General features: G+C 62.7%; 61 protein-coding genes and 1 pseudogene (2 of these 62 running past the window's edge). 34 read left to right on the top strand and 28 right to left on the bottom strand.

All coding sequences use genetic code 11. From position 1 onward, the window contains the following. A protein-coding gene (locus NKJ35_RS19265; protein WP_352477400.1) for a carbohydrate ABC transporter permease crosses the window boundary here: on the top strand, positions 1–479 show its 3' portion. Its footprint begins 415 nt before the window's first position; 479 of the gene's 894 nt are visible here — the last part of the coding sequence; its start codon lies off the left edge, out of view; it ends in the stop codon at positions 477–479. Positions 480–568: 89 nt separating this feature from the next. Here the strand turns inward: NKJ35_RS19265 and NKJ35_RS19260 are convergent, their stop codons facing one another. Further along, a complete protein-coding gene (locus tag NKJ35_RS19260; protein ID WP_352649199.1) occupies positions 569–1,555 on the bottom strand; it encodes an alpha/beta fold hydrolase in 987 nt (328 codons plus the stop codon). Between the two features lie 148 nt (positions 1,556–1,703). On the opposite strand from NKJ35_RS19260, the gene NKJ35_RS19255 reads away from it, so the two are divergent. From NKJ35_RS19255 to NKJ35_RS19235, 5 genes are all read left to right on the top strand, one after another. Further along, the gene (locus NKJ35_RS19255; protein ID WP_352649198.1) at positions 1,704–2,453 is read left to right on the top strand and encodes a competence/damage-inducible protein A; all 750 of its coding nucleotides are present in this window, start codon (positions 1,704–1,706) and stop codon (positions 2,451–2,453) included. Between the two features lie 74 nt (positions 2,454–2,527). Continuing rightward, positions 2,528–3,361, top strand: a complete 834-nt coding sequence (locus NKJ35_RS19250; protein WP_352477397.1) for a universal stress protein — start codon at positions 2,528–2,530, stop codon at positions 3,359–3,361. A gap of 111 nt (positions 3,362–3,472) precedes the next feature. Beyond that, entirely contained in the window at positions 3,473–3,973 is a 501-nt protein-coding gene (gene gpt, locus NKJ35_RS19245; protein WP_352649197.1) for a xanthine phosphoribosyltransferase, read from the top strand. A gap of 221 nt (positions 3,974–4,194) precedes the next feature. Then, complete coding sequence (locus NKJ35_RS19240; protein WP_352649196.1) at positions 4,195–4,683, top strand: NUDIX hydrolase; 489 nt, start codon at positions 4,195–4,197, stop codon at positions 4,681–4,683. A gap of 645 nt (positions 4,684–5,328) precedes the next feature. Continuing rightward, complete coding sequence (locus tag NKJ35_RS19235; protein WP_352649195.1) at positions 5,329–9,087, top strand: vitamin B12-dependent ribonucleotide reductase; 3,759 nt, start codon at positions 5,329–5,331, stop codon at positions 9,085–9,087. Between the two features lie 127 nt (positions 9,088–9,214). Here the strand turns inward: NKJ35_RS19235 and NKJ35_RS19230 are convergent, their stop codons facing one another. Further along, positions 9,215–10,225, bottom strand: a complete 1,011-nt coding sequence (locus tag NKJ35_RS19230; protein WP_254817680.1) for an MBL fold metallo-hydrolase — start codon at positions 10,223–10,225, stop codon at positions 9,215–9,217. A 355-nt stretch (positions 10,226–10,580) separates the two neighbouring features. Between NKJ35_RS19230 and NKJ35_RS19225 the strand changes: the two genes are divergently transcribed. Next, a complete protein-coding gene (locus tag NKJ35_RS19225; protein ID WP_352477395.1) occupies positions 10,581–10,781 on the top strand; it encodes a type II toxin-antitoxin system HicB family antitoxin in 201 nt (66 codons plus the stop codon). A 170-nt stretch (positions 10,782–10,951) separates the two neighbouring features. Here the strand turns inward: NKJ35_RS19225 and NKJ35_RS19220 are convergent, their stop codons facing one another. Continuing rightward, entirely contained in the window at positions 10,952–11,971 is a 1,020-nt protein-coding gene (locus NKJ35_RS19220) for a GH25 family lysozyme (RefSeq protein ID WP_352649194.1), read from the bottom strand. A 258-nt stretch (positions 11,972–12,229) separates the two neighbouring features. Here NKJ35_RS19220 and NKJ35_RS19215 point away from each other — a divergent pair, with 258 nt between their 5' ends. Next, positions 12,230–13,144, top strand: coding sequence for a hypothetical protein (locus NKJ35_RS19215; protein WP_352649193.1), 915 nt, complete (start codon positions 12,230–12,232; stop codon positions 13,142–13,144). A gap of 13 nt (positions 13,145–13,157) precedes the next feature. On the opposite strand, the gene NKJ35_RS19210 is transcribed toward NKJ35_RS19215, so the two are convergent. From NKJ35_RS19210 to NKJ35_RS19190, 5 genes and pseudogenes are all read right to left on the bottom strand, one after another. After that, positions 13,158–13,370 carry a hypothetical protein gene (locus tag NKJ35_RS19210; protein WP_023717422.1) on the bottom strand — a complete coding sequence of 71 codons (213 nt, stop codon included), beginning with the start codon at positions 13,368–13,370 and terminating at the stop codon, positions 13,158–13,160. Between the two features lie 118 nt (positions 13,371–13,488). After that, entirely contained in the window at positions 13,489–13,887 is a 399-nt protein-coding gene (locus NKJ35_RS19205) for a GFA family protein (RefSeq protein ID WP_352477392.1), read from the bottom strand. Positions 13,888–14,081: 194 nt separating this feature from the next. Beyond that, positions 14,082–15,038: an alpha/beta fold hydrolase gene (locus NKJ35_RS19200; RefSeq protein WP_352649192.1), complete on the bottom strand. Its 957-nt coding sequence runs from the start codon at positions 15,036–15,038 to the stop codon at positions 14,082–14,084. 41 nt (positions 15,039–15,079) lie between these two features. Then, a pseudogene (locus tag NKJ35_RS19195) lies at positions 15,080–15,564 on the bottom strand (SRPBCC family protein). 119 nt (positions 15,565–15,683) lie between these two features. After that, entirely contained in the window at positions 15,684–15,932 is a 249-nt protein-coding gene (locus NKJ35_RS19190) for a ParB N-terminal domain-containing protein (RefSeq protein WP_254817674.1), read from the bottom strand. A gap of 155 nt (positions 15,933–16,087) precedes the next feature. Between NKJ35_RS19190 and NKJ35_RS19185 the strand changes: the two genes are divergently transcribed. The 5 genes from NKJ35_RS19185 to NKJ35_RS19165 are packed head-to-tail and all read left to right on the top strand — an operon-like array spanning position 16,088 to position 21,587. Further along, positions 16,088–17,728 (top strand): N,N-dimethylformamidase beta subunit family domain-containing protein, encoded by a 1,641-nt coding sequence (locus tag NKJ35_RS19185; RefSeq protein WP_352649191.1) that lies wholly within the window; start codon positions 16,088–16,090, stop codon positions 17,726–17,728. A 1-nt stretch (position 17,729) separates the two neighbouring features. Beyond that, positions 17,730–19,097, top strand: a complete 1,368-nt coding sequence (locus NKJ35_RS19180) for an aminotransferase family protein (protein ID WP_352649190.1) — start codon at positions 17,730–17,732, stop codon at positions 19,095–19,097. 10 nt (positions 19,098–19,107) lie between these two features. After that, the gene (gene kce / locus NKJ35_RS19175) at positions 19,108–20,037 is read left to right on the top strand and encodes a 3,5-dioxohexanoate:acetyl-CoA acetone transferase (RefSeq protein WP_352649189.1); all 930 of its coding nucleotides are present in this window, start codon (positions 19,108–19,110) and stop codon (positions 20,035–20,037) included. 9 nt (positions 20,038–20,046) lie between these two features. Then, positions 20,047–20,559 carry a GNAT family N-acetyltransferase gene (locus NKJ35_RS19170; protein ID WP_352649188.1) on the top strand — a complete coding sequence of 171 codons (513 nt, stop codon included), beginning with the start codon at positions 20,047–20,049 and terminating at the stop codon, positions 20,557–20,559. After that, positions 20,556–21,587, top strand: coding sequence for a histone deacetylase family protein (locus tag NKJ35_RS19165; protein ID WP_352649187.1), 1,032 nt, complete (start codon positions 20,556–20,558; stop codon positions 21,585–21,587). The genes NKJ35_RS19170 and NKJ35_RS19165 overlap by 4 nt, the downstream gene beginning before the upstream one ends. 18 nt (positions 21,588–21,605) lie before the next feature. On the opposite strand, the gene NKJ35_RS19160 is transcribed toward NKJ35_RS19165, so the two are convergent. Both NKJ35_RS19160 and NKJ35_RS19155 read right to left on the bottom strand, forming a co-directional pair. After that, positions 21,606–22,871 (bottom strand): cysteine desulfurase-like protein, encoded by a 1,266-nt coding sequence (locus tag NKJ35_RS19160; protein ID WP_352649186.1) that lies wholly within the window; start codon positions 22,869–22,871, stop codon positions 21,606–21,608. Between the two features lie 48 nt (positions 22,872–22,919). Next, positions 22,920–23,987, bottom strand: coding sequence for an aldo/keto reductase (locus NKJ35_RS19155; RefSeq protein ID WP_352649184.1), 1,068 nt, complete (start codon positions 23,985–23,987; stop codon positions 22,920–22,922). 384 nt (positions 23,988–24,371) lie between these two features. On the opposite strand from NKJ35_RS19155, the gene NKJ35_RS19150 reads away from it, so the two are divergent. Next, complete coding sequence (locus tag NKJ35_RS19150; protein WP_023674744.1) at positions 24,372–24,536, top strand: hypothetical protein; 165 nt, start codon at positions 24,372–24,374, stop codon at positions 24,534–24,536. A 51-nt stretch (positions 24,537–24,587) separates the two neighbouring features. On the opposite strand, the gene NKJ35_RS19145 is transcribed toward NKJ35_RS19150, so the two are convergent. Continuing rightward, positions 24,588–25,094: a DUF1993 domain-containing protein gene (locus NKJ35_RS19145; RefSeq protein WP_254817666.1), complete on the bottom strand. Its 507-nt coding sequence runs from the start codon at positions 25,092–25,094 to the stop codon at positions 24,588–24,590. 123 nt (positions 25,095–25,217) lie between these two features. Between NKJ35_RS19145 and NKJ35_RS19140 the strand changes: the two genes are divergently transcribed. Then, positions 25,218–26,255, top strand: coding sequence for a DUF1176 domain-containing protein (locus NKJ35_RS19140; RefSeq protein ID WP_352649182.1), 1,038 nt, complete (start codon positions 25,218–25,220; stop codon positions 26,253–26,255). On the opposite strand, the gene NKJ35_RS19135 is transcribed toward NKJ35_RS19140, so the two are convergent. The 5 genes from NKJ35_RS19135 to NKJ35_RS19115 form a co-directional block, all read right to left on the bottom strand. Continuing rightward, positions 26,252–27,109, bottom strand: a complete 858-nt coding sequence (locus NKJ35_RS19135; RefSeq protein ID WP_352649180.1) for an alpha/beta hydrolase family protein — start codon at positions 27,107–27,109, stop codon at positions 26,252–26,254. The genes NKJ35_RS19140 and NKJ35_RS19135 overlap by 4 nt on opposite strands. A gap of 92 nt (positions 27,110–27,201) precedes the next feature. Continuing rightward, entirely contained in the window at positions 27,202–28,812 is a 1,611-nt protein-coding gene (locus NKJ35_RS19130; protein ID WP_352649178.1) for an NTP transferase domain-containing protein, read from the bottom strand. After that, positions 28,809–29,513, bottom strand: a complete 705-nt coding sequence (locus tag NKJ35_RS19125; RefSeq protein ID WP_352506413.1) for an XdhC family protein — start codon at positions 29,511–29,513, stop codon at positions 28,809–28,811. The genes NKJ35_RS19130 and NKJ35_RS19125 overlap by 4 nt, the downstream gene beginning before the upstream one ends. Positions 29,514–29,519: 6 nt before the next feature. Next, positions 29,520–29,858 carry an XdhC family protein gene (locus tag NKJ35_RS19120; protein ID WP_352506414.1) on the bottom strand — a complete coding sequence of 113 codons (339 nt, stop codon included), beginning with the start codon at positions 29,856–29,858 and terminating at the stop codon, positions 29,520–29,522. Positions 29,859–30,082: 224 nt separating this feature from the next. Beyond that, on the bottom strand, positions 30,083–30,577 hold the full coding sequence (locus tag NKJ35_RS19115; RefSeq protein WP_352506415.1) for a flavin reductase: 495 nt from the start codon (positions 30,575–30,577) through the stop codon (positions 30,083–30,085). 180 nt (positions 30,578–30,757) lie between these two features. Here NKJ35_RS19115 and NKJ35_RS19110 point away from each other — a divergent pair, with 180 nt between their 5' ends. Continuing rightward, positions 30,758–31,831 carry a branched-chain amino acid ABC transporter substrate-binding protein gene (locus tag NKJ35_RS19110; RefSeq protein WP_352649175.1) on the top strand — a complete coding sequence of 358 codons (1,074 nt, stop codon included), beginning with the start codon at positions 30,758–30,760 and terminating at the stop codon, positions 31,829–31,831. A gap of 14 nt (positions 31,832–31,845) precedes the next feature. Beyond that, positions 31,846–32,865: a P1 family peptidase gene (locus NKJ35_RS19105; protein ID WP_352649239.1), complete on the top strand. Its 1,020-nt coding sequence runs from the start codon at positions 31,846–31,848 to the stop codon at positions 32,863–32,865. A gap of 47 nt (positions 32,866–32,912) precedes the next feature. On the opposite strand, the gene NKJ35_RS19100 is transcribed toward NKJ35_RS19105, so the two are convergent. Next, positions 32,913–33,167 (bottom strand): DUF2171 domain-containing protein, encoded by a 255-nt coding sequence (locus NKJ35_RS19100; protein WP_254817658.1) that lies wholly within the window; start codon positions 33,165–33,167, stop codon positions 32,913–32,915. A gap of 243 nt (positions 33,168–33,410) precedes the next feature. On the opposite strand from NKJ35_RS19100, the gene NKJ35_RS19095 reads away from it, so the two are divergent. The 4 genes from NKJ35_RS19095 to NKJ35_RS19080 are packed head-to-tail and all read left to right on the top strand — an operon-like array spanning position 33,411 to position 36,587. Next, positions 33,411–34,136, top strand: a complete 726-nt coding sequence (locus NKJ35_RS19095) for a DUF2259 domain-containing protein (protein WP_352649173.1) — start codon at positions 33,411–33,413, stop codon at positions 34,134–34,136. A gap of 11 nt (positions 34,137–34,147) precedes the next feature. Continuing rightward, the gene (locus NKJ35_RS19090) at positions 34,148–34,648 is read left to right on the top strand and encodes a hypothetical protein (protein WP_352477372.1); all 501 of its coding nucleotides are present in this window, start codon (positions 34,148–34,150) and stop codon (positions 34,646–34,648) included. A 59-nt stretch (positions 34,649–34,707) separates the two neighbouring features. Beyond that, complete coding sequence (gene purB / locus NKJ35_RS19085; protein ID WP_352477371.1) at positions 34,708–36,015, top strand: adenylosuccinate lyase; 1,308 nt, start codon at positions 34,708–34,710, stop codon at positions 36,013–36,015. Continuing rightward, positions 36,015–36,587, top strand: coding sequence for an RBBP9/YdeN family alpha/beta hydrolase (locus NKJ35_RS19080; protein WP_352649170.1), 573 nt, complete (start codon positions 36,015–36,017; stop codon positions 36,585–36,587). The genes purB and NKJ35_RS19080 overlap by 1 nt, the downstream gene beginning before the upstream one ends. 5 nt (positions 36,588–36,592) lie before the next feature. Here NKJ35_RS19080 and NKJ35_RS19075 read toward each other — a convergent pair whose 3' ends face one another. Continuing rightward, positions 36,593–37,405 carry a VOC family protein gene (locus tag NKJ35_RS19075; RefSeq protein ID WP_254817653.1) on the bottom strand — a complete coding sequence of 271 codons (813 nt, stop codon included), beginning with the start codon at positions 37,403–37,405 and terminating at the stop codon, positions 36,593–36,595. 271 nt (positions 37,406–37,676) lie between these two features. Between NKJ35_RS19075 and NKJ35_RS19070 the strand changes: the two genes are divergently transcribed. Beyond that, positions 37,677–38,225, top strand: a complete 549-nt coding sequence (locus tag NKJ35_RS19070; RefSeq protein WP_352649238.1) for an RBBP9/YdeN family alpha/beta hydrolase — start codon at positions 37,677–37,679, stop codon at positions 38,223–38,225. Here NKJ35_RS19070 and NKJ35_RS19065 read toward each other — a convergent pair. Continuing rightward, entirely contained in the window at positions 38,222–38,995 is a 774-nt protein-coding gene (locus NKJ35_RS19065; RefSeq protein ID WP_352649168.1) for an HpcH/HpaI aldolase family protein, read from the bottom strand. The two genes, NKJ35_RS19070 and NKJ35_RS19065, sit on opposite strands and share 4 nt — an antisense overlap. 118 nt (positions 38,996–39,113) lie before the next feature. After that, the gene (locus NKJ35_RS19060; RefSeq protein ID WP_352506423.1) at positions 39,114–39,434 is read right to left on the bottom strand and encodes a DUF1476 domain-containing protein; all 321 of its coding nucleotides are present in this window, start codon (positions 39,432–39,434) and stop codon (positions 39,114–39,116) included. A 270-nt stretch (positions 39,435–39,704) separates the two neighbouring features. Between NKJ35_RS19060 and purC the strand changes: the two genes are divergently transcribed. The 6 genes from purC to NKJ35_RS19030 are packed head-to-tail and all read left to right on the top strand — an operon-like array spanning position 39,705 to position 43,208. Further along, complete coding sequence (purC, locus tag NKJ35_RS19055; RefSeq protein WP_023674725.1) at positions 39,705–40,499, top strand: phosphoribosylaminoimidazolesuccinocarboxamide synthase; 795 nt, start codon at positions 39,705–39,707, stop codon at positions 40,497–40,499. A gap of 40 nt (positions 40,500–40,539) precedes the next feature. Further along, complete coding sequence (gene purS, locus NKJ35_RS19050; RefSeq protein ID WP_254817733.1) at positions 40,540–40,782, top strand: phosphoribosylformylglycinamidine synthase subunit PurS; 243 nt, start codon at positions 40,540–40,542, stop codon at positions 40,780–40,782. A 1-nt stretch (position 40,783) separates the two neighbouring features. Continuing rightward, positions 40,784–41,452: a phosphoribosylformylglycinamidine synthase subunit PurQ gene (gene purQ / locus NKJ35_RS19045; RefSeq protein WP_352649166.1), complete on the top strand. Its 669-nt coding sequence runs from the start codon at positions 40,784–40,786 to the stop codon at positions 41,450–41,452. 31 nt (positions 41,453–41,483) lie between these two features. Continuing rightward, positions 41,484–42,149 carry a glutathione S-transferase family protein gene (locus NKJ35_RS19040; RefSeq protein WP_352649164.1) on the top strand — a complete coding sequence of 222 codons (666 nt, stop codon included), beginning with the start codon at positions 41,484–41,486 and terminating at the stop codon, positions 42,147–42,149. Positions 42,150–42,151: 2 nt separating this feature from the next. Further along, positions 42,152–42,562, top strand: coding sequence for a hypothetical protein (locus NKJ35_RS19035; protein ID WP_352649162.1), 411 nt, complete (start codon positions 42,152–42,154; stop codon positions 42,560–42,562). Positions 42,563–42,566: 4 nt separating this feature from the next. Then, positions 42,567–43,208, top strand: coding sequence for a Pr6Pr family membrane protein (locus tag NKJ35_RS19030; RefSeq protein WP_352649160.1), 642 nt, complete (start codon positions 42,567–42,569; stop codon positions 43,206–43,208). Positions 43,209–43,222: 14 nt separating this feature from the next. Here NKJ35_RS19030 and NKJ35_RS19025 read toward each other — a convergent pair whose 3' ends face one another. After that, entirely contained in the window at positions 43,223–43,468 is a 246-nt protein-coding gene (locus tag NKJ35_RS19025) for a DUF1127 domain-containing protein (RefSeq protein WP_254817647.1), read from the bottom strand. A gap of 92 nt (positions 43,469–43,560) precedes the next feature. On the opposite strand from NKJ35_RS19025, the gene NKJ35_RS19020 reads away from it, so the two are divergent. The 3 genes from NKJ35_RS19020 (at position 43,561) to NKJ35_RS19010 (ending at position 47,679) form a co-directional block, all read left to right on the top strand. After that, a complete protein-coding gene (locus tag NKJ35_RS19020; protein WP_254817646.1) occupies positions 43,561–44,973 on the top strand; it encodes an aminotransferase-like domain-containing protein in 1,413 nt (470 codons plus the stop codon). A 148-nt stretch (positions 44,974–45,121) separates the two neighbouring features. Continuing rightward, a complete protein-coding gene (gene purL, locus NKJ35_RS19015) occupies positions 45,122–47,359 on the top strand; it encodes a phosphoribosylformylglycinamidine synthase subunit PurL (RefSeq protein ID WP_352649158.1) in 2,238 nt (745 codons plus the stop codon). Between the two features lie 86 nt (positions 47,360–47,445). Next, complete coding sequence (locus NKJ35_RS19010; RefSeq protein WP_352649157.1) at positions 47,446–47,679, top strand: BolA/IbaG family iron-sulfur metabolism protein; 234 nt, start codon at positions 47,446–47,448, stop codon at positions 47,677–47,679. Between the two features lie 12 nt (positions 47,680–47,691). Here NKJ35_RS19010 and NKJ35_RS19005 read toward each other — a convergent pair whose 3' ends face one another. Next, a complete protein-coding gene (locus NKJ35_RS19005) occupies positions 47,692–48,498 on the bottom strand; it encodes a phosphodiester glycosidase family protein (RefSeq protein WP_352649155.1) in 807 nt (268 codons plus the stop codon). A gap of 162 nt (positions 48,499–48,660) precedes the next feature. Here NKJ35_RS19005 and grxD point away from each other — a divergent pair, with 162 nt between their 5' ends. Next, positions 48,661–48,996, top strand: a complete 336-nt coding sequence (gene grxD / locus NKJ35_RS19000) for a Grx4 family monothiol glutaredoxin (RefSeq protein WP_023674712.1) — start codon at positions 48,661–48,663, stop codon at positions 48,994–48,996. A gap of 207 nt (positions 48,997–49,203) precedes the next feature. Further along, complete coding sequence (locus NKJ35_RS18995) at positions 49,204–50,403, top strand: multidrug effflux MFS transporter (protein ID WP_254817732.1); 1,200 nt, start codon at positions 49,204–49,206, stop codon at positions 50,401–50,403. Between the two features lie 18 nt (positions 50,404–50,421). On the opposite strand, the gene NKJ35_RS30935 is transcribed toward NKJ35_RS18995, so the two are convergent. The 4 genes from NKJ35_RS30935 to rpsD all read right to left on the bottom strand — a co-directional run bounded on the left by NKJ35_RS30935 (position 50,422) and on the right by rpsD (position 53,353). Beyond that, complete coding sequence (locus tag NKJ35_RS30935; RefSeq protein WP_502904652.1) at positions 50,422–50,829, bottom strand: UCP034077 family protein; 408 nt, start codon at positions 50,827–50,829, stop codon at positions 50,422–50,424. A gap of 49 nt (positions 50,830–50,878) precedes the next feature. Next, the gene (locus NKJ35_RS18985) at positions 50,879–51,706 is read right to left on the bottom strand and encodes an inositol monophosphatase family protein (protein ID WP_352649151.1); all 828 of its coding nucleotides are present in this window, start codon (positions 51,704–51,706) and stop codon (positions 50,879–50,881) included. Continuing rightward, complete coding sequence (gene ttcA, locus NKJ35_RS18980; protein WP_352649149.1) at positions 51,696–52,583, bottom strand: tRNA 2-thiocytidine(32) synthetase TtcA; 888 nt, start codon at positions 52,581–52,583, stop codon at positions 51,696–51,698. The genes NKJ35_RS18985 and ttcA overlap by 11 nt, the downstream gene beginning before the upstream one ends. 152 nt (positions 52,584–52,735) lie before the next feature. After that, on the bottom strand, positions 52,736–53,353 hold the full coding sequence (gene rpsD / locus NKJ35_RS18975; protein WP_254817640.1) for a 30S ribosomal protein S4: 618 nt from the start codon (positions 53,351–53,353) through the stop codon (positions 52,736–52,738). Between the two features lie 380 nt (positions 53,354–53,733). On the opposite strand from rpsD, the gene NKJ35_RS18970 reads away from it, so the two are divergent. Continuing rightward, positions 53,734–53,946 carry a hypothetical protein gene (locus NKJ35_RS18970; RefSeq protein WP_352477355.1) on the top strand — a complete coding sequence of 71 codons (213 nt, stop codon included), beginning with the start codon at positions 53,734–53,736 and terminating at the stop codon, positions 53,944–53,946. A gap of 90 nt (positions 53,947–54,036) precedes the next feature. Here NKJ35_RS18970 and NKJ35_RS18965 read toward each other — a convergent pair whose 3' ends face one another. Further along, positions 54,037–54,225: a DUF3008 family protein gene (locus tag NKJ35_RS18965; RefSeq protein WP_023674705.1), complete on the bottom strand. Its 189-nt coding sequence runs from the start codon at positions 54,223–54,225 to the stop codon at positions 54,037–54,039. Between the two features lie 76 nt (positions 54,226–54,301). Further along, on the bottom strand, positions 54,302–54,414 hold the 3' end of the coding sequence (gene murI / locus NKJ35_RS18960) for a glutamate racemase (RefSeq protein WP_352649237.1). Its footprint extends 700 nt past the window's final position; 113 of the gene's 813 nt are visible here — the last part of the coding sequence; the start codon falls outside the window, past its right edge; it ends in the stop codon at positions 54,302–54,304.

Below are 54,414 nucleotides of genomic sequence, written 5' to 3'. Positions count from 1 at the left end.
CTTCGATCCTGTTCATTCCGCTGTCGGTGATGGTGTTCAACCTTGGGCTTTACGACACGCCCTTCGCTCTCATCCTCACCTATCCGACCTTCCTGATCCCGTTCTGCACATGGCTGTTGATGGGTTATTTCCGCTCGATCCCGTTCGAGCTGGAGGAATGCGCGCTGATCGACGGAGCGAGCCGCTGGCAGATCCTCACCAAGATCGTGCTGCCGCTGTCGGTGCCGGGCCTGATTTCCGCCGGCATCTTCGCATTCACGCTGTCATGGAACGAGTTCATCTACGCCTTGACCTTCATTCAGTCGTCCGAAAACAAGACTGTGCCGGTCGGCGTGCTCACCGAGCTGGTGCGCTCGGACGTCTATGAATGGGGGGCGCTGATGGCGGGAGCGCTGATCGGCTCGCTGCCGGTGGTGGTGCTCTATTCGTTCTTTGTCGAGCACTATGTTTCCTCGATGACCGGAGCCGTGAAGGAATAGCCGATATCCTGATTAGGTTCGGAGGTATTCCCGGCGGCCGGGATGCGCGGGGCGGCACCCTGCCGGCCGATACCGCGTCCGGGAGGGTGTCAGCTGCCGGTGTCGGACTTCGGCGCAAATGCGCGGTCGGCAATGCGTTCGATGAAAGCGATGACCCGTTCCGGCTCGACGAATTGCGGCATGTGGCCAAGCCCCTCGACCGGCTCGAAATCGAGCCCGCTGATCTTTTCCATCACCGGCCAGCCGTGGATATCGATGCCCAGCACGCGGTCGGAAGCACCAAACAGAATGCCGGCCGGCATGGTGATCTCACCATAGCGTTTCTCGATGCGGCCAAGGTCATGCGCGATGGCCACGACATCGGTCGCTGTTGCGTAGAAATGGCTTGGCCTCAGTCCGCACCAGCCGCCGCCCTCGACCATATAGTCGGCCGGCGCCGTCTGTGGCGCGAAGATGAAGGCCAACGTGCGTTCTGCATATTTGAGAGCCGCCGGGATCGCCATCGTATGAGCCATGATCCGGCGCCGCAGCGGCGAGTTGATGTATAGCGGGCCGAACTTCTCGCGCGCGTCCGGCTCCATATGGGTCAGCGGCGCCAACAAGGCGATGCCGGAAATCGCCTCAGGATGCTCGACAGCCAGCGTCAGTGCGATGGCGCCGCCCAGCGAATGGCCGACGATCAGCGGCTTTTCCAGTCCCAGCGCCTCGATAAAGCGCCGCACGATCTCGGCCTGCTCGGGCAGCCGCCCGCTGGCGCCCCTGGCCCGCACCGAATAACCGGAACCCGGACGGTCGAGCGCAATCAGCCGATAGTTCGGGCCGAAAATTCCGAACAGCGTGTGGCGGAAATGATGAAGCTGCGCGCCGAGGCCGTGCAGGAAGACGATCGGCCGCCCCTCGCCCGTCTCGACATAATGAATGCGGTCGCCGTCGATCTCGATGAATTTCCCGCTGGCCGGCACCAGCCTTTCGGCTTTCGCCGCGATCCGCCGTGTCGCCAGCAGAGGATAGGCTGCCACGACGAGCGCCAGCAGAACCAGCGCGCCGGGCAGCCATAGAAGAATCGGTACCGGCATGTCTTGCTCAAGGCTCCAACCGGCACGCAGCATCACCCGCCGAAGGGTCCACTACAAGGGAGGTGGCACAGGTGGATCCGTCGTTTGGCGGCATTGCCGCCGGCCGTCCACCGCGCTATCTCAGGCGACCCGTTTGCCGGAGCCTGCCATGACCGAAATCGTCACCGCCGCCATGCTCGTCATCGGCGACGAGATTCTGTCCGGCCGCACCAAGGACAAGAACATCGGCCACCTCGCCGATGTCATGACGGCGATCGGCATCGATCTGAAGGAAGTGCGCATCGTTCCGGACGAGGAAGACGAGATCGTCGCTGCGGTGAATGCGCTGCGCACCCGCTACACCTATGTCTTCACCACCGGCGGCATCGGCCCGACGCATGACGACATCACCGCCGATTCGGTTGCCAAGGCCTTTGGTGTGCCATGCGAATACGACGCCAGGGCCTACGCCCTGCTGGAGGCAAGCTATGCCGCCCGCGGCATCGAATACACGGAAGCGCGCAAGCGCATGGCGCGGATGCCGCGCGGGGCAGACCACATCGACAACCCAGTGTCGGTTGCGCCGGGCTTTCGCATCGGCAACGTCCATGTCATGGCCGGCGTGCCGGCGATTTTCCAGGCGATGCTCGACAATGTCGCGCCGACGTTGCGGGCCGGCACCAAAATGCTATCGGCCACCGTGGAATGTCCGTTCGGCGAAGGCCTGATCGGGGGGCCGCTGGGCGACATCCAGAAGGCGCATCCGGACACGATCATCGGCTCCTATCCGAAATATGGCGACGGCAAATTCTGGACGGAACTGGTGGTGCGCGCCCGCAGCCAGCAGGCGCTGGACTCCGCACGCGCCGACGTAGAGGCTATGGTGGCGGGTTTGATCAAGGCAAACAAGGCGGGCTGATCGGCGTGACGGAACCAAGCATCGCGCAGTGACGTTTGTCACGATGGGATCGCCGTAAGGAGTGAGGGACTGCCATGCGATTCAAGACCATCGTCGCCATACTGCAGAACGAACAGGACGCCGAGCGCGTGCTCGACTGCGCGATCCCGCTGGCCAGCCGGTTCCAGAGCCATCTGATCGGCATCCATGCCGAGGCGCTGCCCGTGCCCTACACCTCGGCCACCGGCTTTCCGGACACCGAGTTCCTGCAGGTTTCGGCCGACATGAACCGGGAGCGCGCCGAGAAGTTGCAGGCCGCCTTTCACAATCGCGTCGAGAATTCCGGCCTGTCGTTCGAATGGCGCAGCCTCGAGAGTTTTTCCGGCGACAGCGCGCTGACCGGCATCTCGACCGTTCGCACCGCGGACCTGATCATCGCCGCCCAGCGCGAATCGGGCAGCGACCCGAGCGCCGACGTCGACACGCTGGTCTACGACGCCGGCCGGCCGGTGCTGGTGGTGCCGCATTCGGGTCCGCTGGTGACCAGCTTCAAGCATGTGCTGCTCGCCTGGAACGGCAGCAAGGAAGCCGCGCGCGCGGCCTTCGACGCCCTGCCCTTCATCATCGAGGCCGAGAAGACGGACATCGTCGTCATCGACCCGCCGGATACGCTCGACGAGGCGCCGGAAACGGCCGGCGCGGAAATCGCCGCCTCGCTGTCCAGACACGGCGCGACCGTCAGCGTCTCGGTGCTGAGGTCCGGCGGCGCCTCGGTCGACGACATCATCCAGACCAGGGTCGCCGAAACGGGTGCGGACCTGCTCGTGCTCGGCGCCTACAGCCATTCCTGGCTGCGCCAGCTGCTGTTCGGCGGGGTGACGCGGACGGTGCTGCGCACCGCACCGGTGGCGGCTTTCCTGTCGCGGTAGCTTCACAGGGATAGCTTTCCACTCCCCTTGCCAAAGCCAAGCCTTTCCAGTTAATTCCGCGCGCATTCCATAGTGTCTGCGCGCGATGCGCGCTTTGCGGAGTGCGCGAAGATGTCCCTGCCCGAAAAAGCCTTCCCGGTCTCCTGGGACCAGTTCCACCGCGATGCGCGCGCGCTCGCCTGGCGGCTTGCCGGCGCCAACAAGGGGCAATGGAAGGCGATCGTCTGCATCACGCGCGGCGGCCTGGTTCCGGCCGCCATTATTTCGCGCGAGCTTGGCATCCGCGTCATCGAGACGGTCTGCGTCGCGTCCTACCACGACTACACCAGCCAGGGGCAGCTGCAGGTGCTGAAGGAGATCACACCAGCGCTGCTCGCCGATGATGGGGCCGGCGTGCTGATCATCGACGACCTCACCGATACCGGCAAGACGGCGGGCATCGTGCGCGCGATGATGCCCAAGGCGCACTTCGCCACCGTCTACGCCAAGCCGAAAGGCAGGCCGATGGTCGACACTTTCGTTACCGAGGTCAGCCAGGACACCTGGATCTATTTCCCCTGGGACATGGGCTTCACCTACCAGAAGCCGATCGCCGACGACCACGCCGGGTGATTCGCGGCAACGCGGCTTGTTGCAACCAGCCCGCCCAAGGCACCATCCGCGACCGACAAATGCCCACGTGATGCTCGCGCGGCCGCGCCATTTGGGCGGGACCGGCGCAAATCGGCAGAATCTCGCTGGTCCATGAAACATTTTTTACTTTTATTGCTTATAATTAGCCGTAAGATTCATGAGACGGCAAATGATTCTGGAAGCTGGGGCAAGCTTCTCCGATGTTGACGAGGCCAACGACGCACAACCATCTGGCCGAAAGGGTCCAGCGACTCTTCGGCGCGGTGCCGTCCCGCCTGCAGGTTGCAGCGTTGCCCTGGCGCGATAGCGGGGACGGCGTCGAAATCATGCTGATCACCAGCCGCGATACCGGCCGCTGGGTGCTTCCCAAGGGCTGGCCGGAAGCGAAGGAGCCGCTTTGCGAAGCGGCGGCGCGCGAAGCCGGCGAGGAGGCCGGGCTGCGCGGCACGATCTCGCATCACGAGGCCGGCCGCTATTTCTACGCCAAGGTGCTGGATTCCGGCGAGGAAGTGCCGTGCGAGGTTCTGGTGTTCCCGCTGCAGGTCGACAAGGTCGCCGACCGGTGGAAGGAAAAGCGGGCACGCACCCGCAAGTGGGTCACCGCCGCCGAGGCTGTGGGCATGGTGCATGAACCGGACCTTCGCCAGATCATCGCCCATTTCTGCGCCGATCCACGCCGGTTCTCCTGAGCCCGAGCGGCGCATAGCCGCGGTCAGGTGCCGCGAACGCCATCGCCGAAGCACCTCCGCGCGGCGCCGAACCTTCCTCGCTGCGCTCCGCTTCTATCCCCGTTATCCACATATGTGACACACAAGATGTTGGGGTCATAAAAGCTACGCAAACGAATCCTTGACGGCGCAAAACGAGTCGCCTTTTATAGGCCATGCGCTCCTGTTGAGAGTGCGACCGGAAAAGTTTCGAGGCCGGTCTTTTTCCCGGAATATGTGCGTTTTGATCCGCATTCCCGCCTGTTTACGAGGCCGGCGGAGGCGTGGGATTTTGAAGCCTTGGGGGCGAAAGGGGAGGATTGTCGGACTTGAATAAATTGTCTGTTAATACTATATTTAGTGTTTGCAGATAGGTTCGACGCTAGATAATGTGAATTTCCCTCGACCGAGGGTGTTACAAAAAGTTTTCAGTTTTGAGGGACCCACAGGGTCCGTGAGCGCGTCGGACAGCGGCCTCGCAAGAGGTCCGACCGGCAGGGCGGCGGAGACTGTGACGATGAGAGCCGGGGTTTTCGAACGCCGGCAGACGGCGGCCATGCGTGTTTCGTCAAGAGGGCAGAAATCCTCTGGGAAAAGCGCTATATGTAGACAAAAGGGACCGGACCAATGCGCATCGAGCGTCGTTTCACCAAGCCAGGGCAATCAGCCTACGCGGAGATCGAATTCCGCAAGGCGCTTTCCGAGATCAAGAATCCGGATGGCTCGGTGGTGTTCCGCTTGGACAACATCGACGTGCCGGCGCAGTTCTCCCAGGTTGCCGCCGATATCCTGGCGCAGAAATATTTCCGCAAAGCCGGCGTGCCCGCACGGCTGAAGAAGGTCGAAGAGACGCAAGTTCCCTCCTTCCTGTGGCGCTCCGTCGCCGACGAGGCTGAACTGGCCAAGCTGCCGGAAGCCGAGCGCTACGGTTCCGAGACCGACGCCCGCCAGGTCTTCGACCGGCTTGCCGGCACCTGGACCTATTGGGGCTGGAAGGGCGGCTACTTCAAGTCGGAGGAAGACGCGCGCGCCTTCCGCGACGAGCTCGCCTATATGCTGGCCACCCAGCGCGTCGCGCCGAATTCGCCGCAATGGTTCAACACCGGCCTGCACTGGGCCTATGGCATCGACGGTCCGAGCCAGGGCCATTTCTATGTCGACCCATTCACCGGCAAGCTGACCAAGTCGAAGTCTTCCTACGAGCATCCGCAACCGCATGCCTGCTTCATTCAGGGCGTGCAGGACGACCTCGTCAACGAGGGCGGCATCATGGATTTGTGGGTGCGTGAGGCGCGCCTGTTCAAATATGGCTCCGGCACCGGCTCGAACTTCTCGTTCCTGCGCGGCGAAGGCGAAAAGCTGTCGGGCGGCGGCCGCTCGTCGGGGCTGATGAGCTTCCTCAAGATCGGCGACCGCGCGGCGGGCGCCATCAAGTCGGGCGGCACGACGCGCCGCGCCGCGAAAATGGTCATCGTCGACGCCGACCACCCCGATATCGAGGAGTTCATCGACTGGAAGGTCAACGAGGAGCAGAAGGTCGCCTCGCTGGTCACCGGCTCGAAGATCGTCAAGAAGCATCTCGAAGCGATCATGAAGGCCTGCATCAACTGCGAAGGCAATGGCGACGATTGCTTCGATCCGGCGGTCAACACCGCGCTGAAGCGCGAGATCAAGGCGGCCAAGAAGGACGCGGTGCCGGAGAACTACATCTATCGCGTCATCCAGTTTGCCAAGCAGGGCTACACCTCGATGTCGTTCAAGACCTACGACACCGACTGGGATTCGGATGCCTATCTCACCGTTTCCGGCCAGAATTCCAACAATTCGGTGTCGCTGAAGGACGATTTCCTGCGCGCCGTCGAGCAGGACGGCGACTGGCATCTCACCGCCCGCAAGGACGGCAAGGTGCTGAAGACGCTGAAGGCGCGCGATCTCTGGGAAAAGATCGGCTATGCCGCCTGGGCGTCGGCCGATCCGGGCCTGCATTTCAACACGACGATGAACGACTGGCACACCTGCGCCTCGGCCGGTGCGATCCGGGCGTCCAACCCGTGCTCGGAATACATGTTCCTCGACGACACCGCCTGCAATCTGGCCTCGATCAACCTACTGCCCTATCGCAACGCCGACGGCACCATCGACATCGCTGCCTACGAGCACACGGTGCGGCTGTGGACCATGGTGCTTGAAATCTCCGTCATGATGGCGCAGTTCCCGTCGAAGGAGATCGCCAAGCTTTCCTACGAGTACCGTACGCTCGGCCTCGGCTACGCCAATATCGGCGGCCTGCTGATGACCTCGGGCATTCCTTACGATTCCGACGAGGGCCGCGCCATTTGCGCCGCCCTCACCGCGATCATGACCGGCACCGCCTATGCCACTTCGGCTGAAATGGCCGCCGAGCTCGGCGCCTTCCCCGACTACGACCGCAATGCGCAGAACATGCTGCGTGTCATGGGCAACCACCGCCGCGCGGCCTACGGCGAAAGGGACGGCTACGAGAAGCTTGCCGTCAACCCGGTGCCGCTGGTCGCCTCGGATCTCAAGCAGCAGGAGCTTGCCGACCATGCCAAGGCCGCCTGGGACCGCGCCATCGAGCTTGGCGAGGAGCATGGCTACCGCAACGCGCAGGCAACGGTGATCGCACCGACCGGCACGATCGGCCTGGTGATGGATTGCGACACCACGGGCATCGAGCCTGACTTCGCGCTGGTGAAATTCAAGAAGCTCGCCGGCGGCGGCTATTTCAAGATCATCAACCGCGCCGTGCCGGAAGCGCTGCGCACGCTCGGCTATTCCGAGGCCCAGATCGCCGAGATCGAGGCCTATGCCGTCGGCCACGGCAATCTCAACCAGGCGCCGGACATCAACCCCGGCTCGCTCAAGGCGAAAGGCTTTACCGACGAAAAGATCGCCGCACTCAATGCGGCATTGAAGTCGGCCTTCGACATCAAGTTCGTCTTCAATCAGTGGACGCTGGGCGCCGACTGGGTGAAGGAGACGTTCGGCTTCACCGACGAGCAACTCAATGATTTCTCATTCGAGATGCTGCCGGCGCTGGGTTTCTCGAAGAAGGACATCGAGGCCGCCAACATCCATGTCTGCGGAGCGATGACGCTGGAAGGCGCGCCGTTCCTGAAGGCCGAACACCTGCCGGTGTTCGACTGCGCCAGCCCGTGCGGCAAGATCGGCAAGCGCTCGCTGTCGATCAACAGCCACATCATGATGATGGCGGCGGCACAGCCCTTCATTTCCGGCGCCATTTCCAAGACCATCAACATGCCGAACGACGCGACGGTGGAAGACGCCAAGGGCGCCTACATGCTGTCGTGGAAGCTGGCGCTGAAGGCCAACGCGCTCTATCGCGACGGCTCGAAGCTGTCGCAGCCGCTCAACGCCTCGCTGCTTGCCGACGTCGAAGACGACGAGGACGAAGCGGTCGAGCAGCTGATCGCAGCACCGGCCGCGCAGCGCGCCGTGCAGGTGACCGAGAAGATCGTCGAGCGCGTCGTCGAGCGTCTCTACCGTGACCGCGAGAAACTGCCGAACCGCCGCAAGGGCTATACCCAGAAGGCGGTCGTCGGCGGCCACAAGGTCTATCTCAGGACCGGCGAATTCGATGACGGCCGCCTCGGCGAGATCTTCATCGACATGCACAAGGAAGGTGCCGCCTTCCGGGCGATGATGAACAACTTCGCCATCGCCATCTCGCTCGGCCTGCAATATGGCGTGCCGCTTGAGGAATTCGTCGAAGCCTTCACCTTTACCAAATTCGAGCCGGCCGGCATGGTGCAAGGCAATGACGCCATCAAGAACGCCACGTCGATCCTCGACTATGTGTTCCGCGAACTCGCCGTCTCCTATCTCGGCCGCCACGACCTCGCCCATGTCGACCAGTCGGATTTCGACAAGACCGCACTCGGACGCGGCATCAACGAAGGCAAGGCGACGCCCTTCTCCAAGGGGCTGACCCGCGGCGCCTCGCCGGTCAAGCTGGTGTCGGGCATGAGTGCCGAGCCCAAGGGCTTTGCGGGCTCCGGAACTCCAGTCCGTACCGCCCCGACTGCCTTCTCCGGCTCCAACGTGCTGACGCTGAAGCCGGCCAGTGACGAGGCCATCGCCTACAAGCGCGACTACGAGGAGCGCGCCAGGGAACTGGTCGAGGACATCGTCTACGCGGAAGCCTCCGACCCGACGGAGCTGTTCACCGACGAGGCCGCGAAAGAAGCAGCCGAAGCCAAAGCGCTCGCCGCCAACCGACGCCAGCAATCATTGATGCAGGGCTACACCGGCAACGAATGCTCGGAATGCCATAACTTCACGATGGTGCGGAACGGGACTTGCGAGAAGTGCGATACTTGCGGGGCTACGAGCGGATGTAGCTGAGATAGCTGATAGGCAAGTTCATCGCTTGGAGGTGGGTTGACGGCAACCCACCTCTAACGGCCAAAGCTCGCGACGTTGCTCGTGCGGTCGTTCAAACGCTGTGCTCGGCCCTAACCCAATACGCGGGTCAGTAGTCCCAGACAGCCGGCACGCAACGAAAGACATCGCCGTCCACCGCCACATGGCAGATAGACGGGAACGGCAGGTGAGTGGCCACCAGCGGCTCGCGGGTCGCCGCCAGCTCCCGCAAAAGATTGATCCGGACGCGGGCCGCCTCCTCGGGGTCGTGTTCGAAGCCGTTGTGCCAGTCGGGTTGGTCGAACCCGACCTGGAACACGGCGTCGCCGGCGAAGGTCAGCCGATCGCCGCCGGACGCTAGGCGGACCACGCTGTGCCCGGGGGTGTGGCCGCCGGTGAGCGTGACGACCACCCCCGGCGCCACCTCATGCTCCGTCTCAAACGGCCGCAACTGGCTGTGGTAGTCGTTCACGAACCGCTTGGCCGCCCGCCGCAGCGCATCCGGGAACCCCGTTGGCATGGAGACGCGGGAGAAATCGGGCGACTCCCAGAACTTGAGCTCGGCGGCCGCCACGTGAATCCGCAGATCCGGACGCAGCCGGTCCTTCACCCCGTCGATGAGGAGCCCGCCAATGTGGTCCATGTGCATATGGGTCAGCACCACGTCGGTGACGGATGCGAGATCGATGCCGGCGGCCTCCAGTCGCGAGACCAACCGCCCGGCCCTCGGCAAGTGCAAGTCCGGGTCCATCCCCAGCCCGGCGTCCACGAGTATGGTCCGGTCGCCGCTGCGTACGACGACCACGTTCAGCGGCCACTCGAGCACGTCCGGCGGCAGGAACATGTCGTCCAGCCAGGCCGCCCGGAGGGCCGGGTCGACGTTATATGCCATAACCGGCGCTGGTATCGGCAGCACTCCATCGCTGACCACCAGCACGTCGATGTCGCCGACCTGCAGCGCGTAGCGCGACGGAACCAATTCGGGCTCCGGTCTACCGTTGCTGTGCTTGGCGTTCAGGCTGTCGGCGCAGTGCTGGATCGAGGGGTGTGAAATGTTGTCCAAGCTCATGTTTGTCTCCTGCTGACCAGTCGTGCGGGTTTTTGTTTCTGCCTGGGACATGATGCGCTCCTGTTTTGCGTGATCGAGACGTGTGGGTCACAAGCCACGTCGGGGACCCTATGGGGAAGCGTGTCGGCTATCGAGCTACACCTGAGGATGGGTCAGCCTGTGCTCTCAGTGGACCGCAGCGAGGATTTGGTGGTGAAGAGGCTGGCATGCGGGAGTAGACGCTCTCGCCCACCGAACCGCGCCCCGCACTCAGCGTTGACTCGAAGCCGTCCTCAATATCCGTGACGATGTGCTCATTAGAGCAGGAAAGATCTCAGGAGGAGCTGCTGTTCAACTACGTCGGTGTAGATGATCGGCCGCTAGCCATAATGACATTTCCAACCGAAGAGGTCGCGCAATGCGTTACGTGGCAGTCATCGAAAAGCCGGAAACAATTTTTCCGCTTAGCTGCCGGACCTACCCGGCTGCATTGCGATCGGTGCTCGAGGTGGAAAAACCGAAATTCGCGACGCAATACGCTTTCACATCGAAGGCCTCGCGCGCCGATGGACTGGATGTGCCCAAAGGTGTCAGCCTGGCGGAATATGCGGAATATATTGAGGCGTAAAAGCTGCGCCTCCCCTTCTCCCCTTGTGGGAGAAGGTGGCCGAGCGAAGCTCGGTCGGATGAGGGGTGCTCCAGCTTGGCACGGCGGCACTCCGTCCAACACCCCTCATCCGGCTCGGCGCTGCGCGCCGATCCGCCTTCTCCCACAAGGGGAGAAGGCAAGAGCTGCCGCTACTCCGCCTCCGCTACCATCTGCCGGCCGCCAACCCAGTCGCGCCATGCCCGCTCATCGCCATGGAACACGTTGAGGTCGATGCGGCCCCTTACCCCGTGCGACAGGCCGGAGCCGGAATATTGCCAGAACAGCCATTTGCGATCGGGATAGACCTTTGACGGATGCGCCGCCACGGCGCGCAGCCAGAACGGATAATCGGGGAAGGCGCCGCGCAGATTGTCGCGGTAGAAGTCGGGCGCGGTGTAGATGATCGGGCGCTGGCCGTAGTAGCGCTCGAGCTTGTCCATGAACACCTGCATCTTTTCCAGCACCTTTTGCCGCGACGGGCGGCGCTTGCAGCTGGATTCGCCGTTCCACTCGACGTCGATCACCGGCGGCAGCGCGCCCTCGACCCTCGGCACGTTGCGGATGAACCAGTCGGCCTGCTCGCCGGCGGTGCGGCACCAGTAGAAGAAGTGATAGGCGCCGCGCTTCAGGCCGGCAGCGTCGGCATTGCGCCAGTTCCTAGTAAACATCGGGTCGAGATGATCGCCGCCGTCGGTCGCCTTGATGTAGGCGAAGTTGGCGCCCTGGGCGCGCAGCTTTTGCCAGTTCACATTGCCCTGCCAGCGTGAAACGTCGACGCCATGGACGGCAAGGCGCCTCGGCGACGAGGACTTACCGAAATTGATCGGCTTGGCGTCGCGAAAACCATAGCGCGTGACCGGCTCGGCAAGCATCGCCGGTGCTGCGCGTGTCAGCCGCTTCGGCGGCGACATCAGCGCGATGACCTCGGCCGGCGGTTCGACGTCCTGATCGGGTACGTCCATCGCGACCGGCTGTTCGTCCTGCTCCTGTTCGGCAAAAGCGGGCGCAGCATCAGTTTTCGCCACGGACGCCACCGGCGCGGGTGGCCGCACAACCGAGCTGGTGGTCTCGCTGGACGGCACTTGCAGCGCATCGACGCCGGAGGTCGACGTACAGCCGGCAAGGCACAGCGCTGCGATCGAAAAGATGACGACGCCGGATATACGCATCTGGACCTGTACGCAAAACACAACAGACCGAAGGCAGGACAACGCCGCCGGACAAACCAAGCTGGATTCCTAACAAGAAACTACCAACAAAGTTTGAATCGAATTGTTAGGGGTTTGCATCGGCACGTTCGCCCGGACGGGGTGCGCTTTCCCCCAACGTTCGGCCACATGGCTGCCTCGCAATCCCGCTTGACAACTCACGACATGAGATTAGTCTCCACTAATCTTACGGTGTAAGGCCATACTTGGGAGGAAGTCATGCAGCCCGCCGCCCTGTCAGAATTTCAGCCCGTAGCCCCACCCGAGCCACGCTCGCCCGCCATCGGGATCGACGAGATATCTGGCGATCTCAGCCGCGTTATCGAACGCGCCGAGGTCAATGCCTGGCTCGATCTCTATCGCGCCGCCCCGGCAGACTTTGCCGCAAGGCAAGGCCTTGCCATCGCCGAAGATGGCGATCTCGTCTGGACCACCTGCACGACGATCCCGTTCATCCATTTCAACTGCGTCAAGAATCTCGGTGTCGATAGCGCTGCCACCGAGAGCCGGCTCGACGCACTTCTGGCGCATTATCGCGAGGCCGGTATTCTGCGGCCCTGGTTCTACACCAATCCGCATACCGAGCCCGCGACGCTCAGCTGCTGGCTCGAGGCACGCGGCCTGCAGCGTCAGGGCGGCTGGGAACGCATCTTTCGCGATGCCACGCCATTGCCAACGGAGCCGCTTTTCCCGTCGAAGGGTGTCTCGGTCGAGCGGGTAACGTCGGCAACGGCAAGGGAATGGGCTGGGTTCATCGACAGCCAATATCGGTTGCCGACCTCACCGTGGTTGCGGGCGCTGGCCGGCCGACGCGGCTGGCATCATTACATGCTGCGGCGGGACGGCGCGGTGGCGGCGGTGCGCTCGATGTTCATCGGTGCCGACGGCATGGCCTGGAGCGGCATCGACGCGCCGGTTCCCGGCATCATGGCGCCGAGCTTCGACCTCGATGCAATGCTCGGCGAGGCGATGGTGCGCGACGGACTTGCGGCCGGTGCAAAACTGTTCGTGGCCGACATCGAGGCGCCGCAGTCCGAACGCGACGGGCCGGCGTATCGCAACTATGCGCGCCTCGGCTTCAGGCTCGCTTATTTCCGCAGCCATTACAGCTATTTGCCGGCAAATTCCGGCTGACCGCTTCAAGACCCTAGCCGCACAGCCACAGCTTGTGGCAGGTCGTGGCCATAAGGTGGGCCGGCGGTACAAAACGATCGTTGACCGCCACATCATCGTCCGCCCGGCGGACCTTTTCCTCGAGCAGCGTGCGAAGTTCTGCCGGCTGCACGCGGTCGCGCTCCATCACCAGCTTGATCATCGGATCACTCAAGAGCTCGTCCAGGGTGTTGATGCTGTCGTTCATTCCGTCGCCTCCTCGACTGCCGCCCGCACGCAATAGATAGGCAGCAATGATGGCCCGCCAATGACGCTTTGCCGGCTATCTCGTGTCGCTTTGGATTAAATTTTATCCAGACTTCACCTCAAGCCGGAGGTGGCGCGCCTTCATATTGCGGCAGGCCGTCGTCGATCTGGACCCAGGGCTGCTTCGAGGCGGTCCAGATATGCATCTCAGGCCTGAACACCGAAGGATCATCGAGCGAGCCGGTCGTGATGCCGATGATGCCGGCGGAATCGCGCCGGGAAAACATCGTCGTGCCGCAACGCGGGCAAAAGCCACGCTTGAGATCGGGCGAGGAATTCACCGTCGCCAGCGGACCGTCGACCGTCACATCGTCGATGCGGAACAGCACGCGCGCGTTGAAGGCGGCACCCAGTGCCTTCTGGCAGAGCCGGCAATGGCAGACGCGCTCATTGATCGGTGTCGCCTCGACATGGTAGCGCACCGCACCGCACAAACACCCGCCCTGATATCTTGCCATCGCCCATGTCCCTTCCTGCGAGGATAGGCGATACCTATCGATAGGCGTGGCACCGTCAATTGAAAAGCTTTGATGGCGTTATCTAAAGCTGTGATCCGGCCGATGGGCGATCGGCTGGATGCGCCGAGCCAAGGCCTCATCAACGAAATGCCGGCCATCTCGCGGGAGACGGCCGGCAGACAATTGACTGAGCGTCAGTTCGTTTCGTTGACGACCTCATCCCAAGTCTTGACCTTGGTCTCGCCATTGAGGAACGGCAGCGTGGCAGCTGTCAGTTCCGGCGCGAAGAACACGTCATAGTGCGTGCGGTTCGGCAGGATCGCCAGGCGGTTTTGCGACAGGTTCTCGCGCATCCAGCCGGCGTCCTTCAACCCGCCGCCAAGCATCTGGTAGAACTTGATCTCGTGCTCGGGCCGGTACATGTCACTGTCGCCGAACACCAGCATGACCGGCATTTTCAGCTTCGGCACGTCGGCAGAATAATCGTAGTCCTTGCGCATATAAGCGCCGAGCTGGTCGAGCAGTTTCGGAAAATCCTCCGGATGCGGCGCGACCGCGACGTAGGATTTGTACATCGGCGTGTCCTTCATCATGTCGGCCATCGCTGCGCCGACTTGTGCCTGCTGGCCACGCATCTCGGCATAGAAGCCGTCCGCGGCGTAGCCGGTCGAGACCAGGACGAGCCGGCGCACCACGTCGGGATGCTGCACGGCCATGCGGAAGGCGACGCCCCCACCCAGCGAATAACCCATGACGTCGACCTTGTCGTAGCCGAGCGCCTTGACGATCGCCGCCATGTCGTCGCCCATCGCCTCCAGGCTGAGCGGCCGGTCGCCGAGCGCGGTGCGGCCATGGCCCTGCAGGTCGACCCCGATGACAGTGCGGTTTTCGGTAAGCTTCGGCAGGATCGGCGCGAACATGTCGGTTGTGCCGAGACCGCCATGCAGCAGAAGCAGCGGCTCGCCCTTGCCATAGACGGCGGAATAATAGTTCAGGCCGTTGATCGGCAGCAGGCCGGACTTTTGCGGCTTCGGCAGTGTTGCGGTTGCGGTCGTCATGGCGGGCTTGGCCTCCTCTGCGTTGATGGCGCCCGGCGCGGCAAAGAGCGCGGCGGCCGAGGCGAAAATGGCAATAAATATCGATCTGGACATATCAGTCTCCCTCTCTCGTTTGCATCAAAGTCGCTTGTGCATCAAAGTAGCTTGGCGACCTCCTCGAGCTGTTCGGCGCACTGGCCCAGCCGTCGTGAAAACCCATTTTCTCGTGCTGTTCGCGGTCGGCGACCGACCAATGCGCAACCCGGGCGATGTAGCGGGTCTTGCCCTCGCCCTCGTCGTCGAAGGTCAGCACGACCGTCATGAACGGCTTTTCGGACGGCTCCCACGCCCTGGCATAGGCATCGGTGAAGACGAGCCTTTTGCCTGGTACGACTTCGAGGAAGATGCCTGGATTCGGGAACTCCTTGCCGTCGGGATCGGCCATGACGACAAGGGTGGAGCCACCGGTCCGCACATCCATTTCGGCGCGCGGCGTCGTCCACGGCTTCGGCGAGAACCATTGCGTCAGCAGCTTCGGCTCGGTCCAGCAGCGATAGACGTTCTCGCGCGGCGCATCGATGATGCGGGCGAGAACCAGCTCGCGGTCGGAGTTGGGGGCGATGTCGAGCTTGGTGGTCATGGCGTTCCTCACACGTCGGTTTGGCTTTCGTGTCTAGGACGAACCGACAAGACGCAAGCCGACACGGCCCGCGAAAAAATCCGCGGGACCGGAGATTCGAGCGACGGAACCGAGTGGCTTCAGTGGCGCTTGGCTTGCACCAGATAGGCGTCGATCTCGGTCTCGCCGAGCCACTTGGCCGCTTCCAGCCGATGCAGGCCTTCGACCAAGACGTGGCGCTTGCCGTCATGGCGCACCTGGATCGGCATCTTCATGCCGTTTTCCAGAATGTCCTCGGCCAGATGGCGGACGGTTTCAGGATGCAGCGTCTTCTTGCGCGCGGTCGGCACGTAGATGTCGTCGACCCTGACCTTTTGCACTCTCAGCATATCGGCTCCCGTGCGGACAAGGCCGCCCTTTGTGAGATAGTCTGTTTGGCCGGCAAGGCCAAGGGAGCAGCCCGGCAATGGCTGGCCCGATCGTTTCCAATTGACGCTTGGCCGGCGGATAGCCGAAATGGCGGCCTTCGAACTTAGCGGTGTCCATGAACCATCTGCCGACCGAGTTTCCCGATTTCGGACTGACGCCGGAGCAGCGACGCCAGGCGGTGCGCAGCCATTACTGGGAATGGCCCGGTATGGATGGCGGGCGCGGCGAAATCTGGTGCTACAGCGACCGTTTTTCCTATCGCCCCGGCGAGATGGTGGCGCTGCATGTCAGTTCGACGGCCGCCGGTTTCGGCATCGCGATCATCCGCGACGGCCGCGCGGAAACGACAATGTTCGAAAGGACCGGGATTGCGGCGCGCTGGCAAGATACGCCGGATCAATGTTCGGTCGAAGGCTGCGGCTGGCAGGCGTCGTTCGAGTTTCGCATCGGCGACGACTGGCCATCCGGCGCCTATCGCGTCACGCTTGAAGCGGACGGTCGCGACGGCAAGCCGATCCGCTGTCATCACCTTTTCATCGTCTCGCCGCAGCCCGGCAAGAAACCCGGCCGCGTGCTGCAGGTCGCGGCCACCGGCACCTGGCTCGCCTACAACACATGGGGCGGTTCCAACCATTACGAAGGCATCACCGGGCCGGCCCGCGACCAGTATGCACGAATGGTGTCGACGCAGCGGCCTTGGTGCCGCGGCTTCGTCGTGCTGCCCAAGGATGCGCCGCGCGTGCCGCTCGAAGTCGCGGTGCCGCCGAAAACCGTGCCGCGCTATCCGCACATGGAATGGGCCTTTGCCACCGGCCATTCGAAGAAATACGCCTCAGCCGGCTGGGCAAGCTACGACAGCCATTTCTTCCGCTTCGCTGAGCGTTCCGGCTACGCCGTCGATCTCGCCAGCCAGCACGATCTGCATTTTTCGCCCGACATTCTCGACGGCTATGACTGCGTCGTCTTCGTCGGCCACGACGAATATTGGACCTGGGAAATGCGCGATGCGGTCGACACCTATGTCGAGCGCGGCGGTCATGCGGCGCGCTTTGCCGGCAATTTCATGTGGCAGACCAGGCTGGAGGACGAAGGCCGCCGGCAGGTCTGCTACAAATACCGCGCCCGCGCCGAGGACCCGGCCTATCGCGGCGGCGATATAAGGCGCGCCACCAATTCCTGGGAAGCGCCGGAAATCGGCCGGCCGGGTGCGGCGACCTTCGGCCTCAACGCGACAAGAGGCGTCTATGCCGGCTGGGGCGGCTGCGCGCCGCGCGGTGTGCGCGGCTTTCCGGTCTACCGGCCGGAGCATTGGGCCTTTGCCGGTACCGGCATCTACTATGGCGACCTGCTCGGCGCCGACAGCCATGTCTATGGCTATGAGGTCGATGGGCTCGATTTCGAGATCCGCGGCGGCCTGCCCTACCCGACGTCCGACAGCGGCGCACCGGACGGCCTGCAGGTGCTCGCGGTCGGCATGGCTGCCCAGGTCGAGGAAAGCGCCGACATCCCGTTCGAGGACCAGTTCCTCGGCGACGAGGACGGCCGCTTCACCGCCGAAACGCTGTTCGGCGAGGTGAGCGACGCCAATCTCGACAAGGTCAAACGCGGCAACGGCATGATCGTCAATTTCCGGCGCGGCAAAGGCGAGGTGTTTCACGCCGGAAGCTGCGAATGGGTTGCCGGCCTGCTAAGGCAGGATGCGCTGGTCGAGCGTGTTACCAGAAATGTCCTCGACCGCTATCTCGGAAAGTCATGACATGCTGAAGTCCCCTGCCCCGGAAGCCCGCGAAGCCTCGCATCTGTTTTATCTGTCCAGCCTGCGCCGGCCGCTGATCGACCGCGCCGAAGGCATCTACATGTGGACGCAGGATGGCCGCCGCTTCATCGACGGATCGAGCGGCCCGATGGTCGCCAATATCGGCCACTCCAATCGCAACGTGCTCGACGCGATGAAACGGCAGATGGACCGCGCCACCTTCGCCTACCGCCTGCATTTCGAGAACGAACCGGCAGAGGAGCTCGCGCGGCAACTGGCGGCCAAACTCCCCGAGGGCCTGGACCGCATCTTTTTCGTCTCCGGTGGCTCGGAGGCAACGGAATCCTGCGTCAAGCTAGCGCGGCAATGGGCGGTCGCCATCGGCCAGCCCAGCCGCTGGAAGGTGATCACGCGCTTTCCGTCCTATCATGGCGGCACGCTCGGCGCGCTCGCCGTCACCGGCGACGATGCGCTGGCCGAAACGTTTGCGCCGATGATGCAGGTCATGCCGACGGTGCCGGCGCCTGCCGCCTGGCGTGACCGCGACAATCTTTCGATGGAACAGCGCGGCACATGCTACGCCGACATGCTGGAGGAAAAGATCCTCGCCGAGGGACCGCAGAGCGTGCTCGCCTTCATCATGGAGCCGGTCGGCGGCGCTGCCACGGCTGCATTGGTGGCGCCCGACAGCTATTATCCGCGCATCCGCGAGATCTGCGATCGCTACGGCATCCTGCTCATCCATGACGAAGTGATGAGCGGTGCCGGCCGCACCGGAAAATTCCTTGGCGGCGACCACTGGAACTGCAAACCAGACATCGTCGCGCTGTCGAAGGGGCTGGGCTCGGGCTATGCGCCGCTCGGTGCGCTGGCGGCACCGATGCGGCTGGTGCAGCCATTGCTCGCGTCGGGCGGCTTCCAGCACGGCCATACCTATGCCGGCAATCCGCTCGCCTGCGCCGCCGGGCTCGCCGTGCTCGGCGAGATGGACCGTCTCGGCCTGATCGCGAACGCGGCTGTCATGGGCGAGCTATTGATGGCCGAGCTGAAGGGATTGGCGAAGCGGTTTCCGTTCATCGCCGACGTCCGCGGCAAGGGCCTGCTCACCGGTGCCGAAATGGTCGCCGATCCGGACACGCTGAGGCCGATCGAGCCGGCGAAAAAGGCCACTCAGCGCCTGCTCGACCTCGCCTATGAGCGCGGCCTGATCATCTACGGACGCAAGGTCAAGGGCGGTGTCGACGGCGACAATTTCATGGTCGCGCCGCCGATGATCATCACCGCCGCGCAGATCGGCGAGATCATATCCATCATCGGTGACGCGCTCGAGGTGCTGGCCGGCGAGCTCGACCTGCCGGTCGAAGGCTGAGGAACGAGCCATGGCACCGCGCAAAGTCATCATCACCTGCGCCGTCACCGGGTCGGTGCACACCCCGTCGATGTCGCCGCATCTGCCAGTGACGCCGGACCAGATCGCCGCAGACGCAATCGCCGCCGCCGAGGCCGGCGCCTCGATCCTGCATCTTCATGCCCGCGACCCTAAGGATGGGCGGCCGACCGCCGACCCCGAGGTGTTCATGCAGTTCCTGCCGCGCATCAAGCAGGCGACCGATGCGGTGATCAACATCACCACCGGCGGATCGTCGCTGATGACGCTCGACCAGCGGCTGGCCGCGCCGCTCAGGGCCGAGCCGGAAATGTGTTCGCTCAATATGGGTTCGATGAACTTTGCGCTGTTCCCGATGCTCGAGCGGCCGCGGGAATGGCAGCACGAATGGGAGCCGAAACTGCTCGAGGCCACCCGCGACACGATCTTCAAAAACACCTTTGCCGACATGGAGACGGTGCTCGAGAAGCTCGGGCGCGGTTGCGGCACGCGCTTCGAATTCGAGTGCTACGATGTCGGCCATCTCTATTCGCTGGCGCATTTTCGCGATCGTCGGCTGGCGTCTGGACCTTTGTTCATCCAGTTTGTTTTGGGCATTCTTGGCGGCATCGGCGCCGATCCAGAAAACCTGATCCACATGAAGCGCATCGCCGACAAACTGTTCGGCGACAGCTACCAATTTTCGGTGCTGGCCGCCGGACGCCACCAGATGCCGATGATCTCGATTGCGGCGGCGATGGGCGGCAATGTCCGCGTCGGGCTGGAGGACAGCCTCTACGACGGGCGCCAACTCGCCAAGTCCAATGCCGACCAGGTGCGCCGCATCCGCAGCGTACTCGACGGATTGTCGCTGGAGGTCGCGACGCCGGCCCAGGCGCGGCACATGCTGGCACTCAAGGGCGGCGATCGCGTGGCGTTCTGAGATGCGGCCGTGACCAACCAACCGTCAAGAGACATCGTCATCCGCCCCGGCCGGGTGGAGGACGTCGAAACCATCCACGCCGCGCTCCTACGGCTCGGCGCGCATGTCGGCGCACATCAGGAGATCACCTCGACAGCTCGGGATCTCCGCACCTATGGCTTTGGCGAGAAGCCTGCCTTCTCGACCCTGATCGCCGAGGTCGGCGGCGAGTTTGCCGGGCTTTGCCTGCATTTTCCAATCTTCTCGACATGGATGGGCCGGCCCGGCGTCTATGTGCAGGATCTCTATGTCGAGGACCGGTTTCGCGGCCGCAGGATCGGCGAGCGCCTGCTGCGCCGGGTCGCGGCGCAATGCCGGAAGGACGGCGGCGTCTATCTCAAGCTGTCCGTCGATACCGACAACGAGACCGCCAAGGCTTTTTACGAACGGTTGGGCATTGCCTGGTCCAGCTACGAGCAGGTGCAGAAGATCGTCGGCGACGCCTTTTTCGCATTCGCCGATGCACCGGAGGAGCCAACATGAAAGCCTTCTATGCCGGAGAACAGAAGCGCCACGACCCGAAGGCGTTCCTCTCCAGCGGCGCGCCGCGGCCCAATCCGGAAAAGCCGGAACGGGTCGAGCGATTGTTGGCCGGCGCAAAGGCTGCCGGCTGCACGATCGAACGGCCGCGGGATCACGGACTCGGCCCGATTGCTGCGGTACATACGCCGGAATATCTCGATTTCCTTCACCATATCTTCGCACGCTGGCAGCGCATCGAGGGCGCCTCGGCCGAGGTCATCCCCAACATCCACCCGATCGCGCGGAACGGCTCCTATCCGGCCTCGGCGGTCGGGCAAGCCGGCTACCACATGGCCGACACCGCCTGCCCGATCTCCGGCGAGACGTGGCAGAGCGCGCTTTGGAGCGCCTGGAGCGCGGTTGAAACCGCCGAGGCGGTGATGTCGGGGGCGCCCGCCGCCTATGCGCTGTGCCGGCCGCCCGGCCATCACGCCTTTGCCGACGTCGCCGGCGGCTTCTGCTTCATCAACAATTCGGCGGTTGCCGCACAGGTTCTGCGCAAGCAGGCGGCGCGGGTGGCGATCCTCGATGTCGACCTGCATCACGGCAACGGAACGCAAGGCATCTTCTATGCCCGGCCGGACGTGCTCACCGTGTCGCTGCATGCCGACCCGGTGCGTTTCTATCCGTTTTTCTGGGGCTATGCCGACGAGCGCGGCGAAGGCGCCGGCCTCGGCTACAATCTCAACCTGCCGCTGCCGCGCAAATCCGGCGATGCGGCTTTCCTCGAAGCACTGGCGGCAGCGTTCCAGCGCATCAACGCCTTCTCGCCCGATGCGCTTGTGGTCGCGCTGGGGCTGGACGCCTTCGAAGGTGATCCGTTCGGCGGGCTGTCGGTGAGCACGCCTGGTTTTTCGCGCATCGGCGAGGCGATCGCCGGGCTCGGGCTGCCGACGGTCATCGTCCAGGAAGGCGGCTATCTCTGCGACGAGCTCGGCGACAATCTCACCGCCTTCCTCATCGGTTTTGGCGGCGCCCACAAGCGATGATCCGTCGGCGTGGCCCGCTCAGGATCGCTCGTGCCTCAGCATGGCGACAACGCGGTGCACGCTCTCCAGCGTCTCGTCGATCTCGGCTGCAGTGTTGTAATGGGCGATGCCGATGCGCACCACGCCCTGCTCGGCCGGGATGCCGAGCTGGTGGACGATCTCCCAGGCGTAGTTGTGGCCGGACCACAGGAAGATGTTTTCCGCATTCATCTGCCGCACGATCGTCTCCGGCGCTATGCCTTCGACAGTGAACGACACCGTCGGCACACGCTCATTGATCCGCTTCGGATCGGTGATGCCGTGGATGGTCAGGCCGGCAATATCCGACAGACCGTCGATCAACTGTTGCGTTAGCGGGTTCTCGTAAGCGATTGAGACTTCGAAGGCCTTGGCGATTTTCCGCCGACGCGACCCTTGCGCACCAGCTGCCGCTCCCAACTCGGCAAAATAATCGACAGCCGCCGACAGGCCGGCCATCAATTCAATTTGCGGCGTGCCGAGCTCGAAGCGCTCCGGCAAGGCATTGGACGAGCAACGGCATTTATACGGCTTAAGCGCATCGATAACGTCCAGCCTGCCCCACAAAATTCCCATATGCGGGCCGAAGAACTTGTACGCCGAGCAGATCAGGAAATCGCAGCCGAGGTTTTGGACGTCGATCAGACCATGCGGCGCGAACTGGACGGCATCGACGTAGACCAACGCACCAGCCCGCCTAGCGATGCCGGTCAACGCCTTCACCCGGTTGATCGACCCGGTGAGATTGCTGGCGTAGTTGAGCGCGACGAGCCGCGTCCTCTCGGAAAGCAACGCGGCGAGCGCCGCCTCCTCGATCTGCCAGCTCTGCTGGTCGAAAGGCAGCCAGCGCACGACAAGGCCAAGGTCTTCAGCCAGTTGCAGCCAGGGTGAGACGTTGCCCTCATGGTCCATGCGGGTGAGGATGATCTCGTCCCCGGGCTTCATCGTGCGGCCGAGCGTTCGCGACATGTGGTAGGTCAAGGTCGTCATGTTGGCACCGATGATGATTTCCTGCGGACTTGCCGCACCCAGGAAATCGGCCATCGCCAGATGGGCCTCGTCGACAATGTCCTGTGCCGCAATGGTGGTCTCGAAGAAGCCGCCGAGGTTGGCATTGGTGGTCAGCAGGCAGCGTGACACCGCGTCCGCCACCGACTGCGGGACCTGCGTGCCGGCAGGATTGTCGAGATAGATGCGCTGGCGGCCCTTGTCGGTCAGCGACAAAGCCGGAAATTTCGCGCGCACCGCGTCGATCCGGAAGCCCATGGCTGTTCCCCTCTCCTTATGACAATCGGACAACCACGTCCCGACGCGTCAAGGGCACGGATTGCCGACGCGCTGATGGATCGCATCAACGGCTTTCTGCATGTCCTCGGTCCAGACCACGTCGGCGGAAGAGAGCGCCATTTCGAGTTGCGAAATGGTGGTGGCGCCGATGATGTTCGAGGTGACCAAGGGCCGGTTCGAGACATAGGCATTGGCAAACAGCGCCGGCTCCATGCCGAAGGTGCGCGCCAACCGGTTGTATTCGAGCTGCACCTCGGCAGCATTCGGCGTCTCGTAGCGCTGGCCGCGGTTGAACAACTGCGAGCGCGAGCCCTGCGGCCGGGCGCCATGATCGTATTTGCCGGTCAAATAGCCTTGCGCCAGCGGCGAATAGGCAAGCAGCGACACCTGCTCGCGCTCGCAGACTTCGGCAAGGTTCACCTCGAAGGTGCGATTGACGAAATTATAGGCGTTCTGCAGCGACGCGACGCGCGGGCCGAGGCCCTTGTCGGCTTCGGCAATGAAACGCATGACGCCCCAGGAATTCTCGTTCGACAGGCCGAAATGGCGGATCTTGCCGGCCTTCACCAGTTCATCAAATACGGCAAGCGTCTCGGCGATCGGCGTCTCGCCTTCCGGCACACCGGCGGCATCGGAGCGTCGCGGCAAGGTGCCGATGCGGTTCGGATTGGCGCCCCACGGCACGTCGCGTTCCGGCCAATGGATCTGATATAGGTCGATGTAATCGGTGTTGAGCCTGGCGAGTGACTTATCAATAGCGTCGAAGATATCGGCGCGCACCAGCTTAGACGGGCGGTCGCCGCGAAACCAAGTATTGGCGGTGCGACCAACTACCTTCGAGGCGATGATCACTTGGTCCCGATTGCGCTTCTCCTTCATCCAATTGCCAATGATTGTCTCGGTACGGCCTTGTGTCTCCGCCTTGGGCGGGATCGGATAGAGTTCGGCGGTGTCGATGAAATTGACGCCGCGAGCAAACGCCAGATCCATCTGGGCGTGACCGTCCGCCTCGGTGTTCTGCTGGCCCCAGGTCATCGATCCGAGGCAGATTTGCGACACGAAAAGATCGGTCTGGCCGAGACGGCGTTTGTGCATGGAGTTTCTCCGGCGGGAATTTTGCGCGGCTGCGCGAGGAGGAAGCAATAGCATACAGGAAAGCGCCGCCCGCTTCCAAGCCCACCGACGGCAGGCCAGGCGACTTTCCCAGGATGCCGGCGAACGGAGTTTTTCGCTGCGGCTAACAAAAAAGCCGGACTGCATGTGAATGCAGTCCGGAAGTTCGCCAGGAATGGCGAGGAAAAACCGGCCAGGTGCCGGCACTGAGGCCTACGGTCGAAGCACCGCAGAAGTTTCGCCGGAACAGCCGAATTATGTCAAAAATGATCAGGGCAGCATGGCTGCCATGCGAATGCTGCACTGCACAATTGTCATGATCTGCCTATATTGACGGCCGTGGAGGTTCAATAAGGGGCTTGAATCATGGGATTCTTCACTGAAATGTTCGCCCGTCCGCGTCCGCGGGAACAGCTGCGTTATCGTGCGGCACTGGCGCTGCTCCATTCGATGAGCAACGCCGATCGCGCCGATATCGGCGTCAAGCCGGCCGATTTCCCGCGCATCGCCCGGGAAATGTCCCTGCGCTAAACAGCGCGCCGTGAGATATCCCGCCGCAGCGGGATATCTCACGAGCTGATCTCAACGCAATCCGAGGAAGATCGACTTGCCCAATGGCACGCCGTTGTGGCGCAGGATGTCGTAGGCGGTGGTCAGGTGGAAGTAGAAATTGGGCATGGCGGCATGCAGCAGATACTGCATTCCGGGCATCGAAACCTCGCGCCCCGCAAGCCGCAGTTCGACCATCCTGTCATCTGAACCATCGAATTCGGCGGCCGAAAATGTCGCGAGATAGTCGAGCGTCTTGGTAAGGCGGGCCTGCAGATCAACGAAGCTCGTCTCATTATCCTCGTATTTTGGCACCTCACGCCCGGCAAGCCGCGACGGCGCGCCCTTGGCGTGATCGGTGGCAATCTGTACCTGCCTGGTCAGCGCAAACATGTCCGGCGCCAGCCTCGCCGTCAGATACACCTGCGGATCGATCTTGCGATCAGCCGCATTTTGCTCGGCAATGTTCAGCACATTGGCTAGTGACTTCAGCCTCGCCGAAAATACCGGCACGGATGCTTCATACATTGATATGGTCACAAGAAATCTCCACGGGGCCCTACTGCCTATGGCGAGAGGTAGCGCTTTCGCAGGCGATTGTTCAAGCGTCACCACGTCGCCGCAATCGATATGATAGGATTTTTTATCGAGTGGAGGTTCCCGATGAGACGCGCCCTTTTTGCAGCGACCGCCTTTATCTCTCTTGCCGCTGCCGGCCAATCGGCGCTCGCTGCAGACGCGCCTTATATCGACGACAGGTCGAATGCCGAAGCGGTGATCCGGTCGCTTTATAGTGCCATCAGCCGGCACGAATTCGCGCGCGCCTGGGACTATTTCGGCGACACCAAGCCGGCCAAGGATTTCAATTCCTTCGTCAAAGGCTATGACGGCACGGACACGGTCGAAGTGAAAACCGGTGGCGTATCCGAAGACGGGGCTGCCGGCAGCATCTACTACAGCGTTCCGGTCGCCATCCGGGCGACGGCCAAGGACGGCAGCGAGAATGTCTTTGCCGGCTGCTATACGCTGCGCCAGATCAACGCCTCGATCCAGGAACCGCCATTTCGCTCGATCTTCATCGACAAGGGTGCGCTGAAACCCTCAAAGGCCGATTTCGAGGATGCCGTGCCGGCAAGCTGCGGCGAAGGACCGCCGCCGCCGAAGAAGGACGCAGCGCTTGAGCAGGCCAACAAGGCGTTTGCCGCGACTTATGGCGACCAGTGCGACAAGGATCTTTTGGCGCAGAAGCCGGACATTTTCTCGATCCACTACAAGGACAAGGATGCGGCTGCCAGCGATCCCGAAAGCGAAACGCGGCTTTTCCATTTCGCCTGCTCGGCCGCGGCCTACAACGAAAACTCGATCTATTACATGAGCGACGACGTGCTTGGCGTAAGACAATTGCAGTTCGCCGAACCTGAAATGGACATCCGCTACGAGAACAATGACAGCGACGGCAAATTGCTGGGCATGACCATAGTTGGCTTCCAGACCTCCGGCTGGGCAACCAATTCCGATTACGACGAAGAGACCAAGACGATCACCACCTTCAACAAATGGCGTGGCATCGGCGATGCCTCTTCGTCGGGGACCTATCTGTTTCGCAACGGCGATTTTTCCCTGGTCCAGTACGACGTCGACGCGTCTTATGACGGCGAGGAAAATCCGCAGACGGTCGTCGACTACAATACCGCGCCTTAAGGGGCCTTCGACAACATCCAGTTGAGCGTGCCGCGCCAGTCGGTCATGCGGATGGGCGTGCCGTGCGTGCCGGTCTCGAAGCGGACGAAGCGCGTGGGATAGCTCTTCGATTTGGCCAGGATGGAGCGGAAGAAGGCTTCCTGTTTCTCGATTGGAAACACCGGGTCCTTGCTGCCTTGGCCGAAGAAGACCGGCACACGACGCTTGAAGGCGGGGCTTGAGAAGAAACTCTCGTCCCATAGCGAGCCGAGCAGCAGCAGCCCGTCGATGCGCCGGCCGGTATCATTGCGGGCGGCCAGCTTCCAGCATAATGAGCCGCCCATCGAGCCGCAGGCGACGAAGATTTTTGCGCTCGGCGATTGTTCGGCATAGTGGTCGATCAGCGCGGCGATCTGGGCGGCACCTGTGTCGCCGAAATCGGAAAAGTCCGGCGATAGATAGAGACCGCCGTTGCCCGCCATCAGGTTCTTGATGCGATTGAAATTACCGCCGAAGGTGAAGTCGTCGGTGCCCTGCTTACGGCTGCCGCCCTGCCCGTGCAGATAAAGCACGATGATGCTGGCACCCCCGGTCTTGCCGACGGCAATGTGGTGGACATCGCCGGCGTCGGTCTTCAGCAAGAGATCCTGCTGCACCTTGCGCACGCCGGTTTCGGTGTATTGCGCGTGCACACGACGCTCAGGCACTTCGTCACGAGCGTTGATGTCGCGCAGCTCACGATAATCGACCACCGTATAGGCGCCGTTGCTCTCGGACGAGAGTGTGACCGGATAGGCGAACAGATCGTCCTTGAAGGGTTTGAGTTCGAGAGCGTTGGCGTAGGCGACACAAAAGAGCTGCAAAAGAATCGCCATCGGCAGGGCCGGGAGGCCCGAGGGGGGCAAGCGGAACCGGAAGCAGGAACGAAAGGCCATCCCTCAGCCATGCGTTTTTCGGCTTCGGTTTGTCAATCCTGCAGCACGCCGCCGGCGCCTTCCAGCGCCTCGCGCGTGTCGACATCGATCGCTGCCCCTTCGCCGATCTCGACATCGATGACGTCGAGCCCTTCGGCCTCGACCAGATGGCGGGCGCCGGTATCGCCTTGGAGGTGAGCGATCGCGGCAAACAGCGAACGCGGCAGCAGCACCGGATTGCCGCGCCGCCCAGCGTGCGAGGCCCGCACCACCGATCGGCCTTCGGACCTGCGGAACGCCTCGATCAGCCTGTCGAGGTCGGCCGAGGCGACGCCGGGCATATCGCCGAGGACAATCATGGCGCCGGCGGCGTCGCCGGAAATCTTGGCGATGCCGGCCTTTAGCGACGAAGACAGACCCTCGGCGAAATCCGGATTGTCGGCGAAGGTCACATCGAGGCCAGACAGTGCACTGCGCACGCGCTCGCTCTGGTGGCCGGTGACGACGATGGTGGCCGCGGCTTTCGAACCGACTGCGCGTTCGGCGGTGCGGCGGACCAGAGGCTTGCCATCGAACAGTGCCAAGAGCTTGTTCGGCCCGCCCATGCGGCTGGAGCGGCCGGCGGCCAGAAGCACGATCTCGACCTTTGGTTCGGCTTTGGCCGGCAACGGCTCGCGCGGTTGCGGCCGCGTCGGAATTTCCATCAACAGCCCGCCGACACCCATGCCGGCAATATCCCTGGCGGTCACGTCGAGACCGGCGATCAGCCGGTCGAGCACCCAGTCGAAGCCGTTCTCCTTGGGACTGCGGGCGCAGCCCGGCGCACCGATGATGCGCTTGCCGCCGAGTGTGCCGAGCACCAGCAGATTGCCGGGATCGACCGGCATACCGGCGCGGATGACAGTGCCGCCGGCCCTTTCGATCGCAGCAGGAACGACGTCGCCGAAATCGGCCATCGCCGAAGCGCCGAAGATCACCACCATATCGTTGTCGCGGATCAGCGAGGCCGCAGCCTCGGCGACGGGGATAATTTCATGCGGCGTTCGACGCTCCCCCGTCAGCCTGCCGCCCGAACGCGCCAGGCGTGCTTCGGTGACGCGCAGCGTCTTGTCGAGCACGCTGGGTTTGATGCCGGGCAGCACCGTCTGGATGACGCCGACGCGCACCGGCTGATAGGCGTTGACCGCAAAGATCTCGCCGCCCGCGCAGATCCTTGCCACCGCATCGACCAAAGCGGAGGCGACCGCAAACGGAATGATCTTCACCGTTGCTACCATCTGACCTTTTTCGACCGGCGCATGCTGCGCGAGCGTGGCGATGGTGATCGTCGGATCGACGGCGTTGATGGCGTCGATCATCGCCGCGTCGACGGTGAACATGCCGGCAGCCTGCGCGTGGAGGTTGACCCTACCTGTCGCGGCAGGCTTCGCCTCGATGTTGCGATGGATCATACATGCGGCGATCTTTTCAGCGGCGACGTCCTCGCTGAGATCATCGGGCGCCAACACCGCCGCGACGACCTCGGAAATGCCAGCGGCCTTCAACAGGGACACATCCCCGGCGCTTAACCGGTGCGCCTTGCGGTAGCGGCGCTCTCCGGCTGTAGTGGCGTGCGCAAGCACTGCCCCTTCGGCCGCATCGATCGCAACGGGACCAAATTTCACGCGACCGCGCCTTTGGATTCGAGGCCGCGGGAGCGAAAGGCATGGATCGCTTGCGCCAACACCGCGACGGCAATCTCGGCCGGGCTGGCAGCTCCAATGTCGAGGCCGATCGGGGCATGAATGCGGGCGATCTGGTCGGCTGTCGCCCCCGAAGCCAGCAGGCGTTCCACACGTTTGGCGTGGGTCTTGCGGCTGCCGAGCGCGCCGACATAAAAGCAGCCGGCGTCGAGCGCCGCCTTCAACGCGAAATCGTCGATCTTCGGATCGTGGGTGAGAGCAGCCAGCGCCGTATAGTTATCGAGCGGCTGACGCGTCAGCACATCCTGTGGCCATTCGGCATGCAGCGCGATATCGGGAAAACGATCGGGCGTGGCAAAGGCCGTGCGCGGATCGATGATCTCGACAGGATAGCCGGCGATCCTGGCCATCGGTGCCAGCGCCTGGCTGATGTGGACGGCGCCGATCACCACCAGGCGCGGCTGCGGCAGATGTGCGTTGAGGAAGAACGTGCGCCCCTCAGCTTCGACCGAACCGGAATTGCCCGTGCGAAATGCCTTGGCGACGGCCGCCCCGAGTTCACCGGCTACCCGGTCTCCCTCGCGCACGACACGGTCGCGGCCGTCGCCGAGATCGGTGACCAGGATTGCCGCGCGGCGGGCGCGGCGTTCGGCGTTGAGTGTCTTCAGCGCATAGGGATCCATTCGAGATCAACCCAATCTTTCTACATAGACCTTGATGCGGCCGCCGCATGACAGGCCGACTTGCCAGGCGGTCTCGTCTGCGACGCCGAATTCGAGCATTTTGGCCTTGCCGCTATCGATAACCTCGAGCGCCTCGGTGACTACGGCGCCTTCGACGCAGCCGCCCGAGACGGAGCCGTGGAAATTGCCTTCGGCGTCGATGACCAGGTGGCTGCCGACCGGCCGCGGCGCCGAGCCCCAGGTCTCGACCACGGTGGCAATGGCGACATCCTTGCCGTCCTTCATCCAGCCCTCCGCGATGATCAGCGGGTCGCGAGCCTCATCGAGATAGATACTGCGTTCCATGATTTCTCCCTGAGAGACATGTGGTTATGCGACGCGCTTCACGCCAGCCTCGATCCACCGGCGCGGGTCGACCGAACCCATAAACAGCACGGTTGCCAGCGACCGGTTCCGCCACATAATCCGCACGGGGCAACAGATCGAGCGTCTCGTCGATCATCCGCGGCGCCGGACGCGGTTTTCCACTCGGTCATTCTGTCTCCGCGGGCGCAGCCATCTGAAAGCCTCTACAGAGCGTGGTAGCCGCGGTTGTGATAGATCAGCGGCCGCAAGTTATCGCCGATGCGCAAACCTGTAACCTTGCCAAAAAGCACACGGTGCGTGGCCAGATCCTTGGAGTCGATCAGTTCGCAGTCGAAGACGGCGAGCGCGCCCTTCAGCGTCGGCGCACCAGTCGAGATCACATCCCATTCGGCCAACGCGAAACGCTCCTCGACCGGCAGGCCGGTCATGCCGGAAAAGCCGATCGACAGCGGCTCCTGATCCGAAGCCAGCGTGTTCAGGGCAAATTTGCCGTTTTCCACGAACGGCTCATTCTTGGGATTTTCGCGGTTGAGGCAGACCAGGATGGTTGGCGGCGTGTCCGACACCGAGCAGGCCGCGATCACCGTCGCGCCGCGCCTGCCGGCAGGGCCATCGGTGGTGACTACATGCACATGACCGGCAAAATGGGCCATCGCGTCGCGGTAGGCCTGCGGCCCGATGTCATTCTTCTTCAGCACCGATGATTTTCCACTAGTCAGAACCAACCGTTATATATGGGGGGATATTGCAGCCCACAAGCGAAGTGCTTGACGTATATCCTGGATTCCCGTGTTGCGCCAAAGCTGGCCAGCCTTTAGGTCTTGGCGGCATTGGCGCCGGCAGAACACGCGATCGGCGCGGAGGAATTCTTCGCTCGCATGCGACCTTGGACAACCACAATAGCGGTGCTGGCCTGGCTCTCGGTCGCCGGTGGTGCGAGCGCCGAGAGGCTGCTGGTCGGCGTCGCGGCACCGCTGTCGGGGCCGTCGGCGATCCTCGGCAAACAGATCGAGGCAGGCGCGACAATGGCGGCTGAAGCGAACGACGCCGAAATCACGACGATCGATGACGCCTGCACGGCCGATGGTGGCGCCGCCGCCGCGCGGGAGTTCACCGCGGCCAAGGTCAACGTCGTCATCGGGTTTTTGTGCACCGACGCAATCGAGGCGGCTCTGCCGATCCTCAAGGATGCCGGCATACCGGTGATCACAGTCGGCGTTCGCACGGAAAGCCTGACCGACCGGCGCGCCAAGACGGGATGGCCGATCTATCGTCTCGGGCCGCGCGGCGACGACGAGCGCAATGCCGTCGCTGCCATCCTCACCCGCCTATGGCAGACCGAGCTGTTCGCCATCGTCGACGACGGCACGATCTATGGCCGCGAAATGGCCGAGACGTTTCGGGCAGTAGCCGAGCAAGCGGCTCTGAAGCCGGTGTTCGTCGACACGTTCCGGCCGCAGCTCGACAACCAGATCGGCCTGATCGGCCGACTTAAGAAAGCCGGCGCAACGCATGTCTTTGCCGGCGGCGACGGCGATGATGTCGCCATTATGGGCCGGGATGCTGGCCAGCTAAATACCGGCATGGTGTTTGCCGGCGGCGAAGCGTTGCGCGCGCCGCTCGGCGATGTGCCTTATGCCATCGGCACGCTGATGATCGCGCCGCCCGAATGGGCCGATGTCGCCGACCCCAAGGTGCTGCAGAGCTTTGCCGGGCAAAACATCGTGCCGGAAGGTTACACCCTGCCTGCCTATGCCGCGGTCGAGATCGCCAAGTCGGCTTCGGCATTGACGCAAAGCTCCGGCGAGAGACTGGCCAACGTGCTGACCGCGCATGACTTCACCACGGCGATCGGACCGATCCGCTTTGACGAAAAAGGTGACCTGACGCAAAATCCTTATCGAGCCTACCGTTTCGACGGCGGCCGTTTCGTGCCGGCGGAGAGCCAATGATGTCCAGCACGGGGATGTTCCGTACGGGTCCACGCAATCTCATCACCGACGTCGCCGGCCTGCGTGTCGGCAATGCGGCGAATGCGAAGCTGAAATCCGGCGTGACCACCGTCATCTGCGACGAACCGGCCGTGGCCGGCGTGCAAATCCTGGGCGGTGCGCCAGGCACCCGCGAAACCGACCTGCTCGAGCCGCACAATTCGATCCACGCCATCCATGCCGTGGTGCTTTCGGGCGGCTCGGCTTTTGGCCTCGACGCCGCGTCGGGGGTGCAGGCGGCCTTGCGCGAAAGAGGCATCGGCGTCGAGGTCGGCGGCTTTCGGGTGCCGATCGTGCCGGCGGCGATCCTGTTCGACCTGCGCAATGGCGGCGACAAGGATTGGGGCCGGTATCCGCCTTACCGCGACCTTGGCTACGAAGCCGCGCAAGCTGCCGCGATCGACTTTGCGCTCGGCACTACCGGCGCAGGTAGTGGGGCTTTGAGCTCCGGCCTGAAGGGCGGGCTCGGCTCGGCCTCGACAGTGCTGGACAGCGGCGTCACAATCGGCGCGCTCGCCGCCGTCAACCCGACGGGCTCGGTGACGGTCGCCGGGACCCGCCATTTCTGGGCGGCGCCGTTCGAGATCGGCGACGAGTTCGGCGGCTTAGGCTTTCCCCACCCAATGCCTGACGATGCCAGAAAGATCCTGCTGAAGTTCCGTGACAAGCATGCCGCAGAGCAGGCGGAAACCGGCGCCAATACGACCATCGCCGTAATCGCCACCGACGCGGTACTCACGAAGGCCGCCGCCAAACGCCTGGCGATATCAGCGCATGACGGCTTTGTCCGTGCCATTTGGCCGACGCACACGCCCGCAGACGGCGATCTGGTCTTCGCGCTGGCAACGGGCAAGAGTGGCATCGAGCTCAGGCCCAACGATGCGATCGATCTCTACGCCGCCGCCGGCGCCACGATGGCGCGCGCCATCAGCCGCGGCGTCTTTGCCGCGACGCCGGCCGAGGGCGATCTGTTCCCGGTCTGGTCGTCGCGCTGACCGCGCAGGGCTCATTCGGATTTGCCGTAATCAGACTGGACTTATGATCAGGTGGGGTCGGATTTTTCTTCCTCGAACGTGACCGCAACGTCCGAGTTTGCCGACAGCCGCACCTTCTGGCCCTCGACCTCGGCGACAAGGCTGAGAGGAATGAAGTGGTGATGACCCCTGTGAGCGCCCTCACCGCTATCGCGCTTGGTCAGCTTGATGCGATCTCCGTCAACCTTGTCGACGGTACCGACATGGACGCCGTCGGCGCCGATCACTTCCATACGTTCGCGAATCTTGGCTGCATCTGTCATGGGGGTCTCCCTTAGAGCGTCGCGTCTTTTTGAACGCGCAGAGGACGCTCTAAACATTTGACTCAGTGCACCGTACCTTCCGAAATCGATCCTGATTTTCGGAAGGCACGATGCGGTGAAGCTGCCGACAATAACAAACGACAGCCGGATTGGATGCATCGACTTTGTGTTTCAGTCAGCACGATCTTTTGACGGCATCGTGATAGGAATTTAACGGCGTCCACCGCCTGAATGGAATTCCCCATGCGAAATCTTGCTCTGTTTGCCGTCTGCCTGCTTGCCCAGCTTGCAACTTTGGCCGCCGCCCAGGCAGGCGATGTCGCCGAGCTTGAGATCCTCGGCTTCAGCCGCGATGGCGGGGTCTTTGCCTTCGAGGAATACGGCGTCCAGGACGGATCGGGATTTCCCTATGCAAACCGCTATTATATCGACACGGCCGACGACAGTTTCCTGAAGGGCTCGCCGATCCGTGTCCGGCTCGACGACGAGAATGCCGCGGTGGACGCGGCGCGGCTGCAGGCCCGGCAAAAGGGCGAAGCGATCGTCAGTCAGGCGGAACTGAAGGCAAATCGCGGCATCACCGCCGGCTTCAACCCGGTGACCGAGCTTTCTGCCGATCCCTTCCGCATGGTGGTCAATCCGCGCCCGATCTTTTCGCCGGTCGACGATCCGCTCGAGTTCCGGCTCGACCAGATCGGCATGAATGACACCGGCCGCTGCCAGAGCCAGGGCGAGATCAATGGCTTTCGCCTGCTGCGCATCGAGGCGAAGGACGGCGGTCAGACGAGGATTATTCACGAGGACAAATCGATCGCGCAAAGCAGAGGCTGTCCGAATGGCTACCAGATCGGCGCGGTTCAGACATTTTCACTGGATAGCCTCAGCGCCTATGCCGTGCTGATCGCGGTGCGCCAATACGGGTTCGAAGGGCCGGACTATCGCTGGATCGCGCTAACCGGTCGCCTGTGACGTTCCCCGCCATGCGCTATCGCGCCCTGTATCGTCTCCGCCGCGCTCTGCCGTCGCTGCGCACGGCATTTGCCGGTGCCTTGCTGTGGGCCATGGCGATGGGCGCCAGCGCGCTGCTCAATTTGCTGCAGTACAATTGGGAGACCCCGGCAAAGATCCGCTTCGTCTCGCTGCTTTATGCAGCCGGCGGTGCGCTCGCTTTCCCGATTGGGCTGTTCCTGGCGCGGCTCGTCTCGCTCGGACGCCACTGGGAGATCGCCCTCGCCGCCGCCTTCGTCTGCCTTCTCGCAGCGACGATTGTCTTCACCGGCGGCCTCTTTGGGCTGCAATACCGCTCCTACTATGTCCAATGGCATGCGCCCGCGTTCACCATCACCTGGGTTTTCCAGTTCGTGTTCACGATGTTGACGGCACTCTACCAGTTCGTCGTCCTTGGCATCCGGCTGTATTTTCCGCTCGGTTTCATTGCGCTCGCTGTCGCCAGTGTCTGGTTTGCGCGCCAGCAACGTTGAGCATTTTGCCTGCCTCTGTTAGGACGCGGGCAAATGCTCTCGCAAGTCAGGACCGACTGATGATCCCTCGCTACTCCCGGCCGGAAATGGTGGCCATCTGGTCGCCCGAAACCCGGTTCCGCATCTGGTTCGAGATCGAGGCCTACGCCTGCGACGCATTGGCCGAGCTCGGCGTCATCCCGAAGGAGGCCGCTAAGACCATCTGGGAGAAAGGCGGGGCGGCGAAATTCGATGTCGAAGCCATCGACGAGATCGAGCGCGTCACCAAGCATGACGTCATCGCCTTCCTCACCCATCTTGCCGAATTCGTCGGGCCGGATGCCCGCTTCATCCACCAGGGCATGACATCCTCCGACGTTCTCGACACCTGTTTTGCCGTGCAGCTCACCCGTGCCAGCGATATCCTCCTGGCCGATATTGACGGGCTGCTTGCGGCGCTCAAGCGCCGCGCCTTCGAGCACAAGGACACCATCACCATCGGCCGCAGCCACGGCATCCATGCTGAGCCGACCACCTTCGGCGTCAAGCTGGCGCAGGCCTATGCCGAATTCTCGCGTTGCCGCGAGAGGCTGGTGCACGCACGCGAGGACATCGCCACGTGCGCCATCTCGGGCGCGGTCGGCACCTTCGCCAATATCGATCCATATGTCGAAGAATACGTGGCCAAGAAACTCGGACTGAAGCCGGAGCCGGTGTCGACGCAGGTGATCCCGCGCGACCGCCACGCGATGTTCTTCGCCACGCTCGGCGTGATCGCCTCGTCGATCGAGCGGCTGGCGATCGAGGTGCGCCATCTGCAGCGCACGGAGGTACTCGAAGCAGAAGAGTACTTTTCACCCGGCCAGAAGGGTTCGTCGGCGATGCCGCACAAGCGCAACCCGGTGCTGACCGAGAATCTAACCGGCCTTGCCCGCATGGTGCGCTCGTTCGCATTGCCGGCAATGGAGAATGTGGCGCTGTGGCACGAGCGCGACATCTCGCATTCCTCGGTCGAGCGCATGATCGGGCCCGACGCGACGGTGACGCTCGATTTCGCGCTCTCACGGCTGACCAGCGTTGTCGACAAACTGCTCGTCTACCCCGACAACATGCTGAAGAACATGAACAAATTCCGTGGCCTTGTGCATTCGCAGCGCGTGCTGCTGGCGCTGACGCAAGCTGGCGTTTCGCGCGAGGACGCCTACCGGCTGGTGCAGCGCAACGCGATGAAGGTGTGGGAGCAAGGCGCTGATTTTCTTGAGGAACTTTTGGCCGACAAGGACGTTGTCGCTGCCCTGCCCGAGGCCGAGATCCGCGAAAAATTCGACTTGGGCTATCATACCAAGCACGTCGATACGATCTTTAGCCGAGTGTTTGGAGAGGCCTGATGATTTCGTCGGCCGGAGATTTCGATTTCCTTGCCCTGCCCGGGCGCGGCAACTCCGGGCCGGATCATTGGATGTCGCATTGGTGCCGGGTGTTCCCCAATTCGAGCCGCGTGCTGCAGGCCGAGTGGGACCGGCCTAAGCCTGGGGACTGGATCGGCCAGGTGGATGCCGCGGTGGCCGCCGCACCGCGCCGCGTCGTGCTACTTGCGCATTCGCTGGCGGTGGCGACGGCGGTGAAGTGGGCTGCCGGCGCCCGTCAAAGCCAACTCGACAAGGTCGCGGCGGCATTCCTGGTTGCCGCGACCAATGTCGAGGATACCGATCCCTCATTCGACGCGGTGCGCCCGTTCGCGCCGATGCCGCTGAAGCGCCTGCCCTTCCCGGCATTGGTGGTGGCGAGCCGCAGCGACCCGCGCGTCACTTTCGACAAGGCGACCGCTTTTGCCGCAGCCTGGGGCGCGGATATCGCCGATGCCGGCGATCTCGGCCATATGGGAAACGAGGCCGGCCTCGGCCTGTGGCCGGCGGGCCTGCTGATGCTTGGCCGCTTGCTTGAAAAGGCGAAGCTCTAACCGAACTACGCCTTGCCGGGAACGGTCCTGATCACCGTGCCCCACGGATCCTCGCGGGTCGTTGCATCAGCCACATTGTCCGAACGCATCTCGACCCAGGCCAAGCCGGAGCGGGCGGGATCGCGGCGGCCGGCACCCGCGCTCTGCCACGCATTTGCGCCAATGTGGTGATGATAGCCGCCGGACGACAAGAACACCGCCGCGCCACCGTATTTTGCCACGGTGTCGAAACCGAACTCCTGATGCCACCATGCTTCGGCTTCTTCCGGCCGGCCGACCCGCAGATGGACGTGGCCGATAATGCTGTTTTCCGGCGCGCCCTGCCAGCCGACGTCACCGGCCGGCACTTCGGCAATGACCGACGGAATGTTCAGCCGCTCCGTCGCCATCGCGATCTTGTCGCCATTCCATTTCCAATCCTGGGGGCGGCGGTCGGCATAGATCTCGATGCCGTTGCCTTCCGGGTCGGTAAGATAAAGCGCCTCGCTGACCAGATGATCGGACGCGCCCTCGATGCCAATCTTGCCGGCGATGGCGTGGTTGATCCAGCGGCCGAGATCGACCCGGCTAGGGAGCAGGAAGGCGGTGTGGAAAAGACCGGCGCTGCGCGGGTCATCGGGTTTCGCAGCCGGATCCGCTTCGATGTCGAGCAAAGGGCGATTGACTGCGCCGAGCGTAATCGTGCCGCCGGCGCGGCTCAGTTCCTGCAAACCGACGACTTTGCGATAGTAGGCAGCGAGATTTTCTGCATCGCGCGCCCGCAAGCCGACGCGGGCAACGCTGACCGGGGTCGTCGCGGCAAAAGGCAGTTCGCTCATCAAAGTGCTCCGTTCAGCCGGCGCTCGACAAGCTTCCAACGGAGGAACCCGGCGCCATCAATCATTCTACGCCGTGTCCGTGCCAAAATCTCGGAACAGCCATTCTTTCCTGGCGACAGATCGTCGATCGGTATCGTTCACACAAGAGCACAAGAAGCGAACAAGGTGTTCACAATAGCGAGCAGACCGGGCTCATGAGAGGTGCGTTTGCATGTCGCTGTTGAGTTTATACCCGGTTGCACCCGACAGCGCCTCTCGCTACATGCGCGCCATGAAAGTCAGGGAAGCAGATATTCTCATCGTGCCGGGCTACACCAATTCCGGCCCCGATCATTGGCAGAGCCGCTGGCAGGCGAAACTATCGACAGCGCGCCGCGTCGAACAGACGGAATGGTCGAAGCCGGTGCGCGAGGATTGGACGGCCGGTGTCGCCAAGGCGGTCAACGAGGCCGAGCGGCCGGTCGTCATTGTCGCTCACTCGCTTGGCGTCGCCGCGGTCATCCAGGCATTGTCTCGGTTCGAGCGACCGGTCGCCGGCGCTTTCTTCGTGGCGCCGCCCGATGTCGCCAATCCAAAGATAAAGCCGAGGCACCTGATGACCTTCGGTCCCTATCCGCGCGATCCTCTGCCATTTCCGTCGGTGGTGATCGCCAGCCGCAACGACCCGTTCTGCGCCTTTGGCGTCGCCGAGGACATTGCCGCGGCCTGGGGCTCGCTATTCATCGACGCCGGCGATGCCGGTCATCTCAACGCGGATTCCGGCTTCGGCCCCTGGCCCGAAGGTTCGATGACGTTCGCGAAATTCCTGACGGATCTCTAGGAAGCGATCGAATCCCTGACGCTGCTCAGCAGAGTCTTTGCCCCAAGCGAAATCAGCGAATGCTCCGAACCCATCGCCAGCAGCCGGTAACCCATCGACACCACACGACCGGCAATGGCCGGTTCCATCACATAGATCGCCGCATGCTTGCCGGCCTTGCGGGTGCGCTCGGCGATCGAGGCGACAGTCTCCATCATGCTCTCCAGCGTCGAGCTGACGGTGGTCCCCTTCGACCAGGCGATCGAGAAATCCGACGGGCCGAGGAAGATCCCGTCGATACCCGGCGTGTCGAGAATGCCGTCGAGTGCATCAAGCGCGGCGCGCGTTTCGACCATGGCGAAGGCCATGGTGCGCTGGTTGCTGTCGCGCAGCCAGTCGGCATAATCGCCCTTGCCATGGCGCGGAAAGGCATAGGTGGGGCCCCAGGAGCGCTCGCCGAGCGGCGGGTATTTCATGGCGGCGGCAAACAGCCTTGCGTCCGCCACTGAATTCACCATCGGCGCAATCACAGCCTCGGCGCCGAAGTCGAGCGCGCGGCTGGCCATGTCGAAGCGGCCGACCGGGATGCGCACCAAAGCCGGCTTGTTGGCGGCCAGCACCGGCACAAGCCCGCGCAGCACGCTGTCCTCGTGATGGCCACCATGCTGCATGTCGAGCGTAACCGCGTCGAATCCTTGTCTGGCCAGTATCTCGACCGTCAAAGCATCCGGCACGCCTGACCATGCGGTGAACAGTGTCTCGTCGGCCGCAAGGCGTGACTTCAGGGACATTGGCGATTTCCTCTTTGGTTGCAACAATTCAGCCGGAAATGACCGCAAAGGCAAAGAAAAACCGCCCGGTTGGGCCGGGCGGTCGATTGGTCCAGCATTCGATCGGTATCGAAAAGGATCAGGTGTTCTTGATCTGCTCGATCGCCTGCGCCATCAATTCATCCATGGTGCGGCGGATCTGATGGTCCGACTGCTCAATGCCGGCCGCATCGAAATCCTTGCGTATCTTGCGGAAAACGTCGTGATCGCCGGCTTCCTCAATGTCGCTGACGACCACTTCCCTGGCATAAGCGTCGGCATCGGTGCCTGACTTGCCGAGCTTTTCGGCAGCCCACAGGCCGAGCGCTCTGTTGCGGCGTGCCGCTGCCTTGAACCGAAGTTCCTCGTCGAATGCGAATTTGCGCTCAAAGCCCTCTTCGCGGTCTTTCATGCTGCTCATGGCATCCCTCCGTGAAATCCGATTCGTCGTGCCAATATGTGTTGCCGGAGCACAAACCAAAAGGGCGCCGGCCGGTCAATATGCTACATTGCTTGCTGCGCTGCGGCATTTCGGTCCCCGAAAGCGGTTGATTGAAAGGATTTGCCGATTGAGCAAACAGTGCGATTGGGATAGACACCGGCATTGAACCCCACCGTCGCCATCTTATTTTAGGCAGACGGACAGGAACTGGTCGCTTGCCGCCTGCCCGCAAATCCAGAGAAAAATCAGATGAAAAATCGCCGCCGCATTTATGAAGGCAAGGCCAAGATCCTTTATGAGGGACCGGAGCCTGGCACGCTGATCCAGTTCTTCAAGGACGACGCTACCGCTTTCAACAAGAAGAAGCATGAAATCGTCGATGGCAAAGGCGTGCTCAACAACCGCATTTCCGAGCACATCTTCAATCATCTCAACCGGATGGGCATTCCGACCCACTTCATCCGCCGGCTCAACATGCGCGAGCAGCTGATCAAGGAAGTCGAGATCATCCCACTCGAAGTGGTGGTGCGCAACGTCGCCGCCGGCTCGCTGGCCAAGCGTCTCGGCATCGAGGAAGGCACCGTGCTGCCGCGCTCGATCATCGAATTCTATTACAAGGCCGATGCGCTCGACGATCCGATGGTCTCGGAAGAGCACATCACCGCCTTCGGCTGGGCGAGCCCGCAGGAGATCGACGATGTCATGGCGCTGGCCATTCGGGTCAACGACTTCCTTTCCGGACTGTTCATGGGCGTCGGCATCCAGCTCGTCGATTTCAAAATCGAATGCGGCCGCCTGTTCGAAGGCGATATGATGCGCATCGTCGTCGCCGACGAGATTTCGCCGGATTCCTGCCGGCTGTGGGATGTGGCGACGCAGGACAAGCTCGACAAGGATCGCTTCCGCCGCGACATGGGCGGGCTGGTCGAAGCTTATCAGGAAGTTGCCCGCCGTCTCGGCATCATGAACGAGAACGAACCTCCGCGTCCGGCCGGGCCGGTGCTGGTCGCATCGACCGACGGCGTCAAAGGCAAGCCGCACTGATGGCTTGCCCGCTCAACAGGTGAACAGGAGCATGTCCAGCGTGATCAAGGCCCGCATTACCGTAACCCTCAAGAACGGAGTGCTAGACCCACAAGGCAAGGCAATCGAGCATGCGCTGTCCGCAATGGGTTTCGGCGGCATCGGCCAGGTGCGGCAAGGCAAGGTTTTCGATGTCGAGCTTGCCGAGGGCGACAGGGCCAAGGCTGAGGCCGATCTGAAAGCCATGTGCGACAAGCTTCTGGCGAATACGGTGATTGAGAATTACGCGGTGGAGATCGCCTGAGGTGAAATCAGCCGTCGTCCTGCTCCCCGGCCTCAATCGCGACCGCGACATGATCGCGGCGCTGACCAAGATTTCCGGCGCGCCGCCGGTCACCGTCTGGCAGACGGACACCGAAATTCCCGATGTCGACCTGATCGCCATTCCCGGCGGCTTTTCCTTTGGCGATTATCTGCGCTGCGGCGCCATTGCCGCGCGCATGCCGGTAATGCGGGCTGTCGCCGAAAAGGCGGCCAAGGGCGTCACGGTCATCGGCGTCTGCAATGGCTTCCAGATCCTGGTCGAGGCCGGCCTGCTGCCGGGCGCATTGATGCGCAACACCTCGCTGAAATTCGTCTGCCGCCAGGTGAAGCTGCAGATCGCCAATGCCAACACGATGTTCACCCGCCGCTACCAGCCGGGCCAGGTCATCCGCGCGCCGGTGGCGCACCATGACGGCAATTATTTTGCCGACGCCGAAACTTTGGCCCGCCTCGAAGGGGAAGGCCAGGTGGTGTTCCGCTATGCCGAAGGCACCAATCCCAACGGCTCGATCAACGACATTGCCGGCATCGTCAACGGGCGGGGCAACGTGCTCGGCCTGATGCCGCATCCCGAGAACCTGATCGAAGTGGCGCATGGCGGCAGCGACGGCCGGGCGCTGTTCGAAAGCGCCCTGGGCATCGCCGCTTGATGCCTTCAATTTTCCTCCTGGAGCGACGGTCATGAAACTCTATTCGCGGCCGTTGTCGCCCTATTCGTCGATCGTGCGGGCGCTGGCCTACATCAAGAACGTGCCGCTCAAGGTCATTGCACCGCCGCCTGGGTTTCCCATCCCCGAGGCATTTCGTGCCATCTCGCCGCTGAACCGGATTCCGGTGCTGATCACCGGCTCGGGCGAAACGATCGTCGAATCGGTGGTGATTGCCGAGTATCTGGAGGAGCGCTTTCCCGAGCCAGCGCTGCTGCCCAAGGATTCGAAGGACCGGGCACTGGTGCGCATGTTCGCTCGCATCACCGACCTTGACGTGCTCGCCCCCACGATGAAGCTGTTCGAGCTCTATTTCGTGCCGCAGCGCAACGAGGCGGAGATCAAGACACAGTTCGCCCGACTGCATCACGGGCTTGCGGCAATCGAGGCCCGCATGGCGCATGGCCCGTTCGCGCTCGGCGACGACATCTCCTTCGCCGATGCGTGGCTGACGCCGACCCGCTTCGTCTTCAACAATTTTAGGGCGACGATCGGCCGCCCCGACCTGCTTGATGCCTATCCGAAATTCGATGCCTATGAGCAAATCGCCTTGCAGCATCCGGCGCTGTCGCGCGTCTGGGGTGAGATGACGGACGGTCTGAAGATCTTTCTGTCCGAACTCGAGATGGGCGCCGCTTGACCATGCGATCGACACTAGCCCGCCTCGCCCTCGCCGCTTCCGCCGGTCTTGTACTCGCCTCCTGCCAGTCAGGCCCGAAGAGCACGCCAGCGCCGGCGGGCAAGAGCGCGTCACTGCTTGCCATGGAGCAGGTGGCAATGGCTGCCCACAAATGCTGGATCGCCAGCAAGGACCCTGCGTTCAAATCCTATCAGATGGCCAACGAACTGAATTCGTTCAGCGGCACACCGCGCTTCCTGCTGGTGCCGGCCAAACACTATGGCGGAAAGCCGTTGCTGGTCGTGCAGGCGCAAGGCAATTCGAGCCGCGTCGACGTATTCGGCCCATTGATGGCGGAACCGCTCGGCGCCCGCATCGGCTCGGACATTGCCCGCTGGCAGACGGGCAATCCGGCCTGTGGCGCTGCTGCCTAGCCCAATGGGTCGCTTGCTGCAGATCACCGGTCTGGTCGTCGGACTGGCCGGGCTCGTCCTGCAGCTCTGCATCACCGTCCCGGCATCAATGGAAGCCGGCCGCGGCTTTGTCGGCTCGCTGGTCTTCTATTTCAGCTTCTTCACCATCCTGACCAATATCGGCGCGGTGCTCGTCCATGCCTCGTTGCTGTCGTCAACGGGTTATGCCTGGTTTCCGGCTTTTGCCGCCCCACGGATGCGGGCGGGCGTAGCCGTCGCCATAACGCTGGTTCTCATCGTTTATGCAACGGTCTTGGCGCAGCTTTGGCAGCCGCGAGGGCTGTTCCTGCTCTGCGATGTGCTCTTGCACTATGTGACGCCGGTGTTGTTCGTGCTGTGGTGGCTTGTGGCGGGCGCCGACGGCTCGACGCGGTGGCGTGACATCTCCTGGTGGATGATCTATCCGATCGCGTATCTGGCCTATGTACTGCTGCGAGCGCCGATTGCCGGTGAAGTGCCCTACCCGTTCCTCGATGTCGCCAAGAACGGTTCGACCAGCGTCGCCGTCTCAGCTCTGGCCATCACCGGGCTTTTTCTGATGCTGTGCATTGTGGCGGTGCTTGTGGACCACCGCGTTTCACGGATCAGGACGGCGAGCGTCCGCTGAAGCGCTCGAACGCATCAGTCCCAGAACGGCCTCAGACCTTCACGATGGGCATCGCAGCGCGAGATACCGATGTCCTTGAGCTGATCGTCGGTCATCTCGAGCAGGACCAGCCGACTGCGCCGGCGCTCCAGCAGACCGTCGATCCATCGGACGAATGACGTGACCACTTGCGCGATCCGGCGAACATAGGATCTCCGGCCCGACGAGCGGCTTCCGGTCAATTCAACTGCCGCGTAGCGGATTGTCTCTATTGTACCCATTGTCTTTCTGCCAAGATTGCAATTGTGCCTTTCGTGCGGCCCGCTTCATATGTATTGACTCCCATTTCGGTGCAATGTAAAAAATTGTCACCATGACAACTTGGCTTCCAGACCTGACCGCCCGCACCGGCCCGCTCTATCAGCGGCTTGCCGATTCCATCGAGACGGACATCGACCGCGGCCTGATCGGTGCAGGGGCAAAGCTGCCGCCGCAGCGCGACCTGGCATACGACATCGGCACGACCGTCGGCACGGTCGGCAGGGCCTATCAATTGCTGCGCGAGCGGGGATTGGTCAGCGGCGAGGTCGGCCGCGGAACCTATGTTATCGCTCAACAGTCGGAGAGCGCAAAGCCGGATTTCCTGGGGCCGGTCGAACAAGGCACACGCTATATGGATGCGCCCGGCGACAAGCTGCGCTTCGATAGCACGGCCGCACCGGATGTCGGCCAGGGTGCCATCGTCGCCGACGTGTTGACACGCACGGCGCAAGACCATCCGCATGAGATTTCAAGCTATACTCGTGATTTCCCGGACCGCTGGTTGGAGGCGGGCAGACGCTGGCTGTCGCGCAATTCCTATCGGCCGGCGGCGGATGCAATCGTTCCCACGCTCGGCACCCACGCCGCGGTGATGGCAACCATTGCGGGACTCACCGCCCCCGGCGACTATGTCGTCTTCGAGCACCTCACCTATTCGCAGATCTCCCGCAGTGCCGGCCTGATCGGTCGCCGGACCGCACTGGTGGCGGCTGACGACGAGGGCATAGATCCCCAGGATTTCGAGCGCGTCTGCGCACAAAAGCATCCGAAGATGATGTTTTTGATGCCGACGGCGAAGAACCCGACGCTGACAACGCTGTCGGCATCGCGCCGCGAAGCAATCGCGCATGTCGCCCGTCAATATAACGTCGTCCTGATCGAGGACGATCTCTATGGCGGACTGACCGATGACCCAACGCCTTTAATGGCCGAATATGCTCCCGAACGGACCATCGTTGCCGGCGGCCTGTCGAAATCGGTCGCGGCGGGTGTTCGCGGCGGTTGGCTCGCTTGCCCGCCGGCCTACCGTCACCGCATCCGGGTCGCCCACAAGATGATGACGGGCGGCCTGCCCTTTCTGCTGGCGGAGGTGGGCAGCCGGCTGGTGCTGTCCGGTCAGGCCGCCGAGATGCGCAAGCGCAGCATTGCCGAGATCGGTGCGCGCATCGCGATCGTGCGCGAGACACTCGACGGCTTCGACTTCAAGGCGCTAGACAATGTGCCGTTCGTCTGGCTCACTTTGCCCGACCCGTGGCTTTCCGGCACCTTCAAACAGGCTTGCCTCGAACATGGCGTGCTCATCGACGACGAGGATGAGTTCAAGGCAGGGCGTTCCGAACAGGCCTTTCACGGCGTGCGGTTTGGCATCTCGCAGCCGCGACAGCGGGACGATATCGCGCACGGCGTCGCGGTGATCCGGCGGCTTCTGGACGAGGGCCGCGCCGGCTACGACAGCTTTTCCTGAACCGGCTTGAAACCGGCGGGTCGAGTGGCGATCTTTCGCTACTTGCCGTCAGCTGTTGCTTTCCATCGTTTTAGTCGTCCAACGGGGTGTATCGGCTGCAAAGCTTGCGATAAGACGGGACTCGATCCCGAGGACACAATTGCCGATCATGACCATTTCCAATTCCGTGCCGATCACTCCTGAACTCATTGCCGCGCACGGGCTGAAGCCCGACGAGTACCAGCGCATCCTCGACCTGGTCGGGCGCGAACCGAGCTTTACCGAACTTGGTATTTTTTCGGCGATGTGGAACGAGCATTGTTCCTACAAATCCTCGAAGAAGTGGCTGCGCACGCTGCCGACCACCGGGCCGCAAGTCATCCAGGGCCCGGGCGAGAATGCCGGTGTGGTCGACATCGGCGACGGCGACTGCGTCGTCTTCAAGATGGAGAGCCATAACCACCCCTCCTATATCGAGCCTTATCAGGGAGCTGCGACCGGCGTCGGCGGCATCCTGCGCGATGTCTTCACCATGGGCGCGCGGCCGATCGCGGCGATGAACGCGCTGCGCTTCGGCGCGCCGGATCACCCCAAAACCAGGCACCTCGTTGCCGGCGTCGTTTCTGGCGTCGGCGGCTATGGCAATTCCTTCGGCGTGCCGACGGTCGGCGGCGAGGTCAATTTCGACGCCCGCTACAATGGCAACATCCTGGTCAATGCGTTTGCCGCGGGCCTCGCGAAGACAGACGCAATCTTTCTGTCCGAGGCCAAGGGCGTCGGCCTGCCGGTGGTCTATCTCGGCGCCAAGACCGGCCGCGACGGCGTCGGCGGCGCCACCATGGCTTCGGCTGAGTTCGACGACAAGATCGACGAGAAGCGCCCCACCGTGCAGGTTGGCGATCCGTTCACCGAAAAATGCCTGCTCGAAGCCTGCCTCGAACTGATGGCGTCCGGCGCCGTTATCGCCATCCAGGATATGGGTGCGGCCGGCCTCACCTGCTCGGCGGTCGAGATGGGCGCCAAGGGCGACCTCGGCATCGAGCTCGATCTCGACAAGGTGCCGGTGCGTGAAGAGCGCATGAGCGCCTATGAGATGATGCTTTCGGAGAGCCAAGAGCGCATGCTGATGGTGCTGCGCCCCGAAAAGGAAAAACAGGCCGAGGCGATCTTCCACAAATGGGGCCTAGACTTTGCCATCGTCGGCAAGACCACCGACGATCTGCGCTTCCGCGTGCTGCACCAGGGCGATGAGGTCGCCAATCTGCCGATCAAGGATCTCGGCGATCAAGCGCCGGAATATGACCGTCCCTGGGTCGAACCGAAGAAGCCGGCGCCGCTGGCCGGCGATGCACCTCAAGCCGATGTGGCCGACGCACTGCTCAAGCTGTTGGGGGGACCGGACCTTTCCTCACGCCGCTGGGTGTGGGAGCAGTACGACACGCTGATCCAGGGCAATTCGCTGCAGCTTCCCGGCGGCGACGCCGGTGTCGTGCGCGTCGATGGCCACCCGACTAAGGCGCTCGCCTTCTCCTCCGACGTGACGCCGCGCTATTGCGAGGCCGACCCTTACGAGGGCGGCAAACAGGCCGTTGCCGAATGCTGGCGCAATCTTACCGCCACCGGCGCTCTGCCGCTCGCGGCCACCGACAACCTCAATTTCGGCAATCCGGAACGGCCGGAGATCATGGGCCAGCTGGTTGGTGCCGTGAAAGGCATCGGCGATGCCTGCCGGGCGCTTGGCTTTCCGATCGTCTCCGGCAACGTCTCTCTCTACAATGAGACCAACGGCCAAGGCATCCTGCCGACACCAACCATCGGCGGCGTCGGGCTGATTGCCGACTGGTCGAAAATGTTGCGGATCGGCTTTGCCGCCGAAGGCCAGATGATCGTGCTGGTCGGCGCGCCGACCATGTGGGGCACGCATCTTGGCCAGTCCGTCTACATGCGCGACATCCATGACCGCGCCGACGGCCCGCCGCCGCCGGTCGATCTCGACCACGAGAAGCGGGTCGGCGACCATGTGCGGGCGCTGATCGGCTCCGGTGTCGTTACCGCGGCGCATGACGTTTCCGACGGCGGCATCGCGGTGGCGCTGGCCGAGATGGCGATGGCCTCCGGCATCGGCGCGACCATTCCCGGCCTGATCGGTACGGATCCGATCCCCGTCTGGTTCGGCGAGGATCAGGGCCGCTACCTGCTGACGCTGTCGGTCGATCCGCAGAGCGAGGAATGGGACGCCATTCGCGAACAACAAAGCAAACTCGGTATTTTTGCACCGTGGATCGGCTCGACCGGCGGCAGCGAATTGAAGCTGGGCGAGGCGCGTGCGATACCGGTCAGCGAATTGACCGCCGCCCACGAATCCTGGTTCCCTCGCTTCATGGCAAATGAGGTCGTGGACCCGTGATGTGATCAAGCGGGGCCGTTTCGGTGTGGTTCATCCGCCTTTTCGACCATATCTATGAGATCACGACCTGAACAAGGAATCCTCATATGGCAATGGACGCCCACGACATCGAACGGCTGATCAAGGAAGGCATTCCGGACGCCAAGGTGACCATTCGCGACCTGGCCGGCGACGGCGACCATTATGCGGCTGAGGTTGTGGCCGAAAGCTTTCGCGGGAAAAGCCGCGTCCAGCAGCACCAGATGGTCTATGACGCGCTGAAGGGCAAGATGGGCGGCGTGCTGCACGCGCTTGCCCTGCAGACCAGCGTGCCGGACTGAGCTCTCTTGCAGTTACCGGCTCGCAAGCTTCTTACCGGTCACGGCGATGATCGGCCCGGCTGGATAGTTTCCACCCACAATCATCCGCTCGCCGTTCGACAGCGCCGAAACGGCCCCGTCGAAGAAAAGCGCGTTGGGACAATCGAGCGCGTCTCGAAACAGTCGGGCGAAGCTGCCGAGGCTGACCTCAGAGCGCGAGATCGCCAGCACGACAGTGTTTTCGTCACGCACGCCGACGCCATTGCGGATATAGCGCGATGTGCCGTTTTGCTCGAAGCGGGGATGAAGCCGGCCGTCGATCACCAGCATCGGGCCGGATTGCGTGGCAAACATCACGTCCAGTCTGGTCGCAACATAGGCGCTTGTCTCGATGACCGCCGCCTTGCCATCCTTCCGGACCAGGAAGACGCCGTTCGGTTTCAGGAAGAAATTGCCTTCGCTGTCGGCGAGGTTGATCGGCGCCTTCTCCCGGCCGTCCTCGACGAGAAGGCCGACCGGAGTCAGGTCTTGGTGATACATGCCGGCGTTCATGGCGAGCAGCACCGGCCGGCCCTGATCCGCCATCGCCTTGTCGAATTTGTCCAGTGAACCGAAAGCCTTGCCGTCAATGCCTGCGTGGAACACACCGATGTCATAGCGGCGCAGATCGATTTCGCAGACGACATAGGCGACCGCCTCGAAGCTCGCGTCGCGGCACGGCGCCGGTAATCCACCGCCGACGACGAGAGGTGGCTGCCTCGGCGACTTGGCCCACCAGATCAAGGACAGTGCGGCGAACAGAACGGCGAGGACGACCCCGGCGAGATACCGTCTTTTCATCACGCCTCGGGACAAATGGTGGCCAACGGCTTGGCCCAAGATCAGACCTTCCTTTGCGCCATTTGCATGGCAAGGCGGCAAACATCTTGTTTCGCGCAACCCATGGGTTTATTTGAAGGGTAATGTTCGAGCCTGACTCCCACAGGCATGAAAGGGTATTCCATGAGCGGCATCAACGATTACATTGACAATGAGGTGAAGGGCAACGACGTCGTTCTCTTCATGAAGGGCACCCCCGGCTTTCCGCAATGCGGATTTTCCGGCCAGGTCGTGCAGATCCTCGACTATATCGGCGCCGACTATAAGGGCGTCGACGTGCTGACGTCGGCCGAACTGCGGCAAGGCATCAAGGACTACTCCAACTGGCCAACCATCCCGCAGCTCTACGTCAAGGGCGAGTTCGTCGGCGGCTGCGACATCATCCGCGAGATGTTCCAGGCGGGCGAATTGCAGACCTTCCTCGTCGAAAAAGGCGTCAGCGTCAAAGGCGCCGCCTGACTTCTGTTTCTGCGTATGACCTTCCGACTGCGATTTTCGGGGGTTAAGCGATAAGCGCCGGGGCAGCCCCCACCTTGGCAAAAAGCTCTGCCCGACATCGGGGCAATCAACGAATGGATGCGTCGGCGAGCCGGCGCATTTTCGTTGAGGATCGGACTGGCCGTGGATCAGCAAGCACAAGCGCAGCAAAAGGCAAGCACCTTGCCCATTCCGCGCTGGGAATTCATTGCGCTGTGCGCGGCCCTGATGGCGCTCAATTCGCTGGCCATCGACATCATTTTGCCGGCGCTGCAGCAGATCGGCGCTTCGCTTGGCGTCGAAAATGAAAACCACCGGCAATATGTGGTCACCGCCTATATCCTTGGCTTTGGGGGCGGACAGCTGTTCTTCGGGCCGATCTCGGACCGTTTCGGGCGCCGCGCGCCTCTTGTCGCGGGGCTGGTGATCTACGTCGTGGCGGCCGGCGCTGCGGCAATCGCCCCGTCATTCGCCACGCTTCTGCTATGCCGGGCCGTGCAAGGCATCGGCGCGGCGGCGACGCGCGTCATTGCCGTCTCGATCGTGCGCGATACGTTCGACGGAAGGCGCATGGCCGAAGTCATGTCCTTGATCTTCATGGTGTTCATGGCCATTCCGGTGGTCGCGCCCGGTATCGGCCAGTTCATCATGCTGTTTGCCACCTGGCATGTGATCTTCGTCACCATGGCAGCTGGCGCGCTGATCGTGTCCGCCTGGTCGCTGCTGCGCCTGCCCGAGACACTACATCCCGAATATCGCCGGCCGCTGACGCTGTCCTCCATCATCGGCGGCTTCCGCATCGTTCTCACCAACCGCATCGCGCTCTGCTACGCCTTCGCCAGCACCTTCATCTTCGGCGCCATGTTCGGCTTCATCGCCTCCGCCCAGCAGATCTATGTCAGCGTGTTCAATGTCGGTGAGATGTTCCCGGTCATCTTCGCGGGGGTTGCCGGCGTGCTTGCGTTTTCGAACTACCTCAATTCGCGCCTCGTCGGCCGTATCGGCATGCGCCGCCTGTCGCAAAGCGCGCTGCTGCTGTTTCTGGCAATCAGCCTTGCCTGGCTGGTCGTTTCAATCGAAATGAAGATGCCGCTCTGGCTCTTCATTGCCTTCTTTGCCTGCGCCATGGTCCCGTTCGGCGCGCTCGGCGCGAACTTCAACGCGCTCGCTATGGAGCCGCTGGGGCACCTGGCCGGCACTGCGTCGTCGATCCTTGGGTTCATGCAGACATTTCTTGGCGGCATTCTCGGCACGCTGATCGGCCAAGCCTTCAACGGCACGGTGACGCCGCTGGCCGCCGGGTTCTGCAGCGTGTCGGTGGCGGCGCTGCTGATGATCCTGCTGGCCGAGCGCGGCAGACTATTCCAGCCGCATAACCCGCCGGTTTAATGCACATTGCGCGTGCGCCTAGGATGCACCCTGACTGACCGCGGTGAAGCGAGGGAACAGCGTACGTCCTGCGATTGCTCCACCCATACTGTCGGAAACGGGCAGTGGAAGAGCCTTTTCGAGCGCCTCGAGGACGGAAGCCACGAAGGCCCGGTTGAGCGGACCATCGTCCCCTAGATGGGAGAAAGTGGCGCGCGGCTTGCCAATAAGCGTGCCGTTTCGGCGAATTGAGAACTGCAGCGTCAGGGTCATGCCCGCGGTTCCGGGCGGCGGCTTCCAACAGGCGAAGATCGCGGAGAACATCTCGTCTATGGTGTCGACGGAGTCGGGACTGCGACATGCGCGTTCCCCAGCTCTTGCTTCATTGACACCGGCAACCAAGGCAAGGGCAAAGGCCGTTGCGACAATTGCGGACCGAGGTTTCATTCGAGATCTCCGGTTTCGCACAAGATTGGACAACTTTGGCAACGAAGAGCTATTCTGCCCAGAGCTCGCGGCGCAGCTCCCGCCAGCTCTCCCGGTCCGGCGCGACCAGCAGGCCACCCCCGACATGCGACGGCAGATAGGCGCTGCCGTCGAAGCGCGCGGCATGGCCGCCGGCCTCCGCATGGATCAGCACGCCGGCCAAGTGGTCCCAAGGCATCAGCTTGTTGTAGACGACGAAATGGCCGTGGCCGCTGGCCAGCAGGCGGTATTCGTGGGCGGCGCAGCGATAATTGAACTGCGATAGCGACTTGGTCTGGTTGCGCGCCAAACGTGAGCGGTCCGGCTCGGGCACATAGTGCCATGAGACCGCACCGGTCATTTCCGACATCGGCGCCGGTTTGGCGACATGGACCTTTTCCAGATTGCCATGGGCATGGCGGATATGGCTGCCGGCGCCACTAACGCCGATCAGCCAATCCTTGCCGACGGGGTCGTGAATGATGCCGGCGACCGTCTCGCCCTTGACCACGACGCCAAGCATGACGCCGAACAGCGGCACGCCGGAGGCGAAGTTGAAAGTGCCGTCGACCGGGTCGATGACGAAGGCGAGTTCGGCATCGCCGAGACCGTCGAGCAGCGTCGGGTCGTCGGAGCAGGCCTCCTCGCCGACGATCATTGCGTGGGGATAACGCTGGCGCAGCATGGTGGTGATGAGCCGTTCGGCATTGACGTCGGCCTCGGTGACGAGATCGGCGGCCGAGGTCTTGCGACGGACGTCGCCCTCGCTCAACCGGCGAAAGCGCGGCATGATCTCGGCGACGGCGGCTTCCGACAGAAGGGCGGCAAGCCAGTCGATCGCGCTATCGTCAAATGTCATCGGGACGCCTGGTGGTGAGGGTTTCGTTGAGGGCGGCGAAATCGAACAGTTTCCTGTCGAGCAGATGCGAACGCCGCACATTGGTCATGGCGCGGATCATCGTGTCCTTGCGGCCGGGCATGCGCTTCTCGATGTCGTTGAGCATCGTCTTCATGGCGTTGCGCTGCAGACCTTCCTGGCTACCGCACAGATCGCACGGAATGATCGGGAATTTCATGGCGCCGGCGAATTTCTCGAGATCGGCTTCCGCACAATAGGCGAGCGGCCGCAGCACCATGACATCGCCTTCGTCGTTGAGCAGCTTCGGCGGCATGGCGGCCAGGCGCCCGCCATGGAACAGGTTCATGAAGAAGGTTTCCAGTATGTCCTCGCGGTGGTGGCCGAGCACCAGCGCCGAGCAGCCCTCCTCGCGGGCAATGCGATAGAGATGGCCGCGCCGTAGCCGCGAGCACAGCGAGCAATAGGTGCTGCCCTCGGCCAGCTTGTCGGTGACCACCGAATAGGTGTCCTGATATTCGATGCGATGCGGAATGGCATAGCTGTCGAGATAATCGGGCAATATGTGCTTGGGAAAGTTCGGCTGGCCCTGGTCGAGATTGCAGGCCAACAGCTCGACCGGCAGCAGCCCGCGCCATTTGAGATCAAGCAGCACGGCAAGCAGGCCGTAGGAATCCTTGCCGCCCGACAGAGCGATCAGCCAACGGTCGCCGGGTCTCACCATGGCGAAATCGTCGATCGCCTGGCGGGTAAGCCGCAACAGCCGCTTGCGCAGCTTGTTGAACTCGACGGAGGACGGCACATCGGCAAACAGCGGATGAAAGCCGCCTTCGGCGTCGGCGATCGGGTCAAGCGTTTTGGCGTCTGGCTGCATGTTCACGGCGCGTCGGCCCTAAAGTCCTGTTGCCGCCCGCAGTAGCGCATCGGATCGAAAATCGAAATCGATTTCCGACTCACGTCCCTGAAAAGGACGAAGAAAGAAAAGGCCGCCTGGAGGGGCGGCCTTCGGTTGTGTCGTGACGAACGCGCCGATCAGCGTGAATAGAATTCGACGACCAGATTCGGTTCCATCTGCACGGCAAACGGAACGTCCGCCAAGCCGGGGATGCGCGTGAAAGTCGCGGTCATCTTGTTGTGATCAGCCTCGATGTAATCGGGCACGTCGCGCTCGGCCAGGCCCACCGATTCCAGCACGATGACCAGCTGCTTCGACTTCTCGCGCACTTCGATGACATCGCCCGGCTTGCAACGGTACGAGCCGATGTTGACGCGCTTGCCATTGACGTTGACGTGGCCGTGATTGACGAACTGGCGCGCCGCAAAGATGGTCGGCACGAATTTGGAGCGGTAGACGACGGCGTCGAGGCGCGATTCGAGCAGGCCGATCAGGTTCTCCGAGGTGTCGCCCTTGCGGCGGTCCGCCTCTTCATAGACCTTGCGGAACTGCTTCTCCGAAACGTCGCCATAGTGGCCCTTCAGCTTCTGCTTGGCGCGCAGCTGCAGGCCGAAATCGGAAAGCTTGCCCTTGCGGCGCTGGCCATGCTGGCCGGGGCCGTATTCACGCTTGTTGACTGGGGACTTCGGGCGGCCCCAGATGTTTTCGCCAAGACGGCGGTCGATCTTGTACTTCGCGGATTCGCGCTTGCTCATCGCATTCCCTTTCAAAACAACGCACCCGGAACCTTATGGTCCGGGTGAAGGAAACGCGCCCTCCTCTGGCCTCCGTTTTCGAGACCTGACAGGATTTTCCACGCAACGCGACGGAAAACCCACGGGACACGTCATTTCAAACAAGACATAGGGAAAGTAACACCGGCTTCCCAAACGTCTTGCACACATAAAGAAAACCACCGGGCATTGCGGCCCGGTGTTGGTGGGCTGGTTAAACGGAGATTTAACCGCTGTCAAGCTTCTGGCTGGCGCGAGTCGCCGAACCGGATAGTGTTACGGTTGTAGAACGTGCCGGATGTGGCGGGAGGTTGCGCCAGCGGCATCAGGAAGGGACTGAAGTCAGAGGAGCAGGAATTCGCATGAAGAAGTTCTTCCTTACGTTGGTAGGAGCCGCGGTGATGGCCGGCACGATGGCGGTTGTGCCCGAGCCAGCGCAGGCCCGGCATTGGCATGGGCACAGGCATCACCAAGTCTGCCGCATCGTGGTCAAGAAAAAGGTGGTGTGGCGTCACGGTCATCGCAAGGTCATCCGCTACAAAGTGCGGCGCTGCGGGTGGGGCTGGAACTGGTAATTTTCGCCCTCGCCCGTTGAGACTTCATGGCCCGCGGCTCAGCCGCGGGCCTTTTATTGACCGGCATCCGCCGCCAGAATGGTCAGTCGATCAGTGTTTCGACTTCTTTTCCGGCAGGCCTTTGCGCTTGGTCTCGGCGAATTCCTCGAGCTGTTTTTCGCTCATGGATTTATACATTCCCTTCGACGCACCTTTGAGCGCGCCCTTCTTGGTCTCGCCGCGCTTGGCTGACAATGCCGCGCCGGCCGCTTTCTGCTGGGCTTTTGAGGTGGCTGGCATAATGGTTTCTCCCGTTTCCGATGAGAGGAAAACGCATTGTCTGGTGTGATGTTCCCAAAGCGAAAATTGCTTGCGGTCAGGATATCGCCAGGCCAAATCCCTGCATCAGCCGGCGCGTCGGAAAATCGGCGCTGTTCGAGGTGAAGAACGCAAGGTCGGCCCCTTCCGGCAGTGCCTCTCTGCGATAAG

Origin of the sequence: Mesorhizobium sp. M0136, assembly GCF_040322515.1 — a bacterium.
GTDB lineage: Bacteria > Pseudomonadota > Alphaproteobacteria > Rhizobiales > Rhizobiaceae > Mesorhizobium.
This window is presented reverse-complemented; position numbering and strand designations above follow the sequence as displayed.

Bases quoted from the DNA above. Each gene is read 5' to 3' on its own strand.
- NKJ35_RS19260 (WP_352649199.1), bottom strand. From the start codon at position 1,555: ATGCCGGTACCGATTCTTCTATGGCTGCCCGGCGCGCTGGTTCTGCTG.
- NKJ35_RS19255 (WP_352649198.1), top strand. From the start codon at position 1,704: ATGACCGAAATCGTCACCGCCGCCATGCTCGTCATCGGCGACGAGATT.
- NKJ35_RS19250 (WP_352477397.1), top strand. From the start codon at position 2,528: ATGCGATTCAAGACCATCGTCGCCATACTGCAGAACGAACAGGACGCC.
- gpt (WP_352649197.1), top strand. From the start codon at position 3,473: ATGTCCCTGCCCGAAAAAGCCTTCCCGGTCTCCTGGGACCAGTTCCAC.
- NKJ35_RS19240 (WP_352649196.1), top strand. From the start codon at position 4,195: ATGTTGACGAGGCCAACGACGCACAACCATCTGGCCGAAAGGGTCCAG.
- NKJ35_RS19235 (WP_352649195.1), top strand. From the start codon at position 5,329: ATGCGCATCGAGCGTCGTTTCACCAAGCCAGGGCAATCAGCCTACGCG.
- NKJ35_RS19230 (WP_254817680.1), bottom strand. From the start codon at position 10,225: ATGTCCCAGGCAGAAACAAAAACCCGCACGACTGGTCAGCAGGAGACA.
- NKJ35_RS19220 (WP_352649194.1), bottom strand. From the start codon at position 11,971: ATGCGTATATCCGGCGTCGTCATCTTTTCGATCGCAGCGCTGTGCCTT.
- NKJ35_RS19215 (WP_352649193.1), top strand. From the start codon at position 12,230: ATGCAGCCCGCCGCCCTGTCAGAATTTCAGCCCGTAGCCCCACCCGAG.
- NKJ35_RS19210 (WP_023717422.1), bottom strand. From the start codon at position 13,370: ATGAACGACAGCATCAACACCCTGGACGAGCTCTTGAGTGATCCGATG.
- NKJ35_RS19205 (WP_352477392.1), bottom strand. From the start codon at position 13,887: ATGGCAAGATATCAGGGCGGGTGTTTGTGCGGTGCGGTGCGCTACCAT.
- NKJ35_RS19200 (WP_352649192.1), bottom strand. From the start codon at position 15,038: ATGTCCAGATCGATATTTATTGCCATTTTCGCCTCGGCCGCCGCGCTC.
- NKJ35_RS19190 (WP_254817674.1), bottom strand. From the start codon at position 15,932: ATGCTGAGAGTGCAAAAGGTCAGGGTCGACGACATCTACGTGCCGACC.
- NKJ35_RS19185 (WP_352649191.1), top strand. From the start codon at position 16,088: ATGAACCATCTGCCGACCGAGTTTCCCGATTTCGGACTGACGCCGGAG.
- NKJ35_RS19180 (WP_352649190.1), top strand. From the start codon at position 17,730: ATGCTGAAGTCCCCTGCCCCGGAAGCCCGCGAAGCCTCGCATCTGTTT.
- kce (WP_352649189.1), top strand. From the start codon at position 19,108: ATGGCACCGCGCAAAGTCATCATCACCTGCGCCGTCACCGGGTCGGTG.
- NKJ35_RS19165 (WP_352649187.1), top strand. From the start codon at position 20,556: ATGAAAGCCTTCTATGCCGGAGAACAGAAGCGCCACGACCCGAAGGCG.
- NKJ35_RS19160 (WP_352649186.1), bottom strand. From the start codon at position 22,871: ATGGGCTTCCGGATCGACGCGGTGCGCGCGAAATTTCCGGCTTTGTCG.
- NKJ35_RS19155 (WP_352649184.1), bottom strand. From the start codon at position 23,987: ATGCACAAACGCCGTCTCGGCCAGACCGATCTTTTCGTGTCGCAAATC.
- NKJ35_RS19150 (WP_023674744.1), top strand. From the start codon at position 24,372: ATGGGATTCTTCACTGAAATGTTCGCCCGTCCGCGTCCGCGGGAACAG.
- NKJ35_RS19140 (WP_352649182.1), top strand. From the start codon at position 25,218: ATGAGACGCGCCCTTTTTGCAGCGACCGCCTTTATCTCTCTTGCCGCT.
- NKJ35_RS19135 (WP_352649180.1), bottom strand. From the start codon at position 27,109: ATGGCGATTCTTTTGCAGCTCTTTTGTGTCGCCTACGCCAACGCTCTC.
- NKJ35_RS19125 (WP_352506413.1), bottom strand. From the start codon at position 29,513: ATGGATCCCTATGCGCTGAAGACACTCAACGCCGAACGCCGCGCCCGC.
- NKJ35_RS19120 (WP_352506414.1), bottom strand. From the start codon at position 29,858: ATGGAACGCAGTATCTATCTCGATGAGGCTCGCGACCCGCTGATCATC.
- NKJ35_RS19110 (WP_352649175.1), top strand. From the start codon at position 30,758: ATGCGACCTTGGACAACCACAATAGCGGTGCTGGCCTGGCTCTCGGTC.
- NKJ35_RS19105 (WP_352649239.1), top strand. From the start codon at position 31,846: ATGTTCCGTACGGGTCCACGCAATCTCATCACCGACGTCGCCGGCCTG.
- NKJ35_RS19100 (WP_254817658.1), bottom strand. From the start codon at position 33,167: ATGACAGATGCAGCCAAGATTCGCGAACGTATGGAAGTGATCGGCGCC.
- NKJ35_RS19095 (WP_352649173.1), top strand. From the start codon at position 33,411: ATGCGAAATCTTGCTCTGTTTGCCGTCTGCCTGCTTGCCCAGCTTGCA.
- NKJ35_RS19090 (WP_352477372.1), top strand. From the start codon at position 34,148: ATGCGCTATCGCGCCCTGTATCGTCTCCGCCGCGCTCTGCCGTCGCTG.
- purB (WP_352477371.1), top strand. From the start codon at position 34,708: ATGATCCCTCGCTACTCCCGGCCGGAAATGGTGGCCATCTGGTCGCCC.
- NKJ35_RS19080 (WP_352649170.1), top strand. From the start codon at position 36,015: ATGATTTCGTCGGCCGGAGATTTCGATTTCCTTGCCCTGCCCGGGCGC.
- NKJ35_RS19075 (WP_254817653.1), bottom strand. From the start codon at position 37,405: ATGAGCGAACTGCCTTTTGCCGCGACGACCCCGGTCAGCGTTGCCCGC.
- NKJ35_RS19070 (WP_352649238.1), top strand. From the start codon at position 37,677: ATGAAAGTCAGGGAAGCAGATATTCTCATCGTGCCGGGCTACACCAAT.
- NKJ35_RS19065 (WP_352649168.1), bottom strand. From the start codon at position 38,995: ATGTCCCTGAAGTCACGCCTTGCGGCCGACGAGACACTGTTCACCGCA.
- NKJ35_RS19060 (WP_352506423.1), bottom strand. From the start codon at position 39,434: ATGAGCAGCATGAAAGACCGCGAAGAGGGCTTTGAGCGCAAATTCGCA.
- purC (WP_023674725.1), top strand. From the start codon at position 39,705: ATGAAAAATCGCCGCCGCATTTATGAAGGCAAGGCCAAGATCCTTTAT.
- NKJ35_RS19040 (WP_352649164.1), top strand. From the start codon at position 41,484: ATGAAACTCTATTCGCGGCCGTTGTCGCCCTATTCGTCGATCGTGCGG.
- NKJ35_RS19035 (WP_352649162.1), top strand. From the start codon at position 42,152: ATGCGATCGACACTAGCCCGCCTCGCCCTCGCCGCTTCCGCCGGTCTT.
- NKJ35_RS19030 (WP_352649160.1), top strand. From the start codon at position 42,567: ATGGGTCGCTTGCTGCAGATCACCGGTCTGGTCGTCGGACTGGCCGGG.
- NKJ35_RS19025 (WP_254817647.1), bottom strand. From the start codon at position 43,468: ATGGGTACAATAGAGACAATCCGCTACGCGGCAGTTGAATTGACCGGA.
- NKJ35_RS19020 (WP_254817646.1), top strand. From the start codon at position 43,561: ATGACAACTTGGCTTCCAGACCTGACCGCCCGCACCGGCCCGCTCTAT.
- purL (WP_352649158.1), top strand. From the start codon at position 45,122: ATGACCATTTCCAATTCCGTGCCGATCACTCCTGAACTCATTGCCGCG.
- NKJ35_RS19010 (WP_352649157.1), top strand. From the start codon at position 47,446: ATGGCAATGGACGCCCACGACATCGAACGGCTGATCAAGGAAGGCATT.
- NKJ35_RS19005 (WP_352649155.1), bottom strand. From the start codon at position 48,498: ATGAAAAGACGGTATCTCGCCGGGGTCGTCCTCGCCGTTCTGTTCGCC.
- grxD (WP_023674712.1), top strand. From the start codon at position 48,661: ATGAGCGGCATCAACGATTACATTGACAATGAGGTGAAGGGCAACGAC.
- NKJ35_RS30935 (WP_502904652.1), bottom strand. From the start codon at position 50,829: ATGAAACCTCGGTCCGCAATTGTCGCAACGGCCTTTGCCCTTGCCTTG.
- NKJ35_RS18985 (WP_352649151.1), bottom strand. From the start codon at position 51,706: ATGACATTTGACGATAGCGCGATCGACTGGCTTGCCGCCCTTCTGTCG.
- rpsD (WP_254817640.1), bottom strand. From the start codon at position 53,353: ATGAGCAAGCGCGAATCCGCGAAGTACAAGATCGACCGCCGTCTTGGC.
- NKJ35_RS18970 (WP_352477355.1), top strand. From the start codon at position 53,734: ATGAAGAAGTTCTTCCTTACGTTGGTAGGAGCCGCGGTGATGGCCGGC.
- NKJ35_RS18965 (WP_023674705.1), bottom strand. From the start codon at position 54,225: ATGCCAGCCACCTCAAAAGCCCAGCAGAAAGCGGCCGGCGCGGCATTG.